The sequence below is a fragment of the Microvirga lenta genome (assembly GCF_020532555.1).
GTDB classification, from domain to species: Bacteria; Pseudomonadota; Alphaproteobacteria; order Rhizobiales; family Beijerinckiaceae; genus Microvirga; species Microvirga lenta.
The window spans coordinates 1-41,332 of sequence record NZ_JAJBBR010000011.1 but is presented as its reverse complement, the minus strand read 5'-3'; the positions used below and the strand labels follow the sequence as shown (position 1 = coordinate 41,332).

The window sequence follows — 41,332 nt, the reverse complement described above, 5'->3', positions numbered from 1 at the left end:
CGCCCCCGGAGAGAGCCTCGAGTGTCCCGGCTCGACCTTCGGTGAATGAATGTTCAGACTCCTCCGACGTTCCGCCCCCCGCTCCCGCCCATCACAGAAGTTGGTACGCCACATGACACTCGGCGTTTTCTCCGACCCGCTCCGAGGAGGGAACGTTCCGATGCAACAACTCGTTGTCTGAACGCTCCAGCGGAGCAGGGTGTCTGATTGGCCGGCGGTAGTCTGCCAACGAGCGCAAACGCGTGAATCTTGGCCATGACGCCGCGCACAGGGGTAGAGGGCACGGAGATCATCGAGCTTCCCGCTACGCATCAAGGTCTGGAAAACAGCGGACCGAGCTATGAAGCACTCCACAACCAGTGACGGACCGTGCTGCTATGGCAAATGCAATTGGAACCGAGACGCTCAGCCGCCACTCGACTGAGGCTATGCTGCAGCCGTCCGTATCCAATCGCCTTCTTGCTGCTCTTCCGCCTGAGGAACTGCAGTGGATCCTCCCCTTCCTCGAACCGGTCGATCTGAAGCAAGGGCAGGTTCTACACTGGCGGGCCCTGCCGATCACCCACGTCTATTTCATCGAACACGGCCTTGTCTCGGTCCTTGCCCATACGGATGAGAAAGAGGTCGTGGAGGTTTGGCTCATCGGACAGGAAGGCCTCGCCGGCATACCGGTGCTCCTTGGCGCCGAGTCCTCACCCCACCGCCGGGTCGTGCAGGTTGCCGGGACAGCCCTGCGAATGCGGGCGGAGGATCTCAGGACGGCGATGGATCAACGTCCGGCCATCCGGCGCCTCCTGCTCAAGTATGTTCAGGCCGTGCTCGTCCAGACCTCCCAGTCCGGAGCCTGCGCCAAGCGGCACACCCTGCAGCAGAGGGTTGCACGGTGGCTTCTCTCGGCGGGATACCGGCTGGGCGCGACCGAAATTCCCCTGACGCACGCGGTGCTGTCGCGCCTGATCGGCGTAAGGCGGGCGAGCATCACCGTCTGCCTGGGCGAGCTGGAGGAGGCCGCGACGATCCGCCAGAGCCGCGGATCGATCACGATTGCCGATCAGGATAAGCTCGAGAGCCTCGCCTGCGATTGCTACCGCATCATCCGCATGAGCTACGACAGTATCGGCCAGCGCTGATCGGGGACGCTTCCGCCTCAGGAATCGCGGGAGCCGACCGGCATCCCCTTGCCCACAGGCTGAGGATTGCGCGGCCCTTCGGCATCGACCACCACCTCGTTCAGGTGGCGCGGCTTCGGAGGCCTATCGCCCACAGGCCAGCCCTCCCGCTGGCGGCGGCGGTCTCCATCCGTTTCCTCCGTCTGATCGTGGAAGAGGACGACGTTGGTCGGGAACGGCAGATCGATGCCGGCCTGGCCGAGAGCCTGCTTGACCGCGTCGATGACGTGTCCCCGGATCTGCACCACCTCGCCCCACTTCGAATGGGTCCACCACCGGACCCTGAGATTGACCGTCGATCCTGCGAGCTCCCACGGGATCACCTCGGGCGGCGGATCCGGCAGGATTCCGCCCACTCCCTTCAAGGCCCCAAGGATGACCTTGGAGGCTTTGCCGATGTCGTCGCCGTAGCCTATGCCCACGTCGTACTCGCTCCGCCGTTTTTCGAAGGCGGTATTGACGATGACCGACTCCGTATAGACCGCGCTGTTGGGAATGATGACCTGTCGGCTGTCGTAGGTTCTGATCAGCGTCGCGCGGGCCTCGATGCGCTCCACCGTTCCTTCGTGCTTGCCGACGACGATTTCGTCGCCCTGGCGGAATGGCTGGCGCAGGAGAATGAGGAGGCCTGCCAGCCAGTTCTGCAGAATGTCCTTGAACGCAAAGCCGATCGCGATCGACCCGACGCCGAGCGTGGCCAGAACGTCCGCGGGTTTCACCGAAGGAAAAATGATCGTCGCGACCACCAGAAGACCCAGCAGGATGATGGCCCAGCGGGTAAAACCCGCGAGCAGGGCGGCAAGATCGGGCCGCTGCCTGTGCAGGAACACGCGAAGGACGGCCTTTGCCGCACCCCAGGCCGCCAACAGGAAGAGAAGGAACACGACCAGAGCGATGCCAAGGTTGGGCAGGATCCACCAGAAGCCTTCGATGAACGCTTCGATCCGCTCCAGGGTGATGTTTGCATCGGTCTCCAACGCCGCCACCTTCAACAGGATTCACTCGTCGCTAATGAGATAGCAGCGGAGACGTTCCCTCACCCGGTGCGGGAGGCCCTCGCGTCCCGGCTCAACTAGCCCGGATCCAGCCCAAGCGGACGGGCCCGGCACTCCGAGACGGAATGCCGGGCATACCCGCAGGGCACGATGAGGCTGAAATGGAGCCAGGGGGGCCGGTCAGAAAATCAGCATCAGCAGGCCGATGACGACGACCAGCCCGATGAGAAAGATGAAACCTATCGTGCCACCGAGAAACTTCAGCATATCGACCACCTCCTTGGTTCGAGACAAGTGCGCCCGCCGGCCCAAGGGGCCGCGCGACGTCTGCTTTCCCGGAGTTAAAGGCTGTGCTCCGCTAAAGTTCGTCCCGGAGCGGAGTGAAAGATACGCTACCGCTCAACATATCGCGAGTTCGTGGTGAGGCATCTGCCCGGAACCGGTCGCATCCCGGAGGCATCAAGGCTCGGCCGCGACGTGGCGCGTACGACTGACGCAGAAAGCGAGAAGCCGCCTCGCGGCGGCTTCATCGAAAACTCGGCCTCGGAGAGGCTTTGAAATGGTCGGAGCGGCGGGATTTGAACCCACGACCCCTAGTCCCCCAGACTAGTGCGCTAACCGGGCTGCGCTACGCTCCGACTGAGCCGCCATATAAGCCGACACGCGGCAGGAAGCAATCTCTTGACGCAAGAAAGTCGGGATCTATTCGCTGACGGCGGATTCGGCGGGCGTCCGTAGTGAACTGAGGACCCGGTCGCATTCCAGAAGCTCATGAAGCGCGGCCTTGAGGCTGCGCACGGACGCGTCCGGCAGCGGCACGCGGCCCGACAGGCCGAGAAGCGGTCCGGGATCGGACAGGCGGTCGGCGACGGTCTCCTCGGCGGCATCCTCCGCCTCACCGTCCATGATCGGCTCGTCAGGCCGTGGGGCCGCAACGCTCTGCTCCCCCCGGCCGATGGCCTGCACGAAGCGGACGCCCTCCCCCTTCAGGATGCGCTGCACGCCCTTGATCGTGTAGCCCTCGCCGTAGAGGAGGTGCCGGATGCCTTTCAGGAGGTCGATGTCGTCGGGCCGGTAGTAGCGCCGCCCGCCCCCCCGCTTCAGCGGCTTGATATGCGCAAAGCGGGTCTCCCAGAAGCGCAGCACGTGCTGAGGCAGGTCCAGGTCCTCGGCCACCTCGCTGATGGTGCGGAATGCATCCGGGCTCTTGTCCATGGCGCCGCTCGCCATCGATGGAATCAATCTTCGCCGTCGGCGTCTTCGCCGTTGATGCGGGCCTTGAGAACGTTCGACGGCTTGAACACCATCACGCGGCGCGGATCGATCGGCACTTCGACGCCGGTCTTCGGGTTGCGGCCGACGCGCTCGCCCTTGCTGCGGACGATGAAGGAGCCGAAGGACGACAGCTTCACGGTCTCGCCGTTGGCGAGGCAGTCGCAGATTTCCGCCAGCACCCTCTCGACCAGCTCGGCCGATTCCGTCCGCGACAGGCCGACCTTCTGGTAGACGGCCTCGCTCAAATCCGCTCGTGTGACTGTCTTGCCCGCCATGAACGCTCCCCAGCGCCTGAATAGGATCTTTGCCGTTAACGCTTCCGATGACGCTATGCAGATGGCTCCCTATGGTCAACCGTTCTGGAGACGATAAGCGCCCCTCCCGGTCGAATGGTGCTGCCCCCTACCATCGAATCAGAGCGCTGCCCCAGGTGAAGCCGCCGCCGATCGCCTCGATCATCACGAGATCGCCCTGCTTGATGCGGCCGTCCTTGCGGGCGGCGTCGAGCGCCAGGGGAATCGATGCGGCCGAGGTATTGCCGTGCCTGTCCACGGTGATCACGACCTTCTCGGGAGCGATCCCGAGCTTGTCGGCACTCGCGGTGATGATGCGCTTGTTGGCCTGATGGGGGACGAACCAGTCCAGCTCCTCCGCCGTGGTGCCGGTGGCCTTGAAGGCGTCCTGGACCACATCCGCCACGGAGCCGACGGCGAAGCGGAAGACCTCCTTGCCCTCCATCTTCAGCACGCCCGTGGTCTTGGTGGAGCCCGGGCCGCCATCCACGTAGAGCTTGTCGCGATAGCGCCCGTCCGAGCGCAGCTGCGAGGTGAGCACGCCCCGGTCGTCGGAGGTGCCCTCGCCCTCCTGGGCCTCGAGCACGATGGCGCCCGCCCCGTCGCCGAAGAGGACGCAGGTCGTGCGGTCGTTCCAGTCGAGAATGCGCGAGAAGGTCTCGGCGCCGACCACGAGGGCGCGTTTGTGCGAGCCCGAGGTGAGGAACTTGTCCGCCGTGGCGACGGCATAGACGAAGCCGGTGCACACGGCCTGCAGATCGAAGGCCATGCCGTGGGTCATGCCGAGACCGGTCTGTATCATGGTCGCGGTGGACGGGAACGTATAGTCCGGCGTCGAGGTGGCGCAGATGATCAGGTCGATGTCGTCGGGCTTCAGGCCGGCATCGGCCAGCGCGGCCTCGGCCGCCTTGATGCCGAGAACGGACGTCGTCTCGTCGTCCCCCGCGATATGGCGCTGCTCGATGCCGGTGCGCTGCACGATCCATTCGTGCGACGTGTCCACCATCTTCTCGAGATCGCGATTGGTAAGCATCCGCCTCGGCAGGTAGGAGCCGACGCCGCGGACAATGGAACGGGTGCGTTTCAAGCGATTGCCCTTCTCAGGCCGTTTGCCCGACCGGATCATGCTCCAGCATGCCCCGGATGGTTTTCATGAGTTCGAAATGCGCCATGTCGTAGGCCACGTCGATGGCGCTGGCGAAGCCCAGATCGTCGGTTCCGCCATGGCTTTTGACCACCACGCCTTCGAGCCCCAGAAACACGCCGCCATTGACCTTGCGCGGGTCCATCTTGTCCTTGAGAGCGTTAAAGGCCTGTTTCGCGAACAGGTAGCCGATCTTCGCCATGAGCGTACGGCTCATGGCCGAGCGAAGGTATTCGCCGATCTGCTTGGCCGTGCCCTCCGCCGTCTTCAGGGCGATGTTGCCCGTGAAGCCTTCGGTGACGACCACATCGACGGTTCCCTTGCCGAGATCGTCACCCTCGACGAAGCCCCGGTAGTCCAGATTCGGCAGATTCGCTTCCTTCAGGAGGCGGGCCGCCTCCTTGACCGTTTCGAGGCCCTTGATCTCCTCGGTGCCGACATTCAGCAGGCCCACGGTGGGACGCTCCAGGTCGAACACGATGCGGGCCATGGCGGCGCCCATGATCGCCATGTCGACGAGGTGTCCTGCATCCGCGCCGATGGTCGCGCCCACGTCGAGCACGATGCTCTCGCCCCTCAGGGTCGGCCACATGCAGGCGATGGCAGGCCGCTCGATATGCGCCATGGTCTTGAGGCAGATCTTGGCCGTCGCCATGAGGGCGCCGGTATTCCCGGCGGACACGGTGGCATCCGCCTCCTTGTCCCGAACCGCCTGGACCGCGCGCCACATGGAGGATTTGCCCCGCCCCATGCGAATGGCCTGGCTGGGCTTCTCGTCCATGCCGATGGCGATGTCGGTGTGCCTGAGCTCGGTCACTTCCTTCAGCCTGGGATAGGCGTTCAGGAGCGGCGCGACGAGCGCCTCGTTCCCGAACATCAGGAAGCGGATGTCCGGGTGCCGCTCCAGGGCCAATGCGGCGCCGGGGATGACGACCGACGGACCATGGTCCCCGCCCATCGCATCGAGCGAAATACGCACTGGCTTTGACATGAGAGCTCGGCTCTTTCGTTAAGCTGTTCGACAGGGGGCGGAAAATAGCGGTTTGCGAAGTGTCCGCAACTGAATTCTCTCGGGTATCCGGCCGCGCGGGTCCGGGTCCGGCGCGACGGAAAACCGCCGGCAGGATGCCTCCGAGGTAGGTTCGGGAGAACCCGATTTCCAGGCCGCCTATTCCTTGGACTTCAGTTTCCCCAGGGCCGCGAAGGGAGAATCGTCCGTGTCGGCCGGGTCCCTGTAATTGAAGTCCACGCCCGGCTTGCGGGGATAGGGATCGAGGCCCAGCGCCAGGAATTCGGCGGTCAGCGCGCCCAGGTCAACTTGGCCGTTGACGATCTCGTCCGGGGGTTCGTATTCGTGCATTTCGGTCGGCGGCTCCGGCGGCATGCCTGAGGGTTCCGCGAAATCGACCTCGACCTCCTCCTCGATCACCGAGTCGAAAGGCTCCAGGGTCACGACGCAGGTCTGGGTCACGTCGGCCTTCACCGTCCCGGTGACATGGACGCCCTTGACCGAACTCTTCAGCTTGAAATCGCCGGACAGGGAGCGGATGCCGGGGAGGCCGAAATCCTTGGCGAGCGCCGCGCATTCCTCCTCGGTCGCCGCCACATGGACCTCGCTGCCCTGCGGGGGCAGGTTCATGACGTCGACGGGCCGCGAGAGCGGGCCCACGGTATCGGGGGTCATCGGCTTGCCTCCTCTGCAAAATCTTCCGGCTTGGGAAAAACCGGGCCGGGCTCCAAAAATGCGGCCAAGTCCGTCCCCTTGAGATCGCGATCCGCCGCCAGGGCATAACGCGCGAGCGGGGTGGCCGGTGCCTCGGCCCCATAGGCGTTCCGTCCGAGGGCCTCGGCAAGAGCCCTTTCGTCGGCGGCGTCGAGCGGGCCGTCATAGGCATGGGCCCGGCCGTAGAAGGAGGATGCGATCTTCTTCATCCGCTTCGGAACGGCCGTGTCGCCCACCCCCATCTCCCGCAGGGAGGCGTCCATGTCCCGGAAGAACGCATCGGTCAGGTCCCTGGCGACCTCGTCAGCCGGCTGCGGCAGCCTGCGCAGGGCCCGCAGAACCAGAACCATATGGAGAGACAGGGATTCGAAGCGCCCTTCGACGCTGTCCGGAACACCCAGAGCCGCATAGAGGCCCGGCTCCCGGGAAGCCGTGGCAATCCGCTTGTAGAGGAGCGCGATGGTGGTGCGCCGGGGATCCTTGCGGAACAGACCGAAAATCAAGGTGCTAGGCCTTCCTGCCTTGTCAAATTCACAGCACCGGGTTACGCCATCCGCATCCTCGGGCGCAAGCTTGTCAGCGCCGCATACCTGGAAGAACCATACGATGCGTCGATATCAAACCGTCTTGGTACGCTTGGCCACGGCCACCGTCATCGCCACATCCCTCGCGGGCTGCATGGGTGGAGAGGAGTTTCACCGCGGTTACCTCGTGGACGAGCGCGCCCTCTCGCAGGTGAACAAGGGCATGAGCGGCGAGCAGGTCCTTCAGACCCTCGGCACGCCCTCCACCGTGTCCACCGTGGGCAACAAGACCTGGTACTACATCAGCCAGACTTCGCGCCGGACCTTCCAGTTCCTGCCCGAGCAGGTGGTGGACCAGCGGGTCACCGCGGTTTATTTCGACAACAATCTCCGGGTCGAGCGCACGGCTCTCTACGGCCTGCAGGACGGCCGGGTCTTCGACTTCATCAGCCGCACGACGCCGGCCGGCGGCCAGGAGACGAGCTTCCTGGGTCAAATCCTGCGCGGCACGAACAACCTGAACCCGTTCGGCGTCTGATCGCCCTTTCGGCCACAGCTTCAAAAGGCCGGGCCGAGCCCGGCCTTTTTCATGTCCGGCTCCCATGGAACGGGCTCCCATGAAAAAACCCGCGGCGAGAGCCGCGGGTTTCGTTTTCCGGCCTGCCGCCGATCCTAGGAATGCGCGAGGATCGCAAGCAGCAGCAGGGCGATGATGTTGGTGATCTTGATCGCCGGGTTCACGGCGGGGCCCGCCGTGTCCTTGTAGGGGTCGCCGACGGTATCGCCCGTCACCGACGCCTTGTGGGCTTCCGAGCCCTTGTGGTGGGTCGTGCCGGAGTGGTCGGTGAAGCCGTCCTCGAAGGACTTCTTGGCATTGTCCCAGGCGCCGCCGCCAGAGGTCATGGAGACGGCGACGAACAGGCCCGTCACGATGACGCCGAGCAGCATCGCGCCCACGGCCGAGAACGCCTGCGACTTGCCCGCGATCCAGTAGACCACGAAGTAGGTCACGATCGGCGCCAGCACCGGGAGGAGCGAGGGGATGATCATCTCCTTGATGGCCGCCTTGGTCAGCATGTCGACGGCCCTGCCGTAATCGGGACGGTCGGTGCCGGCCATGATCCCCGGCTTCTCCTTGAACTGCCGGCGCACCTCCACGACGACCGCGCCCGCAGCACGCCCCACCGCCGTCATGGCGATGCCGCCGAACAGGAACGGAATGAGACCGCCGAACAGGAGCCCGACGACCACATAGGGGTTGGCGAGGGAGAAGTCCGGCACCACGCCCTGGAAGTACGGGTACTGAGCCGCGTTCTGGGTGAAGTAGTTGAGGTCCGACGTGTAGGCCGCGAACAGCACGAGGGCACCGAGGCCCGCCGAACCGATGGCATAGCCCTTGGTCACGGCTTTCGTGGTGTTTCCGACCGCGTCCAGGGCATCCGTGGACTTGCGGACGTCCTTCGGCAGGCCGGCCATTTCCGCGATGCCGCCTGCATTGTCCGTCACCGGCCCGAAGGCGTCGAGGGCCACGATCATGCCGGCCAGGGCCAGCATGGCCGTCACCGCGATGGCGATGCCGAAGAGACCGGCCAGCTTGAAGGACACGATGATGCCCGCGATGATGACGAGGGCCGGAAGCGCCGTCGATTCCAGGGAGACCGCCAGCCCCTGGATCACGTTCGTGCCGTGCCCCGTCACCGAGGCCTGGGCGATGGAGCGGACGGGCCGGAACCCGACGCCCGTATAGTACTCCGTGATCACCACGATGAGCGCCGTCACGGCCAGACCGGCGATGGCGCACCACAGCAGGGAAAGGCCCGTGAACTCGGCACCGGCAATGGGACCGAATCCGATGACGAAGTAAGTCACCGCGGCGATGGCCGCCGCCGAGAGCAGACCGGTTGCGATGAGCCCCTTGTAGAGCGCGCCCATGATGGACTCGTTCTGCCCGAGCTTCACGAAGAAGGTGCCGATGATCGAGGTCACGATGCAGACGGCGCCGATGGCCAGCGGATAGAGCAGCATGTCGTCGAGGACGGGCTGCCCGGCGAAGAAGATCGCCGCGAGAACCATGGTGGCCACGATGGTCACCGCATAGGTCTCGAACAGGTCGGCGGCCATGCCGGCGCAGTCGCCGACATTGTCGCCCACGTTGTCGGCGATGGTGGCCGGATTGCGCGGATCGTCCTCCGGAATGCCGGCCTCGACCTTGCCCACGAGGTCGCCGCCCACGTCGGCGCCCTTGGTGAAGATGCCGCCGCCGAGACGGGCGAAGATGGAGATGAGGGAGGCGCCGAAGCCCAGGGCCACGAGGCTGTCGATCACCACGCGGCTCGACGAGCTCTGCCCATCGATACGGGTGAGGTAACCGAAGTAGAGGGCGACCCCGAGGAGGGCGAGGCCCGCGACGAGCATTCCCGTGACCGCCCCCGACTTGAAGGCGACGTCGAGGCCGCCGCCGAGGGACTGGGTCGCCGCCTGGGCCGTGCGGACATTGGCGCGAACCGAGACGTTCATGCCGATGAAGCCTGCGGCGCCCGAGAGGATCGCCCCGATGGCGAAACCGATGGCCACCCGGATCCCGAGCAGATAGGCGATGATGACGAACAGGACCACGCCCACGATGGCGATGGTCATGTATTGCCGCCGGAGATAGGCCTTTGCGCCTTCGGAGATCGCACCTGCGATTTCCTGCATGCGCTGCGAGCCCGCATCGCGCTTCATCACGTCGCTGATGGCCCACAGGCCATAAGCAATCGAAAGAAGGCCGCCCACGATAATCAGGGTAAGTGCCATTGTGCCGTCCTTGTTATGGGAAAGCAGAACGCCGCACATCAAGGCCCGTTTTTTGGCCTTGACCGGCCTCTACCCCCAGCGAAGTCTGCAAACGCTGCCAAAAATCTATGCAGCCTGCAACGCGACTTCTGAATGACTCACAGGGAACACTTCAGGCGGGAACAGGCGCCTTTGCCTGCCGCTGCCAGGCGAGAAGGGCCAAAGCGACGAGAACTGGCGGGAAAACAAGCCAATTCACGTTGTCCCAGCCGCCCGCATTGAGCAATTTGCCCGAGGAAAAGGATGCGACGGCCACCGAGCCGAAAACCAGAAAATCGTTTGCCGCCTGAACTTTCGTGCGTTCTTCGGGCCTGTAGCAGTCGGTGACCAGGGCGGTCGCGCCGATAAAGCCGAAGTTCCATCCGATCCCGAGGAGAATCAGCGTCACCCAGAAATGGGCGACCGTGATGCCCGACAGGCCGATGACGGCGGCAAGGCCGATCAGAACGAGCCCGGCCGCCGTAACCCGGCCCTTGCCGAACCTGCCGATCAGGTTTCCGGTGAAGAAGCTCGGGCCGAACATGCCGAGGATGTGCCACTGAATGCCCAGGGCTGCTGCCCCTACGGAATGCCCGCACCCGATCATGGCGAGGGGAGCGGCGGTCATGATGAAGCTCATGAGACCGTAGGAGACGAGCCCCGCCACCACGGCCACGATGAAACGCGGCTGGCTCATGATCTCGCTCAGGGGCCTGCCCCCCGTCTTGGGGGCATCGGTGACGGGCGCAGGGCGCAGGAAGGAAACCACCGCCACCGACAGGAGCGCCAGCACCGCCTGCCCGAGGAAGGCCCCGGCGAAGGGCGCCGTCACGATCATGTCCCGCGTCCAGATGACGGTCTGCGGGCCGATGATGCCTGCAGCCAACCCGCCGGCCATGACCCAGGAGATCGCCTTCGGCTTGAACGCCTCGGACGCCGTATCGGTCGCGGCGAAGCGGTAGCTCTGGGTGTAGGAGCCCCAGAAGCCGGCGATGAAGGTGCCGAGGCAGAAGAGCCCGAAGCTGGCGACCGCGATGCCGGCCGCCGCCATGCTGCCGGCGATCACGCCTATCAAACCGGCCAGGACATAGGCGCTCCGCCGCCCGTAGCGGCGCATCATCATGGCGGCCGGAATGGTGCCGAGGGCCAGGCCGAGATTGATCAGGCTCACGGGAAGCGTGGCGAGTTCCTTGTTCTCGGCCAGGTTCTGGCCCACGAGGCCGCCGAGGGACACCACGATGGCGGGGCTGGCTCCGGCGAGGGCCTGCGCGAAGGCGAGCACGAGCGCGTTGCGCCTGGCGAGCACGTCGCCCGCCTGGATCCGCGCGTCCTCGCTAGAAGTGGGAGAATGAGCCGACATCGTAGCGTCTTTCCGAACCGCTGACCCGGAAGACCGGCAAGGTGGCGCCGGAAACGACGCGGCCGATCGCGGACAGCCCAATGCCGACGCTATCTGCCTCTTTTCGGAAGCTGTCGAGATTCTTTTCCGGCACAGTGCAGAGAATTTCATAGTCGTCTCCGCCCGTCATCACCCGGTCGAGCAGATCCGGATCCTGCTCGACCGCCCTGCGGACGGCCGGCGACAGGGGAACCAGCTCCGCCTCCACCACGGCCGAGACGCCGCTGACGCGCATCATCTTGGCGAGATCCCCCGCCAGACCGTCCGAGACGTCCATCGAGGCCCGGGCGAATCTTCGCACGGCAGGCGCCAGGAGATGACGTGGCCGGGGGTGCAGATAGCGATCCGCCAGGAACTCTCTCTCCTCCGGCGACAGTCCCGCGGCCCAGCCCGGCTGGGAGCGCAGCTTGAGCCCCAGAGCCGCATCGCCGACGGTGCCGGTCACGCAGATCAGGTCCCCCGCCTGGGCTGCGGTGCGCCGGACCATGGTGCCGGCCGGCAATTCCCCGATTGCGGTAACGGAGAGGGTGAGCGCTCCCCTCGCCTTCACCGTGTCTCCGCCGAGGAGCGGGCAGGAGAAGTCGCGGGCGGCCTCCCCGAGCCCGGCGGCGAAATCCTCGAGCCAGGCTTCGGTCCAGTCATCCGGCAGGGCGAGGCTGAGGAGAAAGCCCTTCGGGTCCGCCCCCTTGGCGGCCAGATCGGAGACGTTGACCCCCAGGGCCTTGCGCGCCACGGAACCGGGCGCGTCTCCGGGCAGGAAGTGAACCGACTCGACGATGGCGTCGGTCGTGAGGACGAGATCGTGCCCCGGGGTCGGGGACATGCAGGCCGCATCGTCCTTGAGCCCATGCCCGCCTTCCGCGGCCAGGGGCGCGAAAAAGCGGGCAATCAGGCTGTCCTCGCCGGGGCGTCCGCTCATGCCGGACGCTACCGCTTCGTCTGTCCCGCCGCCTTGCGCTCGAGCTCGCCGGCGCGAACCTCGCGAGCAAGACTGTCGAGAACCGCGTTCACGAGGCCGGATTCGTCCTCGCTGTAGAAGCCATGGGTTACGTCCACATATTCGGTGATGACCACGCGCACGGGCACGTCCTTACGGAACATCAGCTCGTAGCAGCCGGCACGCAGGATCGCGCGCAGGACGGCCTCGATCCGCTTCAGGGGCCAGCCGGCGGCGAGCGCCTTGTCGATCCTCACGTCGATGTCGCGCTGGTTATTGACCACGCCCGAGAGGATGTTGCGGAAGAAGTCGTTGTCGGAGGGCTGGAACTCGATGCCTTCGACCTCGCGGCCGATCCAGAACGCCTCGAATTCGGCCAGGGCATCGACGACGCTCTTGCCGGACAGATCCATCTGGTACAGGGCCTGAACTGCGGCGAGACGAGCAGCCGAGCGCTCTGCGGGCTTCGTCATGGTCAGGCCTCCTCGACGTGTTGTTTGATGCGAAGCACGGCGAGCGCCGCGTCCACCGCTCCCCCGCCCTTATTCAATTCATTCACCCGCGCACGGGTCCAGGCCTGCTCGTCATTCTCCACGGTCAGGATGCCGTTGGCGAGCGGGATCCGCCGCGCCACCGACAGGTCCATCAGGGCCCGCGAGCTCTCGCCCGCGACGATGTCGTAGTGCCCGGTTTCGCCGCGGATGACGCAGCCCAGGGCCACGACCGCGTCGTAGGGCCGGCCTGCCTTCTCGGCGGCATCGAGCGCGATGGCGATGGTGGCGGGGATTTCGAGCGCCCCGTCGACCGTCAGCACGTCCATGGTGGCCTGCGCCGCTTCGACGACCCCGCGGGCTCCCCGCAGCAGTTCGTCGGCGATGTCGTCGTAGAAGCGCGCCTCGACCACCAGGATGCGGGCTCCGGGAACGGGCGGACGGTTGTTGGGAGACTTGGCGGAATGCGAGACCATGGAAAACCGTTTCGGACCTGAAACGCACCCTGTCTCGTCCCGAGGCGCAGCCGCGTGGCTGCGCCTTCTGGAAGAAAGAGGGTGCTCTGGAGATGTTCTTCGGACGGATTGAACGTTGTGGGTCCCTACCCCGCCCGGCGCGCGTCCGCAAGCCGTGCCGCGTAGCGGGCCATCAGATCGACTTCGAGGTTGAGGCTGTCGCCGACCTGCCGCTCGCCCCAGGTGGTCACGGCGAGGGTATGCGGAATGATGAGGACGGAGAAGATGTCGTCGTTGACCGAGTTCACGGTCAGAGAAGTGCCGTCGAGGCAGACGGAGCCCTTTTCGGCGATGAAAGGCGCCAGGGCGGGCGGCGCCTTGATGACGAAGCGCGCGGTCGGCCCCCAGGGATCGTCGCCTGCGGTGATCGCCTCCTTGGCGACGATGGTGGCGACGCCGTCCACATGCCCCGTGACGATATGGCCGCCGAGCTCGTCCCCGATCTTCAGAGACCGCTCCAGATTGACCCGCGTGCCGGCCTGCCAGTCGCGGACGGTCGTCCGCTCCAGGGTCTCGGCGGCGGCATCGACCTCGAACCAGCAGCCGTTCCCGCGCGGCTCGACCGCCACCACAGTCAGGCAGGGGCCGCCGCAGGCGATGGAGGCGCCCAGCGCGATCGTCGCCGGGTCGTAAGTGGATTCGATGCGGATGCGGCGGAGCGTTTCCCCCTCCGAGACGGCGCTGATCTGCCCCACATCCGTGACGATGCCCGTGAACATCTAAGATTTCTCCCAAAACATGAAGAGATCGGATCCGATCTGCTCGTCTCCCACGAGGCGCAGATCGTCCATCCTGTCCTGCAGCGCGAGCCCGAGGGCCGGCACGTCGCCCTCGCCCCGGGCGGATCGGCCGGTGACGAGGACGAGTTCGTCCACGAGATCGGCCTTCGCCAGCGCATCGGCCAGACCCGGTCCTCCCTCGCAGAACACCCGGGTCAGCCCCCGGGAGCCGAGGAGCTGCAATGCCTCGTCGAGCGCGACGTGCCCGTTCGCGTCGGGCGAGACCCGGAGCACCTCCACGCCATGCGCCGCCAGCTCCCTTTCGGCCTCGACCGCCGCCGCCGCCGTGGCGACGATCCAGGTCGGGATGTCGCGAGCTCCGGTGACGATGCGCGACCCGGGAGGCGTTCCCAGGCGGCTGTCGATGACGATGCGCACAGGCGAGCGTGCCTGCAGCCCCGGCAGGCGAACGTTCAGGAGCGGATCGTCGGCGAGGATCGTGCCCACTCCCACCATGATCGCATCCGCATGGGCGCGCATGAGATGCATGCGGGCATTGGCCGTCTCGCCGGTGATCATGAGACGCGGTCCCTGCCGGGTGCCGGCGAAACCTTCCGTGGTGCGGGCGAGCTTCAGGGTCAGCATCGGCCGTCCCTTCGTCACCCGGGTGATATGGCCGCGATGGGCCTGCCGGGCCGCCCCGGCGAGGCAGCCGACCGTGACCGGAATTCCCGCGGCCCGGAGCCGGGCATGGCCACGCCCCGCCACCCGAACATCCGGATCCTCGATGGCCGAGACCACTCTGGCGATTCCGGCCTCCACCACCGCGTCGGCGCAGGGTGCCGTCTTGCCGTGGTGTGAGCAGGGCTCCAGGGATACGTAGAGGGTTGCCCCCCGGGCCCGGTCGCCGGCGGCGGCGAGCGCCACCCTTTCCGCATGCGGCCTGCCGCCCTTCTGCGTGGCGCCCTGCGCGACGATGACCGGCCAGTCGCCGCTCTCGTCCACCACGACGGAGCCCACGGAAGGGTTCGGCCAGGTCAGCCCCAGATTGCGCTCGCCCAACCCGATGGCAAGGCGCATGAGGCGCTCGTCATGGGCGGAAGGCTCTGGCGACGTCTCATGGAGCGGAGCGGACGCCATCACTCGGACTGCGCCGCGTTGCGCCTGGGCGCAGAGGCATTGCCGTCGTCCGTCTCCCCTTCCGCCAGCTTGTCGAGAATCGCCTCGAAGTCCTTGGCCTCGCGGAAGTTCTTGTAGACGGACGCGAAGCGCACATAGGCCACGTCGTCGAGGCCCTTCAGCCCCTCCATGACCAGCTCGCCCACGGTTTCGCTCGGAACATCGGTGTCGCCCATGCTCTCGAGCTGGCGAACGATGCCGTTGAGCATCCTCTCCACGCGCTCCGGATCGACCGGGCGCTTGCGCAGCGCGACCTCCACGGACCGCTCCAGCTTGTCCCGGTCGAACGGGACCCGGCGGCCGGACCGCTTGACCACGAACAGCTCACGCAGCTGGACACGCTCGAAGGTCGTGAACCGGCCGCCGCAATCCGGGCAGATGCGGCGGCGGCGAATGGCCGAGGAATCGTCCGTCGGCCTGGAATCCTTCACCTGAGTGTCCAGGCTCCCGCAATAGGGGCAACGCATGTGATGGAACGGCCTTTAAGCGTAGATCGGGAAGCGCCGGGTCAGCTCGTGCACGCGCTGGCGGACCGAATCCTCGACCCCGGCATTGCCCTCGTCGCCGCTCTTCGCCAGCCCGTCGAGGGTCTCGACGATCAGCTCGCCCACTTTGCGGAACTCGGCGACGCCGAAGCCGCGGGAGGTGGCGGCCGGGGTGCCCAGGCGCACGCCCGAGGTCACCATCGGCTTCTCGGGATCGAAGGGAACGCCGTTCTTGTTGCAGGTGATGTGAGCCCGGCCGAGGGCGGCCTCGGCCGCCTTGCCGGTGAGCTTCTTCGGCCGCAGGTCGACCAGCATCAGGTGGTTGTCGGTGCCGCCGGCCACGATGACGTAGCCGCCCGACAGCATGGTGTCGGCCAGGACCTTGGCGTTCTCCACGACCGAGCGGGCATAGAGCTTGAATTCGGGCCGCAGGGCTTCACCGAAGGCCACCGCCTTGGCGGCGATCACGTGCATGAGCGGCCCGCCCTGGAGGCCCGGGAAGATGGCGGAATTCACCTTCTTGGCGATGTCCTCGTCATTGGTGAGGATCATGCCGCCGCGCGGGCCGCGCAGGGTCTTGTGGGTGGTGGTGGTGACCACGTGGGCGTGGGGGAACGGCGACGGATGGGCGCCGCCCGCCACGAGACCGGCGAAATGGGCGATGTCGACCATGAAGAAGGCGCCGACGTCGTCCGCGATCTCCCGGAAGCGGGCAAAGTCCCAGAAGCGGGAATAGGCCGAGCCGCCGGCCACGATCACCTTCGGCTTGTGCTCGCGGGCGAGACGGGCGACCTCGTCCATGTCGATGATCTGGTCGCTCTCGCGCACCTTGTAGCTCACCACGTTGAACCACTTGCCCGACATGTTGACCGGGGAGCCGTGGGTCAGGTGTCCGCCGCAGGCGAGATCGAGACCCATGAAGGTGTCGCCGGGCTTCATGAGCGCCATGAAGACGGCCTGGTTGGCCTGGGAGCCGGAATTGGGCTGCACATTGGCGAACTTGCAGTCGAACAGGCGCTTGGCGCGGTCGATGGCGAGCTCCTCGGCGATGTCCACGAACTGGCAGCCGCCATAGTAGCGGCGGCCCGGATAGCCCTCGGCGTACTTGTTGGTCATCACCGAGCCCTGCGCCTCGAGCACGGCGCGGGAGACGATGTTCTCGGAGGCGATCAGCTCGATCTCGTCGCGCTGCCGGCCGAGTTCGAGTTCGATGGCGCGGGCGATCTCGGGATCGCTGTCGGCGAGGCTCGCCGAGAAAAAGCTGTTGGACAGATGGCTGCGTGCCGCTTCACTCGCGCTCATGGTAACCCTCGCCTCCTGTGAGCGGCCGGTCCGGCGGTTCCTGGCGTCGCGCCCGGACGAAGACGGCAACTCGATCTGAATGTGTCCGTGGCCTTTATCATGGGCCGGCGAAGGGCGCCAACCCGTTCAAAACACATGCCTACCCGGCGCCGGAAATGCAACAGCCCGCCATGTGAGGCGGGCTGCTGTCGAGACCTGGCGTGTCCCAGGGTCAGTTCTGCAGGAACATCTCGGCGTCCGGCTCGGTCGGAACGCGGCTCGCGACCGGGATCGCGCTGCCGAGGCCGTCCTTGTTGTAGATGTCGTCCCGGAACTGGACGAGACCGTCGGGGGTGGCCCAGGCGGTGACGTAGACCCAGTGGATCGGAACCGGCTGCGTCAGCCGGGCGTCGATCCGCTCGCCGGACTTGAAGGCCGCGTCGATCTGCTCGCGGGACCAGCCGGGGGTGTCCTTCAGGAGCCACTCGATGTAGTCGCGCACGTTCTGGACGCGGATGCAGCCCGATGACACGAACCGGAAGTCGTCGCCGAAGATGCCCTTGGACGGCGTATCATGCATGTAGACGCCGTGCTGGTTCGGGATGTTGATGCGCACGAACCCCATGGAGTTCAGCTCGCCGCCCGGATCCTGGCGGAACCGGTAACGGGTCGCCTCGTCCGAGAACCAGTTGACCTGGGACGGCGGGATCTCCTGGTCGCCCTTGAAGATGCGGATCTTGTTGTCCGTCAGGTAGTTCGGCTCCTTCTGCATCTTCGGGATCAGGTCCTTGCGGATGATCGAAGCCGGAACGGTCCAGAACGGGTTGAAATTGACCTCGACGACCTTGGAATTGAGGATCGGCGACTGACGGTCGATCTTGCCCACGCCGGCGGCGTGGCGGGTGTGAACGACACCGCCCTCCACCGTCTCCACCAGGGCGGCCGGGATGTTCGCCACCACGTAGCGGTGGCCCAGATTGCCCGAGAGCGAGCGCAGGCGCACCACATTGATCTCGAGCTGACGGATGCGCACGTCGACCGGCACGTTCATGGCGGCGACGGTCGCCGCCGTCATCGTGCCGGTGGAGCTGAGGCCGTGGCGGGCCTGGAAGCGGCGGACGCCGGCCTCGACGTAGGAATCGTAGATCGGCGACTCGCCCGCCGCCGGATCGAGGTCGCCCGTGGTGATGAGACGCTGACGCAGGGCGATGACCGCCGGGCTGTTGGAGCCCACGCGCATGCCCTCGACGCCGCGCACCGGCTGCCAGCCGCCGCGCGCCGAGATGTTGCGGTAGTACTCGATCATCTGCTCGGTCGCCGCGAGCGCCTCGGCCGACAGCATCGGCGTGGACGTCCGCTGGACACGGGACCGAGAGACCGCCTCGTAGTTCTGCGACCACTCGGCCTGATTCCCGGCGAATTGCTGGGCCAGAGCCGCTGCCGGGGTGAAGACAAGGGCAAGCGATCCTGTCAGGAGGGAACGGCGTGAGACCATGAAGTGCAAGCTCTCGGTTTGTGTTTCCTGGGAACGGGAACGGAGAAGACCTCCACGCCCGGACCGTTCTCGGCACGAACATGCCGAGGGACGATTAATGAAGGGTATTCAAAACGAGGAACAACGCGGCGATATTAAGGCACATCGGATTCCCACAGGATTGCTGCCGCGGTGCCGCAATCGTGATCGCGGCACCCCAGGTCAACAGCTCTTTCCGCAGGGTCATCCGTTGCCGAGCAGGTATCCGGGGGACGAACCGCCCGAATCGCCCGGCCTCTGGTAGCGCGGCTGCCTCACAGGCTTGGCGCTTCGGCCCGCCCTCCCGGCAGGAGCCATTTTCCTCTTCGGGCCATGCCCGGGCGCGACTTGGGGCGCGGGAGCAGGGCTCTGCGCCCGTCCGATCGCGTCGATCACCGGTCCCAGAGGAAAGGATTGGGCGAGAACCGGCTGGGACGCCAGGAACGGCAACGCGAGCAGGTTGCAGAAGAGAAAGCGACGAAACATGGTGAAAATCCCCGTTTGATGCGGACCCGGCGCAATCTGCCGGCACGTCGAAACCAGCCCCCCGCCTGCGCACCGTGACGCGAAACTTCCAGATCCGTCAGGGAGAGCGGTCACCTTGCGTTATATCGGAACATGCCCTTGCGTCCCCTCCCCATTCGAGGAGGAAGTCGCAACTTTTAGCTGGTTGATCGGGCGCGGCTATTTCTCGTGGGCTGCGAGCCAGGACAGGGCGAGATAGGTCACGATGAACGCCACGAACGCGATCATGACCGCGGTATTGGCCTGAACGATGCCGGGGAAGAACGCCGCCAGGATGAGGTGGCTCATGATCGCCAGCAGCCACATGATCCCGCCCCAGGTGCTCGCCATCCAGAGCCCTACGGCCGCGATGAGGTCGATGAGCGCGAAATAGATGATGGTGGCCTGGTACCCGGTGGAGCGGATCTCGAACTGGCCCACCGGGGTCCAGATTCCCAGGATAACCGCCCAGGCGCTGAGCCCCTTCATGATCCAGAAGATCGCCAGGATGCGCATGAACACGGTCAGGGCCAGGTTCCAGCGCACGGCGCGGGGCGTGGCGGGCCGCTCCTCGATCCGGTCGGAGATGTAGTCGCGCGTCGTCTCGGAGGAATGCCTCGGGCCGTGGGTCCGCATCAGGCGATCTCCAGATCCCGCTCGCCGAGGCTGGCGAAGTGACGGTCGATGGCGGCGGGATCGACCTCCTCGAGGGAGGCCGGCTGCCAGCGCGGCTGGTTGTCCTTGTCCACGAGAACTGCCCTCACCCCCTCGTAGAAATCGTGACCGTCGAAGATCCGGGAGACGATCCGGAACTCCGTCCTCATCGCCTCTTCGAAATCCATCTCCGCCCCGCGACGGACCTGCTCGAAGGCGATGCACATGCTCGTGGGCGATTTGGTCCGCATTCCCGCCGCGGTTCTGGCCGCGAAGTCCGAACCCTTTTCCGCAGCCTCGTCGAGACGCTGGAGGATGGCGGAGACGCTCCCGGCCGAAAAACAGGCATCGATGACCGCCCTCTGATCCGCGAGGGGGGCCGCACCCGGATCGACGGAGACGCGCATCAGGGCGTTCTCCACGGGCTCCCCGTCGACCAGGGCCTGGCGCAGGGCACCGAAATCCTTGCTGTCGATCGCATGGGTCGCCAGGCCGAGCATCTTCGCGTCGGCCCGTTTGACCCGCTCGCCCGTGAGCGCGAGGTACATGCCCGTCTGTCCCGGCAGGCGCGGTAGGGCGTAGGTCCCGCCCACGTCGGGAAAAAAGCCGATTCCGACCTCGGGCATGGCGAAGAGATAGCGCTCCCCGGCCACCCGGTGGGAGCCGTGGAGCGAGACGCCGACACCGCCGCCCATGACGATGCCGTCGACGAGGGAGATGTAGGGCTTCGGATAGCGCTTGATGAGGGCGTTGAGCTGGTATTCCTCGCGCCAGAAGGCCAGCCCCTCCGCCTTCTGCCCGGCGCGGCCGAGCTCGGTCAGCCGCCGGATGTCGCCGCCTGCGCAGAACGCCTTCTCGCCGGCCCCTTCCACCACGATCCGCGACACGGCGGGATCCGCCGCCCAGGCGTCGAGCGCCCGGCGCATCTCCCGCACCATGGACAGGGTCAGAGCATTGAGCGCCTTCGGCCGGTTGAGGGTGATCACCCCCGCCTCGCCGTGACGTTCGCAGATCGCTTCGCGGCTGTCGTCCATCGCCGGCTCCTTGGTTCGGATGAGGGATAAGCGGGCGGGGGTGCGGCGGTCAATGTGTGGAATCGACAGGCACTTTGCACAGACGTCCCAGCCAGAGCCAATGGATCGCTTCAGCTTCGCGAACTTGGCGCAACTACAAGGGAATACGGCACCCCTCGACAGCCATCGATTAAGGGAATATATACGATATATTGTATCTAATTTGGCTATGCCCATCCACCAGAGGCACTTGCAATGTCCTATTCTATCCATCGCGTGGGCGGTGAGACCCGTGTCAACACGTCTTTGAGCGGCGAGCAACGATACCTGAGCTTCGCCCAGCTCTCGGACGGGCGCCTGCTCGCAACCTGGTACGGCACCGGTACGCAGACGGGCCAGCAGGACGAGTATGGCTTCTTTCATCAAGTGTTCGATGCCAACCTGAATCCGATCGGGGACGAGGTGCGAACCAACGCGACGACAACGGGTGTCGTGAGCTTTACCCATGTTCTGCCCCTTGCCGACGGCAGGTGGACTGGCGTTTGGGGTGTCGACCTACCGTCCAGTCCGGCTCTCTTGGATGGAATTTATTACCAGACGTTCGATTCCGCCGGACGCGTTGGAGAAGAGGCACGGATCGACGACCTACCCTACTCCCCAGGCTGGCTCCCGTTGACACGCAAGCTGGCCGATGGCGGCTTCATGGTCGTCTGGTCAGGAGGCAGCACGCAGACGGGCCAGGACGATAACGGCATCTTCTATCAACGCTTCGACTCCACTGGAGCTCCGGCAGGAAGCGTGACGCGCGTCAACACGACAGTCGAAGGAACCCAATCGTTCGGCCGTTTTGTAGAACTTTCCGGTGGCAATTTCGGAATCGTTTGGGATGGAAACGGAACACAGGCCGACCATGTGGACGACGATGGTGCCTTCCTTCAGCGTTTCGATGCGGACGGGCATGCCATCGGAACCGAAATACTGATCAACAATCCGACCTCGGACGCCAGCGAATCCTTTGAAACCTCCGTCGGCCTGACGGATGGAGGATGGGTCATCACTTACGATCAATCCGGAAATCATACTTGGCAGCAGGCCTTCAATGCCGATGGCTCGAAACGAGGCGGACCGACCAAGCTGACCCCCGAAGAAGGAACGGATACAAGCCCATCGACCAAACTCAAGGCGCTTGCTGACGGAAAGTGGGTGACGCTCTGGCAGGAAGGAGAAAGCCCTGCTTCGGCCGATCTCTACTACCAGGTCTTCAATGCCGATGGCCGCGCCGCGGGAGTCAAATCCCTGGTGAGCGCATCGACGGAGGGCATGCAGTCAATCTATGACATTGTCGAGCTGCCGAACGGCGGATTCGTGGTGGCATGGGGTGGAAAGGGCACTCAACTCGGCCAGGAGGATACCAATGGGTACTTCTTCCAGCGCTTCGACGCCAGCGGCGCAAAGGTTGGTGGGGAGACGCGCATCAACACCACGGTTGAGGGTGACACAGGGTTTCTCAACATCGTAGCCTTGCCCACAGGTCACATCGTGGCGGTCTGGGACAACGATGTGTCGCAGACCGGTCAGCCCCCTGAGGTGGAGGTCTTCCAGCAGGTCTTCGATGCCAATGGCGACCGCGTCGGCACCGAAACCCGAGTGGCGACCTCGACGGTCGGCCTGCAAAGTGAACCGATTGTGGAGGTTCTCTCTGACGGCAGCTGGATCGTCTCGTGGCATGGCAACGGGACCCAACCGGGCCAGGAAGATACACATGAGGCCGGTTCGGAGAGCGGCGGCGCGTTCTTTCAACGGTTTCAGCTTCGTGCGGAAGGCGAGCCGCCGCCTCCTCCTCCGCCGCCACCCCGGACCGATCTTGTTATGGTGGGCACCAAGGGGGCGAACCGGCTGACGGGCCAAGACGGCAACGACAAGCTCTACGGCAAGGCCGGCAAGGACGTGTTGACCGGCGGCGCGGGCAAGGACGTGTTCGTGTTCGACACCAAGCCGAGCAAGAAGAACCTGGACACGATCACCGACTTCTCGGTGGCCGACGACACGATCTGGCTCGACAACAAGGTGTTCAAGAAGCTGGGCAAGAAGGGCTCGGAAGCCAAGCCGGCCAAGCTGAACAAGAAGTTCTTCAGCCTGGAGAAGGCCAAGGGCAAGGACGACTACCTGGTCTACAGCAAGAAGAAGGGCATCCTGTATTACGATGCCGACGGATCGGGTGCGGGCAAGGCGGTCGAGATCGCCAAGATGGCCAAGAAGCTCAAGCTCACCGCAAACGACTTCTTCGTCGTCTAAGGTCCCCTCTCGACACTGGCGGCATGCGGAGGGCTTTTTCCGCATGCCCGCGAACAAGAGTGAGGGGCGCTCCTGTCGGGAGCGCCTCTTGGACACATATCGGGAATGCAGGCGAGCGCTTCCTTAGAGTCATTTAAATGTGCTAACTCTTGTCCTGTCCGCCGGCGCAGCGAAGCCGGCTTTGGATCAGGATTCATGTCGAAGCTGTCGCCGTTCCCCCGTTCCGCCCCCATGGATGCTCCCTCCTCCGCGCTGGCCCTCTCCCAGCGCCCGAGGCGCAACCGGAAGGCCGAATGGTCGAGGCGGCTCGTGCGCGAGAACGTGCTGACGGCCGACGACCTGATCTGGCCGATCTTCCTCATCGAAGGCGCTTCGGGCCGCCAGGCGGTGGCGTCCATGCCCGAGGTCGAGCGGCTGACGATCGGGGAAGCCGTGCGGGAGGCCGAAAGGGCCGCCTCCCTGCGTATCCCGGCCATCGCCCTCTTCCCGAACACCGACCCTTCCCTGCGCGACGAAACGGCCTCGGAGGCCCTGAACACCCGCAATCTCGTCTGCCGCGCCGTGCGCGAGATCAAGCGCGCCGTGCCGGAGATCGGCATCATCACCGACGTGGCGCTCGATCCCTATACCAGCCACGGCCATGACGGCGTGATGCAGGGCGACCGGATCCTCAACGACGAGACCGTCGCCATCCTGTCGCGTCAGGCCGTGATCCAGGCCGAGGCCGGCTCGGACGTCATCGCCCCCTCCGACATGATGGACGGCCGCGTGGGCGCCATCCGCAGCGCCCTCGACGAGGCGGGGTTCCAGGACGTCCAGATCATGTCCTATGCGGCGAAATACGCCTCCGCCTTCTACGGCCCGTTCCGGGACGCCATCGGCACCAACGCCACGCTCGTGGGCGACAAGCGCACCTATCAGATGGACCCGGCCAACACGGACGAAGCCATGCGCGAGGTCGCCCTCGATCTGGAGGAGGGCGCGGACATGATCATGGTCAAGCCCGGCCTGCCCTATCTCGACATCGTGGCCCGGGTGAAGGAGACCTTCGGCATCCCGACCTTCGCCTATCAGGTCTCCGGCGAATACGCGATGATCCGGGCCGCCGCCGCCAACGGCTGGATCGACGGCGAGCGCGCGATGATGGAAAGCCTCCTCGCCTTCAAACGCGCGGGGGCCGACGGCATCCTCACCTATTTCGCCCCCCGGGTGGCCGAAAAGCTGAAGGCCCAAGCTTAGAACCGGGTCCTTCATGGTCCGCTCCGGCCTCGTGCGGACATGGCGGCTCGCCGCCTGTCTCCTGGGGCTGTGCCTTCTCGCGGCCTGCGGGCTGTCGGTCGATGCCGAACAGACGCGGGTGTGCCGGACCGCCCTGCCCGCCCTGAATCCCGGCGCCCGGATCACCGTCACCCGGGTGCAGAACGGCCCTTCGCCCCGCACGCTTCTCCTGGAATACACCGCGGAATATCCAGGCCGTCCCGTCCAGGACCGCGCCGTGATCTGTGCGTTCGCGGCCGAGGGCCTGTCCCCGAACAAGGCCGAGCTGACGGGCATCCTCACCGAGCGCGGCCCGATTTCCGGAGCGAGCCTGTATTTCCTGAAGAACTACTATATCGACACCCCGGAGGGCGTGGCCGGAGATCCCGGGAGCCGGGTGGATGCCGGCGTGCTGGAAATTCCCGCCGCTTCGGCCTACTCGCTCCAGCAGTTCCTGGTCAGCCTGCCGCGAACCGCGATCTATGCACTGCTCGCGGTGGCCTACGCCCTCGTCTTCGGGCTGAGCGGCCGCATCAATCTGGCTTTCGGGGAGCTGGCGGCCGTCGGCGCAGCGGGCACCGTCGCAGGCGCATCCCTGGCGATCGTCCCCGGGGTCACCTCGCCCCTCCTCGGCCTCGGGGCGGGCCTCGCCGCCGCCCTTTTCGCCGGCACCATTCACAGTGCTGTGGGCGGCTATTTCACCATCGGCCGCATTCCAGGCGCCCAGGCCAGCCTCATCGCCACCGTGGGCCTGTCCCTCTTCCTGATGGAGTACCTGCGGCTGGTGCAGAGTCCGGTCACCGTCTGGCTGCCTCCGATCTGGTCGGAGCCTTGGCCGCTGGCCCGGTCGGGCGATTTCCTCGTCAGCCTGACGCCGATCACCCCGACCACCACCGGAATCGGCCTCGTCGTCGCCCTCCTCCTCCTCTGGCTCATGAAATCCACAGGTTTCGGCCGAGCCTGGCGCGCCTATGCGGACGACGCGCAGGCGGCGGCCCTGTTCGGGATCGACGGCCCCCGCCTCCTGCTCCAGACCCTCGCCCTGGCGGGCGCCATGGCGGCTCTGGCGGGCCTGCTCATCGTGGCGCAATATGGCGGCCTGGGTTTCGCAGGAGGGTTTCAGTACGGCCTGAAGGCGCTGATCGCCGCCATCATCGGCGGGATCGGCTCGATTCCAGGGGCGCTCCTGGGCGGCTTCGCGGTGGGATTGTTCGAAACGCTCTGGTCGGCATATTTACCCATCGAGGCGCGCGACATCGCTTTATATGTCGCGCTCGTCGTCTTTCTGATCTTCCGTCCCGGCGGGCTGTTCGGCACGAGGGATCCAACACCACGACCCATCTAAGGGCACCAAGACCAACCGGAGGCACCATTGGCCGATTACGCCATCACCGTCGAGGACGTGAAACGCGCCGCGGCGACCATTCAGGGGCAGGTTCTCAGGACCCCTCTCGTCCCCGCTCCCCGCCTGTCCCAGCTCACCGGCGCGACCGTCTGTGTGAAGCACGAGAACATGCAGCCGACCGGCTCCTTCAAGGAGCGCGGTGCGGTCACGAAGCTGGAGAGCCTCACCTCGGAGGAGCGCAGGCGCGGCGTCATCGCCATGTCGGCGGGCAACCACGCCCAGGCGGTGGCGTACCACGCCCGGCGCCTCGGCATTCCGGCCACCATCGTGATGCCGGAGAGCGTTCCGCTGGTGAAGGCCGAGAACACCCGCGCCTACGGCGCCCGGGTGATCCTTCACGGCGAGACCCTCTACGAGTCCGCCGACCGGGCGCGGCAGATCGCGGCGGAAGAGGGGCTGGTCTTCGTGCATCCCTACGACGATCCCAGCGTCATGGCCGGCCAGGGCACCGTCGCGCTCGAAATGCTGGCGGATGCGCCGGACCTCGACCAGATCGTGGTGCCCATCGGCGGCGGCGGCCTGATCTCGGGTATCGCGGTCGCCGCCAAGGCCCTGAAGCCTTCCATCGAGATCGTCGGCGTCGAGGCGGCCCTCTACCCGTCGTTCCAGAACGCGATCCGGGGCGAGGACCGCCCCATCGGCGGCGCCACCCTGGCGGAAGGCATCGCGGTCAAGACCGTGGGGCAGCTCCCCCTGCCCATCGTGCGGGATCTCGTCTCCGACATCGTGCTGGTGGACGAGCCGGTGATCGAGCGGGCGGTCAACGCCTATGCCACGCTGCAGCGGACCATGGCAGAGGGCGCGGGCGCGGCGGGTCTCGCGGCCATGCTGGCGGAGCCGAAACGGTTCGAGGGCAAGCGGGTCGGCCTCGTGCTCTGCGGCGGCAACATCGATGCGCGCATTCTCGCCTCGGTGATGGTGCGCGAACTGGAGCGCGACGACCGCATCGCCTCCTTCCGCATCACCTCCAACGACCGCCCGGGCTTCCTGGGCCGGGTGGCGAGCAGGCTCGGCAGCCTGGGCGCCAACATTCTGGAGGTTTCCCACAGCCGTTTGTTCCTGGACGTGCCGGCCAAGGGGGTTTCCATCGACATCACCATCGAAACCCGGGACAGAAAGCATACATTGGAGGTGTTCGATGCCCTGGCGGCGGACGGCCTCGCTCCCCAGCGGATCGATTGGCGCTGTCTGTCGGAAACGGCCTATTGAGGAGCAGATCATGGCGAACCGTTCTTCCCTGCCGCCGATGAACTACAATTCCTATGAGGTCGACACGCGGCTGACCGAAGGCGTCATCAACCGGCGCTTCTGGGCCTACCTCATCGACCTGCTCGTGGTGGCGGTCTGGATCGTGCTGATTTCCATCGCGATCTTCGTCTTCGGCCTGCTCACCCTCGGTCTCGGCTGGGGCCTGTTCGTGTTCCTGCCGCTCACCGCCCTCACCTTCATCCTCTACAACGCGGTGACCATCGGCGGCCCCTCCCAGGCGACGGTGGGTATGCGCTACATGGGCCTGCGGGTGGTCGATCCGAGCGGACGGCCGGTGTCCATGCTCGCGGCAGCGGTCCACGCGCTCCTGTTCTACGTGGCCGTCTCCACCTTCCTGCTCTGGGCCTGCGACGTCCTGGTCGGCTTCTTCCGCGACGACCGCCGCTTCGTGCGCGACCTGCTGACGAACATGATGGTCATCCGCTCCGCGTGAGCGAGATGCGGCATCCGGGCCTCTTTTGCTGGACGTCGGTGGCACCAATGTTATCCTTGAGCGTTAAGTCAATGCTCAAGGTTCCTCCACAAGGCGATCAAGCTTGACGAGTCAGCCGCGCGACGCACCGCAGTTCTACCTGACCTCTCCTTCCGCCTGCCCCTACCTGCCGAACAGGGAAGAGCGGAAGGTCTTCACTCACATCGTCGGACGACGCGGGCGGGAGCTCAACGAGATCCTGACCCAGGGCGGCTTCCGCCGGTCGCAGACCATCGCCTACCGACCCGCCTGCGACACCTGCCGCGCCTGCGTTTCGGTGCGCGTGCTCGTGAACGAGTTCGAGCCCTCCGGCAACATGAGGCGGGTCCTGAAGGCGAACGAGGACCTGATCGGCAATGCCATGCCGAACCGGCCCACCTCGGAGCAGTACTCCCTGTTCCGGCGCTATCTCGACGCCCGGCACACGGATGGCGGCATGGCCGACATGACCGTGCTCGACTATTCGATGATGATCGAGGACAGCCATGTGGACACGCGGCTGATCGAGTATCGCCGCCGCGGGATCGACAGCGGCATCACCAGCAAAGGCACCGGAGACCTGATCGCCGTGTGCCTCACGGACGAGATGAGCGACGGCCTGTCGATGGTCTACTCGTTCTACGATCCGGACCAGCGGGACCGCAGCCTCGGCACCTTCATGATCCTCGACCATATCCGTCGCGCGAAGGCGATGGGCCTGCCCTATCTCTATCTCGGCTACTGGGTCGAAGGTTCGAAGAAGATGGGCTACAAGGCCCGCTTCACCCCGCAGGAGCGCCTGCTGGCTCCGGGCTGGGTGCGGGTGGACTAGCATTACGCTTCATCACCTGCAGCATACGGCAATTGAGGCCGGCAAGGCAGGCGCAGTTTGTAGTCTGATTTATACAGGTACTACTGAGAAGCTGCCGCCGATAGGGAGGGACGACGCTTGAGGGGCGCAAACTAGAGAATGAAGTATCCCTTGGGCATGGTCGCAGCACCTTTGATCAGGATCGTGAGATCGGCTTTTCCGTCGCCGTTGATGTCCCCATAGACGTAAGAACTGCCCTTGACCTTCTCGTAACGCAGCTCGCCCGCCTTCTTTTGGAAGTCCCGGCGGCCGATGTACTTGAATGCCTGATTGCCACCCTTCGTCGAATTGGCGTCGATCAGAGAAAGGTCAATCTTGTCGCCCTCGCGCTTCGAGAAATCATAGATGACATCACGCTTCTTGACCGAGTTAGCGCTGTCCTGCCCGGCAGCATAGACGAACCGGTCCGCGCCACCCCCGCCGTATAGCTTATCGGAGCCACGACCGCCCCGGATCACATCCTGGCCGGCGAAGCCCTCCAATCTGTCATTCGAATTCCCGCCGGATAGAACGTCATCCCCGGCGAAAGCCTCCCGAAATAGAGCTATATCATCTGCCTTGTCTGGCGTCTCCGAGGCATTGAGCAACGTCTTGTATGGGATAGTAAGCGCTGTGATCGAGCCGGCGTATTGCTCACTGTTGTAGCGTGTGAAACTTGTGACAGTACCATCAACAATGTAGGTGTTGGACTGCAGTATGAATGAGCCTTGATAAGTATCCTTAACAATTCCAGGGCGGTGCGGACTGACTGACGTCCCGGAGAACGCCGACGTCGACTCCTCCGACTTCCGCCAAACGTTATCCAAGATTACCTTTCGGAAATCGAATCCGTTGAATGTATAAGGTACGCCATCGCGGTAGGTCTTTTCTGCAGGAGCCTTCCAATCGACTGTGGCCATCGCCCCTCCTTTTGTAATTATACAACATCATAGCGAGCGTAGGAAAGCAACTAAATTTAGCATGTCTCTACACAGCATGTAGTAAGCTCAGCAGGACTCGATCTGGGCAAAATTGCAGAATTACGTCACTAGAAGTCTTCAACAAAAAAACAGCGCCCCCTTCGGGCGCTGTTTCACTATTCTGCAGCTCGATGCGACCGCAATATTGAGTGACTTACGGCCTCTTACTCACCGAAGGTGTTCGACTTCGGGAAGCCCTTGGGCGGCAGGCGACCGGCTTCGGTGCGATCGCCCATCCAGTCGCGCAGGTCTTCCTTCGCCACGGTCCAGGTGCGGCCGGACGTGTCCTTCCAGGTGAGGCCTTCCTTGAGCTTGAAGACCTTGGCGTCGGACACGCCGCCATCCTTGTAGCGCTGGAGGCGCACACCCTTGCCGCGGGTCATCTCGGGAACCTGCTTCAGGGGGAAGATCAGAAGCTTCCGGTTCTCGCCGATGATCGCGACGTGGTCGCCCTCGGCCTCCGTGCACACCACCGCTTTCGCCGGGGCGTCGAGGTTGAGGATCTGCTTACCCTTGCGGGTATTGGCCACGATGTCGTCGGTCGGGACCACGAAGCCGCGCCCGTCGGAGCCGACCACGAGGAGCTTCGTTCCGGCCTTGTAGGGGAAGGCCGCGATGAAGTCGGCCCCCTCCTCCAGATCGACCATGAGGCGGATCGGATCGCCGAAGCCGCGCCCGCCCGGGAGCTTGGACGCCTCCAGGGTGAAGAAGCGCCCGTTCGTCGCCACGACGACGATCTTGGACGTGGTCTCCGCGAAGAACGCCGTCTTGAGCTGGTCGTCGCCCTTGAACTGCACGGCCGAGAGATCGGCCTGGTGCCCCTTCATGGCGCGGATCCAGCCCTTCTCGGACACGATGACCGTGATCGGCTCGCGCTCGACCATGGCCTCCGCGAAGTCGATGTCGGAGGTGTCCGGCGCCTCGGCGAAGGTGGTCCGGCGCTTGCCGAGAGCCGTCTCGGGACCGAAGGTCTTGCGGACCTCGCGGATCTCCGCCGTCACGGCCTTCCACTGCGCCTTCTCGGAGCCGAGGAGGTTCTCGATGGTGGCCTTCTCGTCCTGCAGGTTCTTCTGCTCGCGCTTGAGCTCCATCTCCTCCAGCTTGCGCAAGCTGCGCAGGCGGGTGTCGAGGATGGCGTTGGCCTGGATCTCCGTGAGCTTGAAGACGCGCATCAGCTCCTGGCGGGGCTCATCCTCCTCGCGGATGATTTTGATCACCCGGTCGAGGTCGAGATAGACGATGAGGAGGCCGCCGAGGATTTCGAGGCGCCTGTCGATGGCCGCGAGGCGGAAGCCGGAGCGGCGGATCAGGACCTCGCGCCGGTGGTCCAGCCACTCGCGCAGGCATTCGACGAGGCCGAGCACCTTCGGCACCTTGCCGCCGGCGAGCACGTTCACGTTCATGGGAATACGGCTCTCGAGCTCGGTGAGCTTGAAGAGCGATTCCATGAGGATGATGGGATCGACGGTCTTGGCGCGGGGCTCCAGCACGATGCGGATGTCCTCGGCGGACTCGTCGCGCACGTCGGCCAGGAGCGGCAGCTTCTTTTCCTGCAGCAGCTCGGCGATCTTCTCGATCAGGCGGGACTTCGGCACCGCATAGGGGATTTCGGTGACGATGATGTTCCAGACGCCACGCTTGACCTCCTCCTTGTGCCAGCGGGCGCGCACGCGGAAGGAGCCGCGTCCGGTCCGGTAGGTCTCGGCGATGGAGGCCGGCGTGTCGACGATGATGCCGCCGGTCGGGAGGTCGGGGCCGGGAACGAAGCTCAGGAGCTGCTCCGACGTGGCCTTCGGATGGCCGATGAGGTAGAGCGCCGCGTCGCAGAGCTCGGCCGCGTTGTGGGACGGGATCGAGGTCGCCATGCCGACCGCGATGCCCTGGGAGCCGTTGGCCAGCAGGTTCGGGAAGGCGGCCGGGAGTACGACCGGCTCCTCGTTGGTCTGGTCGTAGGTCTCGCGGAAATCGACCGCGTCCTCGTCGATGCCCTCCAGGAGCAGCCGGGCCACCTCCGTCAGACGCGCCTCGGTATAGCGCATGGCGGCGGCGTTATCGCCGTCGATGTTGCCGAAATTGCCCTGCCCCTCCACCAGCGGATAGCGCTGGGCGAAGTCCTGCGCCATGCGCACGAGGGCGTCGTAGATCGACTGGTCGCCGTGGGGGTGGTACTGGCCCATCACGTCGCCGACCACGCGGGCGCATTTCTTCGGGGCCGACCGGGGGTCGAGCCGGAGAAGGCGCATGGCGTGAAGAATGCGGCGATGGACCGGCTTCAACCCGTCTCGTGCGTCGGGCAGCGCCCGGTGCATGATGGTGGAGAGCGCGTAGGCGAGATAGCGCTCCTCGAGCGCATCCTTGAGATTGATCGTCTCGATTTCGCCGCCTGACGGTGGATTGACCGGCTTACCCATGAATCGAAAACCCTAACTGCGAATCAGTTCTTATCATTTGAAATGAGAACATAACAGAAACAAACCCTACTCATCCCCAGCTGTCGCCAGTGCGACGAAACGCGCCCGCTCTGCCGGCGCCGCCTGCCCACGCGGCTCGAAGACGTTCTGATGCAGGAAGAAGTCGGTGAGTGCAAATCCGGCACGGATGTCCTCATCCCGCGGCCGGTTGGTGCGCATCTGGCCGATGAGGAAGCCCGGCAGCCTGAGAAGGCGGTCCTTGTAGGGCTCCCCGGCCCCGGCGCTGACCGCGCGCCCGCTTTTCGGCGACACGTAGATGAGATCGTCCCGGGTGCCCGTTGCGGCGCAGGAGGACAGGTCCAGCCCGAAGCCGAATTCCGCCAGGATCGCCAGCTCGAAGCGCACGAACAGCGCCGGCGCGAGATCGGGATCGTCCAGGTGGTCCACGAGAACGGAGAGCGTCTCGTAGAGGGCAGGATGAGGGTCTCGTTCGGGAAGATAGCGCAGCAGGTGGGACAGGGTGGCGAGGCCGTAGAGCGCCATCGGCGAACCGATGAAATGGGCCGCCCGCAGCTGCGAGGCTTCGACCTGGTAGGTGCCCAGATGCTCGTCGAGCCGCGCGCGCCAAGTGGCGTGGACGCTGTTCCCGGCCTGCAGCACCGGCTGAAGGGTCTTGGAGCGGCCGCCATGGACCAGGCCGAGATGGCGGCCGTGTTCACGGGTCATCAGCTCGAGGATGACGCTCGATTCGCCGTGTTTCCGGACGCCGACAACGATGCCTTCATCGGTCCATTGCATGGAATTGGGGTACTCGCGTTCAGCAGTGCCGTACATGCCGCATGTAAGCATTCGGGCGCAAATTTTCCATATTTTCCAAGGTTACCGGCGCATTTTCCCGGGAGCTTTTCCGCCTCTCACGCATTCCATAAGGGAACCAAACACACGGCTACGTTTTGTCGGTGTTCATGTTGCCCAGGGTACGAGTTAAATCATGAAAATTACTTCCCGGTTTCTGACGAGCGCCGCCATACCGCTGATGCTGATCGCGTCTCCGGTCGCGGCTTCACCCCAATCAGCCCCCCTGAAGCCCTTCGTCGTTGCCCAGGCGACGCCGGACGCGGACGAGGAACTGCCCCGCCGGGGCCGTCCCGACCGCCCGGCCCGGCCGGATGCGGATTCCGCGTCTCCGGGCCGCGGCGAGCGGCCCGATCGTGGCCCGCGCCCCGCGGCGCAGGGTCAGGATGGCGATGCCCGGCAGCCGGAGGGCCGCGGCCCTCGCCGCGGCGAGGGTCCTGGCAATGCCTCGGACGCGCCCCGCTCCCCCCGCGCCGTGACCCCGGGCGACACGCAGGACACGCCTCGTGCGCCTCGCGGAGCCCCCGGCGGCGACCGGGAGCCGCCGCGCTCGCCTCGGGCGGCGCCCGCCGAGGACGCTCAGGACGCCCCGCGCCGACGTCGGGATCCCAGCCCCGCGACGGAACGGCCGACGCCGCCTTCGGGCACGGCTCCGGCACAGCCCGCGCGCCCGGCCCAGTCGCCCGAGCGCCCGCAGCGGCCCTCCGCCCAGGAGCGGACGCCCGATGCGCCGTCGCCTGCCGAGCAGAGAAGGCGGCAGCCGGGGGCTGACGATGCCCCGGCCACGCGCCCGACACCTCCCGCGGCCACGCCGGCCACCCCGGCGGCTCCCGCCGAGAGAACGGCCCCGCGGAACCGGACCGACGACGATACGCCCGGCGGACGCCCGCGCGGACAGCGTCCGGACCGACCGGCCACTCCGCCGGCAGCGACCGAGACGGCGCCGACGGCTCCCGCCCAGACGGCCCCGGCTCCGACCGCCCCGGCCCAGAGCGCTCCCGCAGCCCCGACCCCACAGGCACCCGCGACCCAGCCTGCGCCGACCACGCAGCCTGCGCCGACCACGCAGCCTGCTCCGGCTGCACCTGCGACGCAGCCGACGGCTCCCACGCAGACGGCTCCCCAGGCCCCTGCACCGGCTCAGGCTCCCGCGCAGACGGCACCGCAGACCCAGTCCGGTCCGCGTACGGCTCCCGGCGGCGTCCGCCCGGCCTTCGATCCCGGCGTGAACGTGCGCATCGAGGATCTTCGCAATCAGCGCCGTCAGCGTGTCGAGGAAGGCGGCCGGAGGGTCATCATCGAGGAGCCGGGTGCCCGCACCATCATCCGCGAGGGTGACCAGGTCATCATCCGCCACGACGAAACCGAACGGTTCCGGCGGGCCTATCGCGACGCCGACGTGCGCGTGGAACGGCGCGGCGGGGGCGAAGAGGTCACCATCGTGGAGCGGCCCGACGGCACCGAGATCGTCACGGTCCGCGACGAGTACGGCAATCTCCTGCGCCGCATCAGGCGCGAGCCCGCGGGACGCGAGGTCATTCTCATCGAGAACCGCCGCGGCGACATCCGGCCCGGCGTCGGACGCGGCTTCGGCTATGTCCGTGAGGACGTGGTCCGCCTGCCGCCGCCGGTCGTGCGGATCCCGCGCGAGGAGTACATCGTCGAGGTGGAGGATGCGTCCCAGGAGGAGCTCGTGGAGGCCTTCACGGCGCCTCCGGTGGAGCGCATCGAACGTGCCTACACCCTCGACGAGGTCCGCCAGAGCCAGCCGCTGCGCGAGCGCATGCGCCGGGTCGACCTCGACACCGTCACGTTCGACTTCGGCTCCTGGGCCCTTCCCGAGGAGCAGATCGGCGCCATGACGGGCATCGCCCAGGCCATTCAGACCGCGCTCCGGAACAACCCGAACGAGATCTTCCTCGTGGAGGGCCATACGGACGCCGTCGGCTCGGACGAGGACAACCTGACCCTCTCGGACCGGCGTGCGGAAGCGGTCGCGGCGGCCCTGACGCAGCGTTTCGGCATCCCGGCCGAGAACCTGACGACGCAGGGCTACGGCGAGCAGTATCTGAAGGTCAACACGGAGAACCCCGAACGGCAGAACCGCCGGGCGACGATCCGCCGGATCACTCCGCTCCTTCAGGGACAGGCGACCCAGCAGTAAGGCGGTCCCGTCCCGCAACACCGACCATGAACGGCCCGGCTCCCGCCGGGCCGTTTTCTATTCCGGCAGTCCCGCGAGGCGCAGTCCCTCGGCGATGCGGCCCAGGACCTCGTCGGTGAAGGCGAGCGCGCTGGTGACGTCCGAGATCCGCATTCCCGGATAGGCCTTGAGGAGCTCCCTCACGCTTTCCGCCGCCTTGCCCCTCTGTCCGGCAAGGGCATAGGCCGGCGCTAGGTTGCGGTGGATCCATGCGGAATTGGGATGGGCCATCAGGGCCTTTTCCTGCCAGGCGATGGATTCCTCGTAGCGCCCGGCGATGAAGTGGGCGGCCCCGATGCCCATGTCGCAGTTGAAGGCCATCGGGTCGAAGGGGCTCAGGCGCAGGGCCCGCTCGAAATGGCTGATCGCGGTTTCCGCATCGCCGCGGTAATCGTGCAGCCAACCGCTGCGGTTCCAGGCCCAGGCCGAGTTCGGGTCCAGCGCCAGCGCGCGGGCGAGCACGGCGGCGGCGCTTCCGAACTCCCTCGTGATCGAGAGGGCCGCGCCCAGCACCGCGAGCGTGAACGGATCGTCCGACGACAGGGACACCGCCGCCTGCGCCTGGCGCAAGGCCTCCTGTCTCTCCTCCTCGGAGCGCTCGGTCCAGTTATAGACGACCCGCTGCCCCCGGCACCAGGCCAGCAGCGAAAGCGCCAGCGGATAGGTGGGATCGAGACGCAGGGCCTCCTCGAGCAGATGCGTCGCCTCCAGATTGCTTTCCCGCTCCAGCGCCCAGACCAGGGGCAGAGCCCGCATGACGAGGTCGTAGGCGTCGAGGCTCTCGGGGCGCTTTCGCTTCGCCCGCTCGATCTCGGCTGCACGGATGGAGGGCTGGATCGCCCCCACCACGCTGGCGGTGATCTGGTCCTGGAAATCGAACAGGTCCTCGACGACCCCGTCGTAATGCTCCGCCCAGAGGTGGGTGCCCTCCGTGGCATCGATGAGCTGGGCCGATATCCGAACCCGGTTGCCCGCCCTTCTCACGCTCCCTTCGAGGGCGTAGCGAACGCCGAGCTCGCGGCTGATCTGCTGGAAGTTCACCGCCCGCCCCTTGTAGGCGAACGCCGAGTTGCGGGCGATGACGAAGAAGGACCGCACCCGGGAGAGGGCCGAGGTGATGTCCTCGACGATCCCGTCGGCCAGGTGCTCCTGCTCCGGATCGCCGCTGATGTTGACGAAGGGCAGAACGGCGATGGACGGGCGATCCGGCAGCGCCAGGGACGGCGACGCATCCATGGCCAGCTCCGGCGGTCCCTGGGCGCCGTTGAGGCAGTAGATGCGGATGGGCCGCGCGATGTTCCTGACCTGCTGCTCGCCCCTGTCCTCGAAGGCGTAAGGGACCTTGCCCCTCACCTCCTCCCAGACCTTGCCCGAAATGCAGATGCCTCCCGGCACGGCGATCTGCTCCAGGCGAGAGGCGACATTGACTCCGTCCCCGTAGACGTCTCCATCCTCGTCGATGATGATGTCGCAGAGATTGATGCCGATCCGGAGCCACAGCGTCGTGGCCGGGTCCTCGGCGGCGATCGCCGCGAGCGCCTCCTGGATTTCCGCCGCACAGCGGACCGCCTCCACGGGACTCGAGAACTCGATCAGGAACCCGTCGCCGGTGGTCTTCACCAGGCGGCCGCCATGGGCCTGGATGGTCGGGACCACGACCTCCCGCCGCAGATGCCTGAGGCGCAGGAGGGTTCCCTCCTCGTCGAGGGACATGAGGCCCGAGTAACCTGCCACATCGGCAGCAAGAATGGCTGCGAGACGCCTCTGCGACTTCTGGTCAGAAGGACCGGGCATGTCCATCTCCAGCTCGACGTCGGCAGGATCGGCCGTGCGGCATCGGGAAAGCTGCACACGGAGATGGTGCGCTCGCTCGAAACCCTTAGGCTATAACGCGGAGAAGCGTAGTTTGGGCCAATTCGGACCCACAGAAGCGGGATTTTGTGAAACCGGGCTCAGCCGCGAGGGAACTCCAGCCCCATCTCCCGGTAGCGTTCGGGATCGTCGCTCCAGTTCTCGCGGACCTTCACGAAGATGAAGAGATGGACCGGAGCCTCGGCGATTTCGGCGATTTCCTTGCGGGCCGCCTGGCCGATGGCCTTGATGGTCTGGCCGCCCTTGCCGAGCACGATCTTGCGCTGGCTGTCCCGCTCCACAAAGACCGTCTGCTCGATGCGCACGGAGCCGTCCGGGCGCTGCTGCCACTGGTCGGTCTCGACCGTGGACTGGTAGGGCAGCTCCTCGTGCAGGCGCTCGTAGATCTTCTCGCGGGTGATCTCGGCCGCCAGCATGCGCAGGGGCGCGTCCGAGATCTGGTCCTCGGGATAGAGCCAGGGACCTTCCGGCATCATTTCGGCGAGCTGGCGCCTCAGGGCCGCCAGCCCGTCTCCCTTGAGGGCGGAGATCATGAAGGTGTGGGCGAAAGCCACCTTCTCGTTGAGGGTCTGGGCGAGCTCCAGGAGCTTCGAACGCTCGATCAGGTCGATCTTGTTGAGGATCAGGATCTTGGGCCGGTTCAGCTCGGGCAGCTTGCCGAGAATGGCTTCGGCCTCCTCGTCGATGCCCTTGCGGACGTCGAGAAGAAGAGCCACCACGTCCGCGTCGGCGGCGCCGCCCCAGGCGGAGGTGACCATCGCCCGGTCGAGCCGGCGCTTGGGCTTGAAGATGCCGGGCGTGTCGACGAACACCATCTGGGCCTCGCCTTCGATGGCGATGCCGCGCACCAGCGCCCGCGTGGTCTGAACCTTGCGCGACACGATGGAGACCTTGGAGCCGACGAGCGAGTTGAGCAGGGTCGACTTGCCCGCGTTGGGCGCGCCGATCAGAGCGACGAAGCCGGCTTTCGTATTGGTTTGTTCAGGCGACGCCATGCTCTTCCTCCGTCCAGACACCCTCTTGTAAGAGAAGGCTTCGCGCCGCCGCCTGTTCCGCGATGCGCTTCGATGTGCCGAGCCCGAAGGCGGTTTCCTTGCCCTTCACCTTGACCATGATCCGGAATTTGGGCGCATGGTCCGGGCCGGTCTGTTCCACCACCGTATAGGTCGGGGGCGGCAGTCCCTGCCCCTGCGCCCATTCCTGGAGGGCGCTCTTCGGGTCCCGAAGCGGGCGCCGGGGCGTTGCCAGGAGGTCCTTGAAGGAGCGCTCGACGAGGGCCTTGGCCGCATCGTAGCCGCCGTCGAGGAACACCGCCCCGATGATCGCCTCGCTCACGTCGGCCAGGATCGTCTGGTTCCGGCGCTCGCCGGAATGAGCCTCGCCGGCGCCGAGTTTCACATAGGGGCCGACGTCCCAGGCTTCGGCGACCTCGGCGCAGCTTTCGCGGCGCACCAGATCGGCGAGGCGCCGGGACAGCTCGCCCTCCGGAGCGCCGGGAAACGTCTTGTAGAGCATCTCCGCGATGGCGAGGCCGAGGACCCGGTCGCCCAGGAATTCCAGCCTTTGGTAGCTCTGCCCGCCGGCATTGGGTGCGCTGACATGGGTCAGCGCCTCGTCCAGAAGCTCCATCCGCTCGAAGCGGTAGCCGAGCCGGCGGAGCAGGTCGTCGATATTGGGCTTGCGGCGGGCCACGGGCTTACTTGATCCGCTCGAACATGCGGTTCCAGCGAATGTATCCGGGCCATTCCCACGGACGCCACAGGGACGCGTTCTCGTCGATGGAGAAGAAGATGATCTCCGCCCGCCCGACCAGATTCTCCGCCGGAACGTCGCCCACATTGGCCTCGTCGCGGGAATCGGTGGAGTTGTCCCGGTTGTCGCCCATCATGAAGTAATGGCCCGGCGGGACGGTGTAGACGTTGGTGTTGTCCCAGTAGCCCCGGTCGCCGTCGCGCTCGATCACGTAGTGGGAGGTGCCTTCGGGGAAGGTCTCCTTGTACCGGGGAACGGAGATCGTGCGGCCGTAGAGATCGGTCGTCTGGAAGTCCTCCACCCGCTCGCGCTGGACCGGCTGGCCGTTGATGTGCAGCACGCCGCCGATCACCTGGATGCGGTCGCCGGGCAGCCCGACCACCCGCTTGATGTAGTCGGTGGAGTTGTCCTTCGGCAGCTTGAAGACCGCGATGTCGCCGCGCTTCGGCTCGGAGCCGAAGATGCGGCCCGAGAACACGGGCGGGCTGAAGGGGATGGAGTGCTTCGAATAGCCGTAGGAATACTTGGAGACGAAGAGATAGTCGCCGATCAGCAGGGTCGGGATGAGGGAGCCCGAGGGGATGTTGAAGGGCTGGAACAGCACGGTGCGGACGACCACCGCGATCAGCAGCGCCTGGACGATGACCTTGATGGTCTCCCAGAGGCCGCTTTCGTCCTTCTTGACGCTGTCGCCGGCGTACTTCTTGGCGTTGTCGCTCACGTAATTCGATCCATGCTTGAGGAATGCTGCGGCTCGAAGCCGTCTCAAGTCGTTGCGGCGGTCTAGCCCAATGCGCGTTCTGCCGCAACGCGGCCCAACTTACTTTATGGGGCGTGCCTCGATGATCACGAAGGCCTGGGCCAGAGGTGGGTCATCCGTAAGAGACACGTGAACCACCGCCTCGTGCCCTTCCGGCGTCAGGCGCCTTAGCCGTTCCAGGGCCCCTCCCGTCAGGCGCAGGGTCGGCTGGCCGGTCGGGAGGTTGACCACCTCCATGTCCCGCCAGAAGACACCGTGGCTCAGCCCGGTTCCCAGGGCCTTGGCACAGGCCTCCTTCGCGGCGAAGCGGCGGGCATAGGAGGGGCCGCGTGCGGCACGGCGGTCGCTGCGGGCGCGCTCCCCTTCCGTGAAGATGCGATGGGTGAAACGGTCCCCGAAGCGCTCGAGGGAGCGCTCGATGCGACGGATGTCGCACAGGTCGGACCCGATTCCGAGAATCATGAGATGTCCTTGGTGGCGGAAAAGGCTAGGCTCACGTTATCTGGGCCCGCCCCTCGTCCATTGCGACCCGCATGCAGCGAACCGCCTCATCCAGACCCATGAAGATGGCCTCGCCCACGAGGAAGTGACCGATATTGAGCTCGACGATCTGCGGGATCGCGGCGACCGGGCGCACCGTATCGAAGCTCAGGCCGTGGCCCGCATGGATCTCCAGCCCGATCTTGGCCCCATGCTCCGCCGCCCGGCGCAGGCGCTCCAGCTCATGGGCCCGCTCCTCCTCGTCCCCGACCTCGCAATAGGTCCCGGTATGAAGCTCGACCACGGGCGCCCCCAGCTCGCAGGCGGCGTCCATGACCTCGATCTCCGGCTCGACGAAGAGGGAGACCCGGATGCCCAGATCCTTCAGCTCCTGGATCACCGGCCGCAGATGCGCGCCCTGGCCGATGATGTCGAGCCCGCCCTCGGTCGTTCGCTCCTCGCGCTTTTCCGGCACGAGGCAGCAGGCATTGGGGCGGATCCGCGTCGCGATCTCGACCATCTCGGCCGTTGCGGCCATCTCGAAATTGAGCGGCACGAACAGGTTGCGCTTGAGCCGCTCCATGTCCTGGTCGCGGATGTGCCGCCGGTCCTCGCGCAGGTGGGCCGTGATCCCGTCGGCCCCGGCCAGAACCGCCATGTTGGCGGCCCGGATGGGGTCCGGGTGGAAGCCCCCGCGGGCATTCCGGACGGTTGCGACATGATCGATGTTGACGCCGAGGCGAAGAGGAGGAGCGTTCATGAAGCTGTTTTATCCCAGCCTCGCCCTTTGACCAGAGTTCTTCCGGCCACGCTGGAACGCTATCAACCGCAATCGGCGTTTCCCGGCCGGTGCGGCAGCCGGGGCAGGCTGCCGTCCCTTGCCTTGCCGGAACAAATGGACTATAGCGCCCGCTTCGCGTTCGCTCCGGCCGGGGGCTGAACGGACGGCATGGTCTTCCATGCAGGGTCTTTAGCAGGTCCCGTCGTCCCGTGTCTCCGCCTTCGACAACCGCTCGGGCCTTGCAGGCTCGAAGGGCTTGGCGCCGATCGGACGCGCGAAACCGGCTCACGGCATTCATCCGAATCCAGAGCCTGAACCCAAACCTGAGAAAGGCCCACTATGCCTCTCTACGAGCATATCTTTCTGGCTCGCCAGGACGTGACGTCCCAGCAGGTCGAAGCAATGGTCGACCAGTACAAGGACGTCATTCAGCAGAATGGCGGCACTGTCGAGAAGACCGAGATGTGGGGCGTGAAGTCCCTCGCCTACCGCATCAAGAAGAACCGCAAGGCGCATTTCACGATGTTCAACCTCAGCGCCCCCGCTCAGGCGGTGGCCGAGATGGAGCGTCAGATGCGCATCAACGAAGACATCCTTCGTTTCATGACCATCCGCGTCGACGAGCTCGAGACCGAGCCGTCCGTGATGATGCAGAAGCGCGACCGCGACGAGCGCAAGGACCGCGAGCGCCGCGAGCGCGATGGTGACGGCGCCGGCTTCGGCGGCGGCAACGAAGGCGAGGAGGCTTAATCATGGCATTTGGTGCTGGTGGCGCCGGCGGCGGCCGTCGTCCTTTCTTCCGTCGTCGTAAGACCTGCCCGTTCTCGGGCCCGAACGCTCCGAAGATCGACTACAAGGACACGAAGCTGCTGTCCCGCTACATCTCGGAGCGCGGCAAGATCGTTCCTTCGCGCATCACGGCCGTCTCGGCCAAGAAGCAGCGTGAGCTCGCCCAGGCGATCAAGCGCGCCCGCTTCCTGGGCCTGCTGCCCTACGTGATCCGCTAAGACCATCGAGGCGGGGCGCCCGGGGGCGGCCCCCGTTTTCCCTGTCGGGGGCCCGCGGGGGCAAAACCCCCGGGGCG

Annotated in this window: 41 protein-coding genes and 1 tRNA gene; 11 read left to right on the top strand and 31 right to left on the bottom strand. The window is 65.8% G+C overall.

Annotated features, from left to right (window positions below; all coding sequences use genetic code 11):
• Nucleotides 1-428 precede the first annotated feature (428 nt).
• Nucleotides 429-1,130, top strand: coding sequence for a Crp/Fnr family transcriptional regulator (locus LGR44_RS17010; RefSeq protein WP_226741908.1), 702 nt, complete (start codon nt 429-431; stop codon nt 1,128-1,130).
• A 17-nt stretch (nt 1,131-1,147) separates the two neighbouring features.
• Here LGR44_RS17010 and LGR44_RS17005 read toward each other — a convergent pair whose 3' ends face one another.
• The 9 genes from LGR44_RS17005 to LGR44_RS16970 form a co-directional block, all read right to left on the bottom strand.
• On the bottom strand, nt 1,148-2,155 hold the full coding sequence (locus LGR44_RS17005; RefSeq protein ID WP_404809943.1) for a mechanosensitive ion channel family protein: 1,008 nt from the start codon (nt 2,153-2,155) through the stop codon (nt 1,148-1,150).
• A gap of 189 nt (nt 2,156-2,344) precedes the next feature.
• The gene (locus LGR44_RS22105; protein ID WP_449871031.1) at nt 2,345-2,458 is read right to left on the bottom strand and encodes a hypothetical protein; all 114 of its coding nucleotides are present in this window, start codon (nt 2,456-2,458) and stop codon (nt 2,345-2,347) included.
• Nucleotides 2,459-2,724: 266 nt separating this feature from the next.
• A tRNA-Pro gene (locus LGR44_RS17000) sits at nt 2,725-2,802 on the bottom strand.
• Between the two features lie 64 nt (nt 2,803-2,866).
• On the bottom strand, nt 2,867-3,379 hold the full coding sequence (locus tag LGR44_RS16995; RefSeq protein ID WP_226741906.1) for a MerR family transcriptional regulator: 513 nt from the start codon (nt 3,377-3,379) through the stop codon (nt 2,867-2,869).
• A gap of 23 nt (nt 3,380-3,402) precedes the next feature.
• Nucleotides 3,403-3,714 carry an integration host factor subunit alpha gene (locus tag LGR44_RS16990; protein ID WP_226741905.1) on the bottom strand — a complete coding sequence of 104 codons (312 nt, stop codon included), beginning with the start codon at nt 3,712-3,714 and terminating at the stop codon, nt 3,403-3,405.
• Nucleotides 3,715-3,841: 127 nt separating this feature from the next.
• A complete protein-coding gene (locus LGR44_RS16985) occupies nt 3,842-4,858 on the bottom strand; it encodes a beta-ketoacyl-ACP synthase III (RefSeq protein ID WP_404809942.1) in 1,017 nt (338 codons plus the stop codon).
• Nucleotides 4,833-5,867 carry a phosphate acyltransferase PlsX gene (plsX, locus tag LGR44_RS16980; protein WP_226741903.1) on the bottom strand — a complete coding sequence of 345 codons (1,035 nt, stop codon included), beginning with the start codon at nt 5,865-5,867 and terminating at the stop codon, nt 4,833-4,835. The genes LGR44_RS16985 and plsX overlap by 26 nt, the downstream gene beginning before the upstream one ends.
• A gap of 177 nt (nt 5,868-6,044) precedes the next feature.
• On the bottom strand, nt 6,045-6,560 hold the full coding sequence (locus LGR44_RS16975; RefSeq protein ID WP_226741902.1) for a YceD family protein: 516 nt from the start codon (nt 6,558-6,560) through the stop codon (nt 6,045-6,047).
• Nucleotides 6,557-7,102 (bottom strand): ubiquinol-cytochrome C chaperone family protein, encoded by a 546-nt coding sequence (locus tag LGR44_RS16970; RefSeq protein ID WP_226741901.1) that lies wholly within the window; start codon nt 7,100-7,102, stop codon nt 6,557-6,559. The genes LGR44_RS16975 and LGR44_RS16970 overlap by 4 nt, the downstream gene beginning before the upstream one ends.
• Before the next feature lie 103 nt (nt 7,103-7,205).
• Between LGR44_RS16970 and LGR44_RS16965 the strand changes: the two genes are divergently transcribed.
• The gene (locus LGR44_RS16965; RefSeq protein ID WP_226741900.1) at nt 7,206-7,661 is read left to right on the top strand and encodes an outer membrane protein assembly factor BamE; all 456 of its coding nucleotides are present in this window, start codon (nt 7,206-7,208) and stop codon (nt 7,659-7,661) included.
• A gap of 134 nt (nt 7,662-7,795) precedes the next feature.
• Here the strand turns inward: LGR44_RS16965 and LGR44_RS16960 are convergent, their stop codons facing one another.
• The 13 genes from LGR44_RS16960 to LGR44_RS16900 all read right to left on the bottom strand — a co-directional run bounded on the left by LGR44_RS16960 (nt 7,796) and on the right by LGR44_RS16900 (nt 20,648).
• Complete coding sequence (locus LGR44_RS16960; protein ID WP_226741899.1) at nt 7,796-9,919, bottom strand: sodium-translocating pyrophosphatase; 2,124 nt, start codon at nt 9,917-9,919, stop codon at nt 7,796-7,798.
• A 151-nt stretch (nt 9,920-10,070) separates the two neighbouring features.
• Nucleotides 10,071-11,297 carry an MFS transporter gene (locus LGR44_RS16955; protein ID WP_226741898.1) on the bottom strand — a complete coding sequence of 409 codons (1,227 nt, stop codon included), beginning with the start codon at nt 11,295-11,297 and terminating at the stop codon, nt 10,071-10,073.
• On the bottom strand, nt 11,272-12,255 hold the full coding sequence (thiL, locus tag LGR44_RS16950) for a thiamine-phosphate kinase (protein WP_226741897.1): 984 nt from the start codon (nt 12,253-12,255) through the stop codon (nt 11,272-11,274). The genes LGR44_RS16955 and thiL overlap by 26 nt, the downstream gene beginning before the upstream one ends.
• An 8-nt stretch (nt 12,256-12,263) precedes the next feature.
• A complete protein-coding gene (nusB, locus tag LGR44_RS16945) occupies nt 12,264-12,746 on the bottom strand; it encodes a transcription antitermination factor NusB (RefSeq protein ID WP_226741896.1) in 483 nt (160 codons plus the stop codon).
• Between the two features lie 2 nt (nt 12,747-12,748).
• Nucleotides 12,749-13,240 carry a 6,7-dimethyl-8-ribityllumazine synthase gene (gene ribH, locus LGR44_RS16940; protein ID WP_226741895.1) on the bottom strand — a complete coding sequence of 164 codons (492 nt, stop codon included), beginning with the start codon at nt 13,238-13,240 and terminating at the stop codon, nt 12,749-12,751.
• Between the two features lie 125 nt (nt 13,241-13,365).
• Complete coding sequence (locus LGR44_RS16935) at nt 13,366-13,998, bottom strand: riboflavin synthase (protein ID WP_226741894.1); 633 nt, start codon at nt 13,996-13,998, stop codon at nt 13,366-13,368.
• A complete protein-coding gene (gene ribD, locus LGR44_RS16930) occupies nt 13,999-15,138 on the bottom strand; it encodes a bifunctional diaminohydroxyphosphoribosylaminopyrimidine deaminase/5-amino-6-(5-phosphoribosylamino)uracil reductase RibD (protein WP_226741893.1) in 1,140 nt (379 codons plus the stop codon).
• Nucleotides 15,138-15,644 (bottom strand): transcriptional regulator NrdR, encoded by a 507-nt coding sequence (gene nrdR / locus LGR44_RS16925; RefSeq protein WP_226741892.1) that lies wholly within the window; start codon nt 15,642-15,644, stop codon nt 15,138-15,140. Before nrdR ends, ribD begins: the two co-directional genes overlap by 1 nt.
• Nucleotides 15,645-15,659: 15 nt before the next feature.
• Nucleotides 15,660-16,964, bottom strand: coding sequence for a serine hydroxymethyltransferase (gene glyA / locus LGR44_RS16920; RefSeq protein WP_226741891.1), 1,305 nt, complete (start codon nt 16,962-16,964; stop codon nt 15,660-15,662).
• Nucleotides 16,965-17,175: 211 nt separating this feature from the next.
• A complete protein-coding gene (locus LGR44_RS16915; RefSeq protein WP_226741890.1) occupies nt 17,176-18,438 on the bottom strand; it encodes a L,D-transpeptidase family protein in 1,263 nt (420 codons plus the stop codon).
• Between the two features lie 222 nt (nt 18,439-18,660).
• On the bottom strand, nt 18,661-18,942 hold the full coding sequence (locus tag LGR44_RS16910) for a hypothetical protein (RefSeq protein WP_226741889.1): 282 nt from the start codon (nt 18,940-18,942) through the stop codon (nt 18,661-18,663).
• Between the two features lie 198 nt (nt 18,943-19,140).
• Nucleotides 19,141-19,596 carry a DUF6163 family protein gene (locus LGR44_RS16905; protein WP_226741888.1) on the bottom strand — a complete coding sequence of 152 codons (456 nt, stop codon included), beginning with the start codon at nt 19,594-19,596 and terminating at the stop codon, nt 19,141-19,143.
• Entirely contained in the window at nt 19,596-20,648 is a 1,053-nt protein-coding gene (locus LGR44_RS16900; RefSeq protein WP_226741887.1) for an enoyl-CoA hydratase/isomerase family protein, read from the bottom strand. Before LGR44_RS16900 ends, LGR44_RS16905 begins: the two co-directional genes overlap by 1 nt.
• A 234-nt stretch (nt 20,649-20,882) precedes the next feature.
• Here LGR44_RS16900 and LGR44_RS16895 point away from each other — a divergent pair, with 234 nt between their 5' ends.
• The 6 genes from LGR44_RS16895 to LGR44_RS16870 all read left to right on the top strand — a co-directional run bounded on the left by LGR44_RS16895 (nt 20,883) and on the right by LGR44_RS16870 (nt 28,136).
• Nucleotides 20,883-22,922: a calcium-binding protein gene (locus LGR44_RS16895; protein ID WP_226741886.1), complete on the top strand. Its 2,040-nt coding sequence runs from the start codon at nt 20,883-20,885 to the stop codon at nt 22,920-22,922.
• Between the two features lie 195 nt (nt 22,923-23,117).
• Nucleotides 23,118-24,161, top strand: coding sequence for a porphobilinogen synthase (hemB, locus tag LGR44_RS16890; RefSeq protein ID WP_226741885.1), 1,044 nt, complete (start codon nt 23,118-23,120; stop codon nt 24,159-24,161).
• Between the two features lie 13 nt (nt 24,162-24,174).
• Nucleotides 24,175-25,524 carry an ABC transporter permease subunit gene (locus tag LGR44_RS16885; RefSeq protein WP_226741884.1) on the top strand — a complete coding sequence of 450 codons (1,350 nt, stop codon included), beginning with the start codon at nt 24,175-24,177 and terminating at the stop codon, nt 25,522-25,524.
• A 27-nt stretch (nt 25,525-25,551) separates the two neighbouring features.
• A complete protein-coding gene (locus tag LGR44_RS16880) occupies nt 25,552-26,793 on the top strand; it encodes a threonine ammonia-lyase (RefSeq protein ID WP_226741883.1) in 1,242 nt (413 codons plus the stop codon).
• Nucleotides 26,794-26,803: 10 nt separating this feature from the next.
• Complete coding sequence (locus LGR44_RS16875) at nt 26,804-27,286, top strand: RDD family protein (RefSeq protein WP_226741882.1); 483 nt, start codon at nt 26,804-26,806, stop codon at nt 27,284-27,286.
• Nucleotides 27,287-27,389: 103 nt separating this feature from the next.
• Complete coding sequence (locus LGR44_RS16870) at nt 27,390-28,136, top strand: arginyltransferase (protein WP_226741881.1); 747 nt, start codon at nt 27,390-27,392, stop codon at nt 28,134-28,136.
• A gap of 131 nt (nt 28,137-28,267) precedes the next feature.
• On the opposite strand, the gene LGR44_RS16865 is transcribed toward LGR44_RS16870, so the two are convergent.
• The 3 genes from LGR44_RS16865 to recO all read right to left on the bottom strand — a co-directional run bounded on the left by LGR44_RS16865 (nt 28,268) and on the right by recO (nt 32,343).
• A complete protein-coding gene (locus LGR44_RS16865; RefSeq protein WP_226741880.1) occupies nt 28,268-29,074 on the bottom strand; it encodes a calcium-binding protein in 807 nt (268 codons plus the stop codon).
• 224 nt (nt 29,075-29,298) lie between these two features.
• Nucleotides 29,299-31,545: a DNA topoisomerase IV subunit A gene (gene parC / locus LGR44_RS16860; RefSeq protein WP_226741879.1), complete on the bottom strand. Its 2,247-nt coding sequence runs from the start codon at nt 31,543-31,545 to the stop codon at nt 29,299-29,301.
• 66 nt (nt 31,546-31,611) lie between these two features.
• Nucleotides 31,612-32,343 carry a DNA repair protein RecO gene (gene recO, locus LGR44_RS16855; RefSeq protein ID WP_226741878.1) on the bottom strand — a complete coding sequence of 244 codons (732 nt, stop codon included), beginning with the start codon at nt 32,341-32,343 and terminating at the stop codon, nt 31,612-31,614.
• A 193-nt stretch (nt 32,344-32,536) separates the two neighbouring features.
• On the opposite strand from recO, the gene LGR44_RS16850 reads away from it, so the two are divergent.
• Entirely contained in the window at nt 32,537-34,564 is a 2,028-nt protein-coding gene (locus LGR44_RS16850) for an OmpA family protein (RefSeq protein WP_226741877.1), read from the top strand.
• 57 nt (nt 34,565-34,621) lie between these two features.
• Here the strand turns inward: LGR44_RS16850 and LGR44_RS16845 are convergent, their stop codons facing one another.
• From LGR44_RS16845 to LGR44_RS16820, 6 genes are all read right to left on the bottom strand, one after another.
• Nucleotides 34,622-36,397, bottom strand: a complete 1,776-nt coding sequence (locus LGR44_RS16845) for an adenylate/guanylate cyclase domain-containing protein (RefSeq protein WP_226741876.1) — start codon at nt 36,395-36,397, stop codon at nt 34,622-34,624.
• A gap of 158 nt (nt 36,398-36,555) precedes the next feature.
• Nucleotides 36,556-37,470 carry a GTPase Era gene (era, locus tag LGR44_RS16840; RefSeq protein ID WP_226741875.1) on the bottom strand — a complete coding sequence of 305 codons (915 nt, stop codon included), beginning with the start codon at nt 37,468-37,470 and terminating at the stop codon, nt 36,556-36,558.
• Nucleotides 37,457-38,167 carry a ribonuclease III gene (rnc, locus tag LGR44_RS16835; RefSeq protein ID WP_226741874.1) on the bottom strand — a complete coding sequence of 237 codons (711 nt, stop codon included), beginning with the start codon at nt 38,165-38,167 and terminating at the stop codon, nt 37,457-37,459. Before rnc ends, era begins: the two co-directional genes overlap by 14 nt.
• Before the next feature lie 4 nt (nt 38,168-38,171).
• Nucleotides 38,172-38,948: a signal peptidase I gene (lepB, locus tag LGR44_RS16830; RefSeq protein WP_226741873.1), complete on the bottom strand. Its 777-nt coding sequence runs from the start codon at nt 38,946-38,948 to the stop codon at nt 38,172-38,174.
• A 99-nt stretch (nt 38,949-39,047) separates the two neighbouring features.
• Entirely contained in the window at nt 39,048-39,449 is a 402-nt protein-coding gene (gene acpS, locus LGR44_RS16825) for a holo-ACP synthase (RefSeq protein WP_226741872.1), read from the bottom strand.
• Nucleotides 39,450-39,480: 31 nt separating this feature from the next.
• The gene (locus tag LGR44_RS16820) at nt 39,481-40,227 is read right to left on the bottom strand and encodes a pyridoxine 5'-phosphate synthase (RefSeq protein ID WP_226741871.1); all 747 of its coding nucleotides are present in this window, start codon (nt 40,225-40,227) and stop codon (nt 39,481-39,483) included.
• A gap of 360 nt (nt 40,228-40,587) precedes the next feature.
• Between LGR44_RS16820 and rpsF the strand changes: the two genes are divergently transcribed.
• Both rpsF and rpsR read left to right on the top strand, forming a co-directional pair.
• Nucleotides 40,588-40,998 carry a 30S ribosomal protein S6 gene (gene rpsF, locus LGR44_RS16815; RefSeq protein WP_226741870.1) on the top strand — a complete coding sequence of 137 codons (411 nt, stop codon included), beginning with the start codon at nt 40,588-40,590 and terminating at the stop codon, nt 40,996-40,998.
• Nucleotides 40,999-41,000: 2 nt separating this feature from the next.
• On the top strand, nt 41,001-41,255 hold the full coding sequence (gene rpsR, locus LGR44_RS16810; protein ID WP_114769591.1) for a 30S ribosomal protein S18: 255 nt from the start codon (nt 41,001-41,003) through the stop codon (nt 41,253-41,255).
• Nucleotides 41,256-41,332 lie beyond the last annotated feature (77 nt).

Coding starts and splice junctions, on each gene's coding strand:
- nrdR (WP_226741892.1), bottom strand. CDS start 15,644: ATGCGTTGCCCCTATTGCGGGAGCCTGGACACTCAGGTGAAGGATTCC.
- era (WP_226741875.1), bottom strand. CDS start 37,470: ATGGCGTCGCCTGAACAAACCAATACGAAAGCCGGCTTCGTCGCTCTG.
- LGR44_RS16975 (WP_226741902.1), bottom strand. CDS start 6,560: ATGACCCCCGATACCGTGGGCCCGCTCTCGCGGCCCGTCGACGTCATG.
- LGR44_RS16875 (WP_226741882.1), top strand. CDS start 26,804: ATGGCGAACCGTTCTTCCCTGCCGCCGATGAACTACAATTCCTATGAG.
- LGR44_RS16955 (WP_226741898.1), bottom strand. CDS start 11,297: ATGTCGGCTCATTCTCCCACTTCTAGCGAGGACGCGCGGATCCAGGCG.
- LGR44_RS17010 (WP_226741908.1), top strand. CDS start 429: ATGCTGCAGCCGTCCGTATCCAATCGCCTTCTTGCTGCTCTTCCGCCT.
- LGR44_RS16820 (WP_226741871.1), bottom strand. CDS start 40,227: ATGAACGCTCCTCCTCTTCGCCTCGGCGTCAACATCGATCATGTCGCA.
- LGR44_RS16935 (WP_226741894.1), bottom strand. CDS start 13,998: ATGTTCACGGGCATCGTCACGGATGTGGGGCAGATCAGCGCCGTCTCG.
- LGR44_RS16990 (WP_226741905.1), bottom strand. CDS start 3,714: ATGGCGGGCAAGACAGTCACACGAGCGGATTTGAGCGAGGCCGTCTAC.
- LGR44_RS16965 (WP_226741900.1), top strand. CDS start 7,206: ATGCGTCGATATCAAACCGTCTTGGTACGCTTGGCCACGGCCACCGTC.
- LGR44_RS16865 (WP_226741880.1), bottom strand. CDS start 29,074: ATGGCCACAGTCGATTGGAAGGCTCCTGCAGAAAAGACCTACCGCGAT.
- thiL (WP_226741897.1), bottom strand. CDS start 12,255: ATGAGCGGACGCCCCGGCGAGGACAGCCTGATTGCCCGCTTTTTCGCG.
- acpS (WP_226741872.1), bottom strand. CDS start 39,449: ATGATTCTCGGAATCGGGTCCGACCTGTGCGACATCCGTCGCATCGAG.
- plsX (WP_226741903.1), bottom strand. CDS start 5,867: ATGTCAAAGCCAGTGCGTATTTCGCTCGATGCGATGGGCGGGGACCAT.
- LGR44_RS16995 (WP_226741906.1), bottom strand. CDS start 3,379: ATGGACAAGAGCCCGGATGCATTCCGCACCATCAGCGAGGTGGCCGAG.
- LGR44_RS16910 (WP_226741889.1), bottom strand. CDS start 18,942: ATGTTTCGTCGCTTTCTCTTCTGCAACCTGCTCGCGTTGCCGTTCCTG.
- nusB (WP_226741896.1), bottom strand. CDS start 12,746: ATGACGAAGCCCGCAGAGCGCTCGGCTGCTCGTCTCGCCGCAGTTCAG.
- recO (WP_226741878.1), bottom strand. CDS start 32,343: ATGCAATGGACCGATGAAGGCATCGTTGTCGGCGTCCGGAAACACGGC.
- LGR44_RS16900 (WP_226741887.1), bottom strand. CDS start 20,648: ATGGACGACAGCCGCGAAGCGATCTGCGAACGTCACGGCGAGGCGGGG.
- ribD (WP_226741893.1), bottom strand. CDS start 15,138: ATGGCGTCCGCTCCGCTCCATGAGACGTCGCCAGAGCCTTCCGCCCAT.
- LGR44_RS16885 (WP_226741884.1), top strand. CDS start 24,175: ATGGTCCGCTCCGGCCTCGTGCGGACATGGCGGCTCGCCGCCTGTCTC.
- LGR44_RS16895 (WP_226741886.1), top strand. CDS start 20,883: ATGTCCTATTCTATCCATCGCGTGGGCGGTGAGACCCGTGTCAACACG.
- LGR44_RS16985 (WP_404809942.1), bottom strand. CDS start 4,858: ATGATCCGGTCGGGCAAACGGCCTGAGAAGGGCAATCGCTTGAAACGC.
- ribH (WP_226741895.1), bottom strand. CDS start 13,240: ATGGTCTCGCATTCCGCCAAGTCTCCCAACAACCGTCCGCCCGTTCCC.
- hemB (WP_226741885.1), top strand. CDS start 23,118: ATGTCGAAGCTGTCGCCGTTCCCCCGTTCCGCCCCCATGGATGCTCCC.
- rpsF (WP_226741870.1), top strand. CDS start 40,588: ATGCCTCTCTACGAGCATATCTTTCTGGCTCGCCAGGACGTGACGTCC.
- LGR44_RS16960 (WP_226741899.1), bottom strand. CDS start 9,919: ATGGCACTTACCCTGATTATCGTGGGCGGCCTTCTTTCGATTGCTTAT.
- rpsR (WP_114769591.1), top strand. CDS start 41,001: ATGGCATTTGGTGCTGGTGGCGCCGGCGGCGGCCGTCGTCCTTTCTTC.
- LGR44_RS16845 (WP_226741876.1), bottom strand. CDS start 36,397: ATGCCCGGTCCTTCTGACCAGAAGTCGCAGAGGCGTCTCGCAGCCATT.
- glyA (WP_226741891.1), bottom strand. CDS start 16,964: ATGAGCGCGAGTGAAGCGGCACGCAGCCATCTGTCCAACAGCTTTTTC.
- parC (WP_226741879.1), bottom strand. CDS start 31,545: ATGGGTAAGCCGGTCAATCCACCGTCAGGCGGCGAAATCGAGACGATC.
- LGR44_RS16905 (WP_226741888.1), bottom strand. CDS start 19,596: ATGCGGACCCACGGCCCGAGGCATTCCTCCGAGACGACGCGCGACTAC.
- LGR44_RS16850 (WP_226741877.1), top strand. CDS start 32,537: ATGAAAATTACTTCCCGGTTTCTGACGAGCGCCGCCATACCGCTGATG.
- LGR44_RS16915 (WP_226741890.1), bottom strand. CDS start 18,438: ATGGTCTCACGCCGTTCCCTCCTGACAGGATCGCTTGCCCTTGTCTTC.